This is a genomic window from Citrobacter sp. Cpo074 (genome assembly GCF_030332745.1).
In the GTDB taxonomy this organism is placed as follows: Bacteria; Pseudomonadota; Gammaproteobacteria; order Enterobacterales; family Enterobacteriaceae; genus Citrobacter; species Citrobacter portucalensis.
Window position 1 is genome coordinate 455,459 of sequence record NZ_JAOWHG010000033.1, and the last position, 57,671, is coordinate 513,129.

The window sequence follows — 57,671 nt, forward strand, 5'->3', positions numbered from 1 at the left end:
AATTGCGGCCCCCAAAAAGAAGGTGACTAATAATCCGGCCTTATCTGGAGTGGCATGCAGGCGATCCGAAATATAGATCGGTAACAGCGTGAGCAGGACATAAAAAACAAAAAATATAATAAAGCTGATTATCGTTATTGCCCAAAAATCTTTCGTCCACAGTTTTTCTTTCATATTCGACAACCTGTCCAGACGGCGCACGCAGGCAACGCTCAGCTCAACTGAACTACGGACAGGTGCGTCGAAGTGTGATTTTACGGTAGACCGCAAGTATAAACAGGTCCATTATATTAGAGAAATTAATCGTTTTAATATTGTTGATTAGAGGGAGCTAATGACATTAACCCAGATCCACGCCCTGCTTGCCGTACTTGAGTACGGTGGTTTTACCGAAGCCAGCAAGCGGCTGTACATGACCCAATCCGCCGTTAGCCAGGCAATTTCAGCGCTAGAGGAAGAGCTAGGGGTTGATATTATTATCCGCGAACGCCGCAAAGACATTCAACTTAGTCCGGCCGGGAGTCGGATCGTTTCACACCTGCGGACGATCGTGTCTGAAACCAACGCGGTGAAAGAGATTGCCGAGCAAGAGCGACAAAACCCGGCCAGAACCCTGCGAATCGGCTGCTTTCCCAGCGCCTGTGCCTGTATTTTGCCCGGTATCATCCACCACTTCGAGCAGCACCACCCGCATATCAAAATTATCCCTTATGAAGAAAACAGCACGGCAATCGTTGATTCCCTGCGCAGTGGGGATATCGATGCGGGATTTGTGCATTTCCCGGTAAATGGCATGTACTGCGTACCGGTGTATCGCGACAAATTTACCGTTGTAGTTCCTGAAAGCCATCCGCTGGCGGCCAATAGAACGATTTCAGTGGAACAACTGGTTGGAGAACCGCTCATTATCAGCAAAGGTCGCTATGAATTAAGCATCATGGCGCTATTTAAAGAGAAGGGAATTGAACCGGTCATTAAATACGAGTTTAACCATCCGGATACCGCGATGAGCTTTATTCGTCAGGGGCTGGGTATAGCGTTATTACCGGAATTAACGCTGAAGGCGGTTGGTGGGAAAGTACGTTCAGTCGCGCTGGAACCGACGTTCTATCGACAGATATCCTTACTGGCAAAAGAGCCGCCGGTGGACGGCAGCCCTTTATTTCTCCTGCAGGCATGTATGGAAACGTTGACAGCAGACGGCCTTATCTAGCAGTTAAAACGTCTCATCCATTAAGGCCTGTGACCGGAGGTGCATCACAGGCCTTACGCCATCACTCTTTATTCAAGAATTTCACTGCTTTGTCGGGGAAGTCGGTGAACAGCCCGTCAACGCCCGCCTTGTTATAAAGAATGTCATACAGCTGGTTTACGTCAGTGGCGTAATCCGGCAGTTGATCGGCGCGAACGGTATAAGGATGCACAACCATCTTATTCTGATGTGCGTCCTGCACCATGCCAGTTAACGAGATATTGCCCTTCTTCGACTTCTCATCAATCAGCATGTGGTAGTCCGGCCCAATGCCGTCCGCATACTGCGCAACCTGCTTCATGGCACCCGGCTTAAACATCCAGTCGTAGTTGTAATTAACCCAACTACCGTCCGGCTTTTTCTCCTGAGTTTCATTCCAGTCGGTGTACGCAATCAACTGTACCAGATTGAGATCCATCCCCATCTTCGGTTCCAGTTCATTCTTAATGCGCTTTAACTCTGCAACATCAAAACATTGCAGATAGACCTTGTCGTTCTTGTCGGTATACCCGTACTTTTTCAGCACTTCCAGCGTCTTAGCCGCAATATCCTTCCCTTCCTGGTGATGGAACCACGGCGCTTTCATTTCCGGGTAAATACCGATGTTTTTACCGGTGGAATGATTTAATCCCTGAACAAACTCAATCTCTTCTTCGAACGTGTGCACGCGGAAATCAGATTTACCCATCGGGAAGCGCCCTGGGTAGGTCTGGACCTTTTTGCCATTTTCGATATCGAAGCCTTCGGTAAATTTCAGCGATTTAATTTCATCCAGCGTAAAGTCGATAGCGTAGTAACGCCCGTCTTTACGCGCCCGATCCGGGAAACGCTCGGCAACATCGGTGACGCGGTCAAGATAGTGATCATGCAGGACGACCAGATGGTCATCCTTGGTCATCACCAAATCCTGCTCCAGATAATCCGCACCCTGGGCATAGGCCATCGCTTTCGCTGGCAGCGTATGCTCCGGTAGATAACCGCTCGCACCACGGTGCGCAATCACGATTTTATCTGCGGCAACCGCCGCGCTGCTGACCACCATACCTGTGAGCATCAGCGCCACGCTGAGACTTTTCAATGTAGTTTTCATCTATTAGCCCCCGTTACGTTTCAGTTGCATCTCTTCGTGATGGCGTTTTTCGCCAATCATGACGACCACCAGCAGGATAACCGCCAGCACGCTACCGCCAATCATCACCATAAAGCCGCCGTCCCAACCGAAGAAGTCAACGGTGTAGCCAACAATGGCGCTCGCAGCCACAGAACCGCCGAGATAACCGAACAGACCGGTAAAGCCAGCTGCCGTTCCCGCCGCTTTTTTCGGTGCCAGTTCCAGCGCGTGCAGACCAATCAACATTACCGGGCCGTAGATCAAGAAGCCGATGATGATCATACAAGCCATATCCACGTTCGGGTTGCCTGCCGGGTTCATCCAGTAAACGATGGTCGCAATAGTTACCAGCGTCATAAAGAACACGCCGGTCGCACCACGGTTACCACGGAAGACTTTATCCGACATCCAGCCGCACAGCAGCGTGCCCGGAATACCCGCATACTCATACAGGAAGTAGGCCCAGGATGATTTATCGAGTGCGAAATGCTTCACTTCTTTCAGGTAGGTCGGTGACCAGTCCAGGATGCCGTAGCGCAGCAGATAAACAAACACGTTGGCGATAGCGATGTACCACAACAGTTTGTTTGGCAGTACATACTGCATGAAGATCTGCTTCGCAGTCAGCTCTTCTTCCGCTTTCTCGTTGTAATCGTCCGGATAGTCGTTCTTATACTCTTCGATAGGCGGCAGGCCGCAGGACTGCGGCGTATCACGCATCATCGCAAAGGCGAACAGCGCAACCACAATCGCACCGAAAGCAGGCATATACAGCGCCGCTTTCCAGTCATTGAACCAGGCCATACCGAGCAGGAACAGCAGAGGAGGCAGACCGCCGCCCACGTTGTGCGCACAGTTCCAGACGGAAACAATACCGCCACGTTCTTTCTGCGACCACCAGTGCACCATGGTACGACCACACGGCGGCCACCCCATCCCCTGGAACCATCCGCAGAGGAACAGCAGCACAAACATTATCGCAATGCTCGATGTCGCCCACGGCACAAAGCCCATAAACAACATCACTGCGGCAGCCAGAATCAAACCTGCTGGCAGGAAAACGCGCGGATTCGAGCGATCCGAAACGGACCCCATGATGAATTTCGAAAATCCGTAAGCGATGGAGATACCGGACAACGCAAAACCCAGATCGCCGCGAGAGAAACCCTGCTCAACCAGATATGGCATCGCCAGGGCGAAGTTCTTACGTACCAGATAGTACGCGGCATAACCAAAGAAAATCCCCAGGAAAATCTGCCAACGCAATCGACGATATGTCGGATCGATCTCCGTAGCAGGCAAACGCGCCTTATGTGGCGCTGGTTTAAAAATACTCAACATAGTGTAGCCTCCGTGGCCGTCTTTCATTCGAAGTAAACACTGCAGTTCGTCATTACTACCCTACCGCTTCCAGTGTGGCCGCGATGTTAAGGAAAGATACCTAACAAAAATGTGAAACGCAGCACATATTGTTACAGATTTATGACAAATGTTCATAAAGGCGCACGGAATCACGTTTCATTTTCGAATAATGAGCGATTATGCGCGAAATCAAACAATCCATGTTTTTTATGTGGCTAAATGATAAAAAACGAACTGTGAGGAAAAACAATGAAAACTCGCGACTCGCAAACAAGTGACGTGATTATCATTGGTGGAGGAGCAACAGGTGCAGGGATCGCACGTGACTGTGCGCTGCGCGGGTTGCGCGTCATCTTAGTGGAACGCCACGATATCGCCACAGGTGCGACCGGGCGCAACCACGGTCTGCTGCACAGCGGTGCACGCTACGCCGTCACCGACGCTGAATCTGCCCGTGAGTGCATCAGCGAAAACCAAATTCTGAAACGTATCGCCCGTCATTGCGTTGAGCCAACGGACGGTCTGTTTATTACTCTGCCGGAGGATGAGCTGTCCTTCCAGGCCACCTTTATTCGCGCCTGTGAAGAGGCAGGGATTCGCGCAGAAGCGATTGACCCTCAGCAGGCACGTATTATCGAACCTTCTGTGAATCCACAGCTGATTGGTGCAGTAAAAGTACCAGACGGCACGGTCGATCCTTTCCGCTTAACAGCAGCTAACATGCTGGATGCGCGTGAGAATGGCGCGGTTATCTTAACGGCGCATGAAGTGACGGGACTGATCCGCGAAGGCGCAACGGTTTGCGGCGTTAACGTGCGCAATCATCTGACAGGCGAAATGCAGTCCCTGCATGCACCGGTTGTCGTCAACGCCGCTGGGATCTGGGGTCAACGCATTGCGGAATATGCCGATCTGAGCATCCGTATGTTCCCGGCCAAAGGTTCGTTGCTGATTATGGATCATCGCATTAACCAGCATGTCATTAACCGCTGCCGTAAGCCCTCTGACGCCGATATTCTGGTGCCTGGCGATACCATTTCACTGATCGGTACCACCTCACAGCACATTGATTACGACGATATCGACAGCAACCGCGTCACCGCAGAAGAGGTCGATATTCTGCTGCGTGAAGGCGAGAAGCTGGCGCCGATTATGGCGAAAACGCGCATTTTACGCGCCTATTCTGGCGTACGCCCGCTGGTGGCCAGCGACGACGACCCAAGCGGTCGTAACGTCAGCCGTGGGATTGTACTGTTCGATCACGCTGAACGTGACGGACTGGAAGGGTTTATCACCATTACCGGCGGCAAACTGATGACCTACCGCCTGATGGCGGAATGGGCCACCGATGCCGTTTGCCGTAAGCTGGGCAATACCCAGCCTTGCACAACGGCAGACACCGCGCTGCCTGGCTCACAGGAATCTACCGAGCATACGCTTAAACGCGTGATCTCATTGCCAGCTCCACTGCGCGGCTCGGCGGTCTACCGTCACGGCGATCGCACCCCTGCGTGGCTTAGCGAAGGCCGCCAGCACCGCAGTCTGGTCTGTGAATGCGAAGCAGTCACCGCAGGCGAAGTGCAATACGCCGTCGAGAATTTAACCGTCAACAGCCTGCTCGATTTGCGTCGCCGTACCCGTGTTGGAATGGGGACCTGCCAGGGCGAATTGTGTGCCTGTCGCGCCGCAGGTTTGCTGCAACGTTTCAATGTCACTACCGCAGCGCAGTCCATTACCCAGCTTTCCGACTTCCTCAACGAACGCTGGAAAGGCGTGCAGCCTATCGCCTGGGGAGATGCGCTGCGCGAAAGCGAATTCACGCGCTGGGTTTATCAAGGGTTGTGTGGTCTGGAAAAGGAGCACCAGGATGAAATTTGATACCGTCATTATCGGCGGCGGCCTCGCCGGACTGCTATGTGGCCTGCAACTGCAAAAAAGCGGACTGCGCTGCACGATTGTTACCCGCGGCCAAAGCGCCCTGCATTTTTCCTCCGGCTCACTGGATTTGCTCAGCAGCTTACCCGATGGTCAACCGGTGACGGATATAGAAGCGGGTTTGAATGCGCTGCGCACTCAGGCACCCGCACATCCGTATAGCACCATCGGAACGCAGAACGTTCTGGAACTGGCCCAGCAGGCGCAAAATTTGCTGGAAGAATGCGGAACACATTTGCAGGGCAAAGTGCATCAGGCGCATCAACGTGTTACCCCGCTGGGCACCCTGCGCTCAACCTGGTTAAGTTCCCCGGAAGTGCCGGTCTGGCCTCTGTCCGCACAGCGTATCTGCGTTGTAGGGATTAGCGGGTTACTGGATTTTCAGGCGCATCTCGCCGCGGCGTCATTACGCCAACGCAATCTCAGCGTCGAGACAGCAGAAATCGAGCTACCGGAGCTGGATGTCCTGCGTGATAACCCAACCGAGTTTCGCGCCGTTAATATTGCGCGCCTGCTGGATAACGAAGATAAATGGTCGCTGCTCTATGACGCATTGCTGCCAATGGCAAAAACCTGCGACATGATAATCATGCCGGCATGCTTTGGTCTGGCAGATGAGCGGCTCTGGCAGTGGCTTAACGAGCGCCTCCCCTGCTCTCTGACACTGTTACCGACCCTACCACCTTCGGTACTGGGCATGCGTTTGCACAACAAATTGCAGCGCCAGTTTGTGCGCCAGGGCGGTGTGTGGATGCCGGGTGATGAAGTGAAAAAAATCACCTGTCAGGATGGCGTGGTCAGCGAAATCTGGACCCGAAATCATGCCGATATCCCCTTGCGGCCACGTTTCGCCGTGCTCGCCAGCGGCAGTTTCTTCAGCAGCGGGCTGGTCGCCACGCGTGAGGCAATCTACGAACCAATCCTGGGACTGGATGTACAGCAAACAGCTACCCGCGCCGAGTGGTATCAGCGTGATGTTTTCGATCCACAACCGTGGCAACAGTTTGGCGTGACTACCGATTCCGCATTACGCCCATCACTGGCGGGAAAAACGATAGAAAACATGTATGCCATTGGTTCCGTCCTCGGCGGATTCGACCCTATCGCCCAGGGTTGCGGAGGCGGCGTGTGCGCAGTTAGCGCCTTACATGCCGCGCATCATATTGCGAAACGTGCAGGAGGACAGCAATGAGCGACACACGTTTTGAAAGTTGTATCAAATGTACGGTGTGCACCACCGCCTGCCCGGTAAGCCGCGTCAATCCGAGCTACCCGGGTCCTAAGCAGGCCGGCCCGGACGGTGAACGTCTGCGCCTGAAAGATGGCGCGCTATATGACGACGCGCTGAAATACTGCATCAACTGTAAACGCTGCGAAGTGGCCTGTCCGTCAGACGTGAAAATCGGCGATATTATCCAGCGCGCGCGCGCCAAATACGACACGACGCGCCCATCGTTGCGTAACTTTGTCTTAAGCCATACCGATTTAATGGGTAGCGTATCCACCCCCTTCGCCCCAATAGTGAATACCGCCACCTCTTTAAAACCGGTGCGTCAACTGCTGGATTACGCGCTAAAAATCGATCATCGCCGTACGCTGCCGAAGTACTCCTTTGGCACCTTCCGCCGCTGGTATCGCAGCGTTGCCGCACAGCAGGCGCAGTATCAGGATCAGGTCGCCTTTTTCCACGGCTGTTTTGTGAATTACAACCATCCCCAGCTCGGCAAAGACCTGATCAAGGTGTTGAATGCGATGGGTACTGGCGTGCAACTGCTGAGTAAAGAGAAATGCTGCGGCGTGCCGCTGATTGCCAACGGTTTTACCGATAAAGCGCGTAAGCAGGCAGTAAGCAACGTGGCCTCACTCAGAGAGGCGATTGATGGCAAAGGCATTCCGGTGATCGCCACCTCATCAACCTGTACCTTTGCGCTACGTGATGAATATCCGGAAGTGCTGGATGTCGACAACTCAGGCCTGCGTGAACACATTGAACTGGCAACCCGCTGGCTATGGCGCAAGCTGGATGAAGGTAAAACGCTGCCGCTGAAAACGCTGCCGCTGAAGGTGGTCTATCACACGCCATGTCACATGGAGAAAATGGGCTGGACGCTCTATACGCTGGAGCTACTGCGACAAATTCCAGGGCTGGAGCTGACGGTGCTGGATTCTCAGTGTTGCGGGATTGCCGGGACTTACGGCTTTAAAAAGGAAAACTATCCGACGTCACAGTCTATTGGCGCACCGTTATTCCGCCAAATTGAAGAAAGCGGCGCTGATATCGTCGTCACCGACTGCGAAACCTGTAAATGGCAGATTGAGATGTCTACAAGCAAACGCTGCGAACATCCTATCACCCTGCTTGCCAAAGCGTTGGGTTAACTCTGTTGCCCGGTAGCATTTGCTACCGGGCATTTTTGCGTAGCCCGTTCCGCTTAATTGAATACGTTGCAGTCGGACGTATTTATCTCTGATTCACCCACGCAAAGAACACATTTCCCGCATGCAGCGCATATTAAAAGTGGATACCGTCACGCCATCTTCTCTTTCTGGTGACGGACTACCATGGCTAAATCCACTACATCTATACCGCATGATGCCGTTTTTAAAAAGATAATGTCTTACCCTGAGATGGCTCGGGATTTTCTGGATATACACCTTCCCATCGCATTACGTGAGATATGTGATTTACAAACGCTGAAGCTGGAGTCCACCAGTTTTATCGAGCAGGATCTCCGCGCATACTACTCCGACGTAGTGTGGTCACTAAAAACCCGCGAAGGTCAGGGCTATATTTATTGTGTTATTGAACATCAGAGTACCGCGGTACCGCATATGGCATTTCGCCTGATGCGTTATGCCACCGCGGCGATGCAGCATCATCTTGATGCCGGCAATAAAACGCTGCCGCTGGTGATCCCCATGTTGTTTTATCATGGTCAACAAAGTCCCTATCCCTGGTCACTCAACTGGCTGGATGAATTTGAAAATCCGCAACTGGCACGACAACTGTATTCAGAGGCTTTTCCGCTGGTCGACATTACCGTAATACCTGACGATGAAATCGCGCAGCATCGCGGGGTTGCGCTGCTTGAGTTGATGCAAAAACATATCCGCGATCGTGATTTAATGGGGTTAGTGGACCGCCTGGTCTCGCTATTAGTTACAAGCACTGCTAATGACAGCCAGCTACAAACGCTATTTAATTACCTGATACGGTACGGCGACGTTTCTCGCGTCAGTGAGTTTATCCGCGAAGTTGCCGAACGATCCCCCCATCACAAGGAGAAGCTGATGACAATTGCAGAGAGGCTCAGGCAGGAAGGCCACCAAAATGGACTGCAAGAAGGGATACAGCAAGGGTTAGAACAAGGGGTGCAAAAAGGTACGCAAGAAGAAGCCTTACGTATCGCTCACATAATGCTGGAACAAGGTATTGATCGTGATTTAGTTCAGTTAATTACCGGGCTATTGCCTGGCGATACCACCGCATGAGCCAGATTGGGAAGGCATTTAGCCTTCCCAATCTGTGATTAAATCGTCAACGACTCAACCACTTCGATCCAGCCGTGTTCGCTAGCGATTTCCAGATTGTTAAGCCAGCGGCGCAGCATATTTAGCGCCATCATCGCGCACACTTCCTGACGAATCGCCAGGCTGTAGCGATTTGCATTCAGCCGTACGCGCAAGGCGTGTGTCCCATCAGCCGTGGCCAGCGCAAAGTTAATATGTTCGTTTTCGAAAGCCGATATAGCGAGTGCTAATCCAGCATAATGCTTGCTGCGTCGCTCGGTTATCCAATGCGCCGTTTGCGCCAGCGTTTCTTCCTGGGGCGGAACCACTTCACTCGCCAATAACGGAGCATTCGCACGAGAAAGCTGCAATGCCACCAGACCACCGGTGAATTGTTCGCTCAGCGTCAGGCTGAATTGCCGTTCTTGCAACGTGCGGGCGATTTGCGCGGGTAAGCCTTCCGTACCTTCAAAAATCATATTCTGCCCGGCAACCCGCTTAACTTCTGGCCACAGCGCCAGCATCGCTTCCCGTTGGGAATCCGGCCCGGTCAGCTTCAGCTCAATAATCGGCATTGAGGAGCGGTAGCCCATTGTCACTCCCGGTGGCAACGGGAGCGGATCCAGGCTCTGCGCCAGGTCGCTTTCAGAACGGCCAAAGGTGGTTAATCGCAGGCATAACGGGGGCTGAGCCAAAGAGAAACGCTCACGCAAACGAGGCAGGATCTCATGCTCCACCATGACTTTGAATTCTGACGGTACACCCGGTGTAAAGAACATCAGGCAGCGGTTAAGCTTCAGGGCGAACCCACACGCGGTACCCACCGGATTATTGATAAACTCAGCGCTGGCCGGAAGTTCAGCCTGTTTGCGGTTGCTCGGCGCCATCACGCGGCCACGATCGCGGAAATATCGCTCCATCTCGGCCAGCCATGCTTCATGCAGCACCAGCCCTTCGCCTTTTGCCGTTGCCGCTGCCAGCGCGCTCAAATCATCGCTGGTAGGTCCCAGACCGCCATTAACGATCAGTACATCGGCGTGCTCGCTACGCTCACGCAAAACGGCGACCAAATCGTTAAGATTGTCACCTACCGTGTTGCGGCGTGTTAGCGGTAAACCCTGATTAAAGAAAAAATCGGCCAGCCAGGCGGCATTGGTGTCGACGATTTGTCCGTGCAACACTTCATCCCCTGTGGATAGCATCTCCACGTTTAACATCGTGTTCTCCTGCTTTTATGATGAAAACACTATAACGCATGGAGGGGGGAAGGCGCGACTGAACGCCGCGCCAGAAATGTTAGAAGCTGGCGTTAACCCCAACGTACGGGCCATCAGCAATCGCGTTATCACGGTTGCCGTCTTTGCCTGCCAGGTTCAGGTAACGATAACCGGCTTCGATGCTCAGCGGACGCATAATGGTCAGACGCGCACCGGCATTCGCTTCTTCATAGCTGTCGATACCGCTGGAAAGTGAATCAGGAGAGTAATAATACTCACCAAACAGACGGAAGCTATCGCCAATTGGCCATTGTAAACCACCACCGACAGCAGCAGCATAGCCTTCATCGCCATCGTTTGGATTAGTATAAACACCTTTACCACCAACGGTCGCCATTAGCGGCCCCAGTGGGATATTCAAACCTAAACCCAGCCCGGCAACATCACCGTCGTCATCGTTATGCATCCAGTTACCGCTGACGGCCAGACCAGTACTCTCAGTGCCCATACCGAATCCCAGGTTGGTGTAGTCTTCGCCAGCCTGGCCGCTGATGCTAATCGCGCTCGCCGACGCGGAAACAAACAGCATTCCGGCAAAACCCAACATTAAACTTTTTTTCATTTTCTATCCTTTCCAGCAAGAATCAAAACATAGCCCCAAAACCGATGAATTGTACTGTCAGATGGCGAGGAATCAATGAGCTAAAAAAGCGATGCAATGACATATTGTAACTAAATACTACTCACAAGATTTATTTAAGGTTAAATTCTTGTGCCAATTACACAGTTGGACGTCCCAGAACGTCATTTTCAACAAACATCCTGTTTTCCCTGCCAAAGCGCTCTTGATCACCGATGAAACATTTTTTCTGCCGCCAGCAAAAGGTAAGATGCGTGCATGACGGAATTTTCTCTACCTCCCCAACAAGGACTCGACTGATGCGCCAAAGAACGATTGTTTGCCCATTAATTCAAAACGATGGCTGTTATTTACTCTGCAAAATGGCTGATGACCGCGGTGTGTTTCCCGGTCAGTGGGCGCTTTCTGGCGGCGGTGTTGAACCGGGTGAACGTATTGAAGAAGCTCTGCGCCGTGAAGTGAGGGAAGAGCTGGGCGAGCAACTGGTGTTATCAGAAATTACCCCCTGGACCTTCAGTGATGATATTCGCACTAAAACCTATGCTGATGGCAGTCAGGAAGAGATTTACATGATTTATCTTATCTTCGATTGTGTCGCGGCGAATCGTGAAGTGAAGATTAACGAAGAGTTCCAGGCATTCGCCTGGGTTAAACCGGAAGATCTCAGTGCCTACGATTTAAATATCGCCACGCGTAAAACGTTAACCTTAAAAGGGTTACTGTAGGTTATCATTTTAATAACGGCATATAATTAACATTCTGAATAGCGGCATTGCACTCATCAACTTATAGCAAACAGCAATGTCGCAAAAACCTAAAAAGACACTTAATTTCATTAAGATAAACATAAAAACACCTCTATTTAGCTATCGTTCTCAAACCTTAAACTCTTAAGGATAAATTAACCTTCAGCCATTAACCTTTGTAGCCTGATGAAATAATTAACGACGCCCCTGTTTATCACTAAAAATAAAACTTCGGTGGCGTTAAATGGCTTGAAGGAATAATGATGTCTGACTTTTTGCCTTTCTCTCGCCCAGCCATGGGCGCTGAAGAACTTGCCGCAGTGAAGGCGGTTCTGGACTCTGGATGGATAACCACCGGCCCGAAAAATCAACAGTTGGAAGATGCTTTTTGCCAGCTCACGGGGAATAAGCATGCCGTCGCCGTTTGCTCCGCCACTGCAGGAATGCACATTACGCTGATGGCGCTGGGCATTGGTGCAGGCGACGAGGTCATAACGCCGTCGATGACGTGGGTTTCTACCCTCAACATGATTGTGCTGCTGGGTGCATCGCCCGTCATGATCGACGTCGACCGCGATACGCTTATGGTGACACCTGAGCAAATTGAAGCCGCTATTACCCCACGAACCAAAGCCATTGTTCCAGTACATTATGCTGGCGCCCCCGCCGACCTCGACGCAATTTATGCCATTGGCGAGCGTTATGGAATCCCGGTAATAGAAGACGCAGCCCATGCCGTAGGGACATTGTATAAGGGCCGTCATGTCGGTGCTCGCGGCACGGCAATCTTCTCGTTTCACGCTATTAAAAATATCACCTGTGCGGAAGGTGGACTGATCGTTACCGACGACAGCCAGCTCGCTCAGCGGCTTCGCAGCCTGAAGTTTCACGGTCTGGGCGTTGATGCTTTTGATCGACAAACCTACGGCCGGGCACCACAAGCCGAAGTGCTTGCACCTGGATACAAATACAACCTGACGGATATTAACGCCGCTATTGCGCTGGTACAGCTCAATAAGCTGGAGCAACTGAACTCACGCCGGGCGCAAATTGCCCAGCACTATCAAAAAGCGCTGGCCGATACGCCATTCCAGCCGCTGAGCCTACCGCAGTGGTCGCACGTTCATGCCTGGCACTTATTCATCATTCGTGTTGATGAAACGCGCTGCGGGTTGAGCAGAGATGCCCTGATGGAAACGCTGAAGACCAAAGATATCGGCACCGGTCTGCATTTTCGTGCGGCCCATACGCAAAAATATTATCGCGAACGCTTCACTACCCTTTCGCTCCCAAATACTGAATGGAACAGCGCGCGCATCTGCTCGCTGCCGTTATTCCCTGACATGACCGATGATGACACTCAGCGGGTCATTACGGCGCTTCGCGAGATAGCAGGACAATGAGCATGTTTGAAGCCACATTGATTAAAAAAGTCTCGGTTGTTATTCCCGTTTTTAATGAACAGGAAAGCCTGCCAGAGTTAATCAGACGCACCAGCGCCGCCTGCGAAAAATTGGGCAAAGACTATGAAATTCTGCTCATCGACGACGGCAGCAGCGACCGTTCCGCTCAGTTGATGATGGACGCCTCTCAGGCACCGAACAGCCATATTGTCTCTATTTTACTGAATCGTAATTACGGACAGCACTCGGCGATTATGGCCGGTTTCAGCCATGTCACCGGAGACTTGATCATCACGCTGGATGCCGATTTGCAAAACCCGCCGGAGGAGATCCCTCGGTTGGTCGCCACTGCAGATGAGGGTTTCGATGTGGTAGGCACGGTACGCCAGAACCGTCAGGATAGCGTATTTCGTAAGACCGCCTCACGAATGATCAACCATCTGATCCAACGAACCACCGGTAAAGCAATGGGCGACTACGGCTGCATGCTACGCGCCTATCGCCGTCACATCGTCGATGCCATGCTGCATTGCCAGGAGCGCAGCACCTTTATCCCTATTCTGGCCAACATTTTTGCCCGTCGCGCCACGGAGATCCCGGTACATCATGCAGAGCGTGAATTTGGTGACTCCAAATACAGCTTCATGCGTCTGATCAACCTGATGTATGACCTGGTGACTTGCCTTACCACAACACCGCTTCGCATGTTGAGCCTGTTGGGCAGCGTGATCGCCGCCACGGGCTTTACCTTATCAGTCCTGCTTGTTGTTCTGCGCCTGACGCTCGGCCCACAGTGGGCAGCGGAGGGGGTATTCATGCTGTTTGCCGTCCTGTTTACCTTTATCGGCGCACAGTTTATTGGCATGGGTTTACTCGGCGAATATATCGGTCGCATCTATAACGATGTCCGCGCCCGCCCCCGCTATTTTGTTCAACACGTTATCCGCCCACAAACTACGCAGTTAACCGAGGAAAACCGCGCATGAAAGCCGTCGTATTTGCCTATCACGATATGGGATGTCAGGGTGTCCAGGCCTTGTTGGATGCAGGTTATGAAATCGCTGCCATTTTTACGCACACCGACAACCCGGGTGAAAAAGCTTTTTTTGGATCTGTTTCCCGCCTCGCGGCCAGCGCCGGTATTCCGGTTTACGCCCCAGACGAGGTTAATCATCCCCTGTGGATTGAGCGCATTAGCCAACTGGCACCCGATGTTATCTTCTCGTTCTACTATCGCCATTTACTAAGTGATGAGATCCTCAGTCTTGCCCCTAAGGGTGCATTTAATCTGCACGGCTCGCTGCTGCCGAAATACCGTGGTCGCGCGCCATTGAACTGGGTATTGGTCAATGGTGAAACCGAAACGGGCGTCACACTTCACCGCATGGTCAAACGCGCGGATGCTGGTGCCATAGTTGCCCAGCAGCGCGTTGCTATTTCACCGGATGATGTGGCGTTAACACTGCACCATAAATTGTGCCAGGCTGCGCGTCACCTGCTGGAGCAGACACTGCCGGCCATCAACGCGGGAAGTTACTCCGAATTCCCTCAACAGGATGCAGATGCTACCTGTTTTGGTCGCCGTACGCCGGAAGATAGCTTCCTCGACTGGAACAAACCTGCCGCGGAGTTACATAACCAGGTCCGTGCCGTCAGCGATCCGTGGCCGGGCGCATTTAGCTATGTTGGCACGCAAAAGTTCACCGTCTGGTCATCGCGCGTTTGCACAAACGGCATTGCGGCCCAGCCGGGTACCGTCATCTCCGTGTCTCCTTTACTGATCGCCTGTGCCGATGGCGCACTGGAGATTATTACCGGACAAGCTGGCGATGGTATTGCAATGCAGGGTTCACAACTGGCGCAAGTTCTGGGTCTGGTGCCAGGTTCTCGCCTGAACAGCCAGTCAGTGACCACCAGCAAACGCCGTACTCGCGTACTGATCCTCGGCGTTAACGGCTTCATTGGTAACCATCTGACCGAGCGCCTGCTGCAAGAAGATAATTACGAAGTGTATGGACTCGATATTGGCAGCGACGCCATTGGGCGTTTCCTGCAACATCCGCGATTCCATTTTGTCGAAGGTGATATCAGCATTCACTCCGAATGGATTGAATATCATGTGAAAAAATGCGACGTTGTGCTGCCGCTGGTAGCGATCGCAACGCCTATCGAATATACCCGCAACCCGCTGCGCGTATTTGAGCTCGATTTCGAAGAGAACCTGAAAATCATTCGTTACTGCGTGAAATACCGCAAGCGCATCATTTTCCCGTCAACCTCCGAAGTCTACGGCATGTGTACCGACAAAGTCTTTGATGAAGACAGTTCGAATCTGATCGTCGGTCCGGTCAATAAACCACGCTGGATCTACTCCGTATCCAAGCAGCTGCTGGACCGTGTTATCTGGGCGTACGGCGAAAAAGAGGGATTGCGCTTCACCCTGTTCCGCCCGTTTAACTGGATGGGACCGCGTCTGGACAGCCTTAACGCCGCGCGTATCGGCAGCTCACGCGCCATTACACAGCTGATCCTCAACCTCGTGGAAGGTTCACCGATCAAGCTGATTGAAGGCGGTAAGCAAAAACGCTGCTTTACCGACATTCGCGATGGTATCGAAGCTCTGTACCGCATCATTGAAAACGAAGGCGGCCGCTGTGACGGTGAGATTATCAACATCGGTAATCCACAGAACGAAGCAAGTATTCAGGAACTGGCAGAAATGCTGCTTTCCTGCTTTGAAAAACATCCGTTGCGTAACCAGTTCCCGCCGTTTGCCGGTTTCCGTGACGTCGAAAGCAGCAGCTACTACGGTAAAGGTTATCAAGACGTTGAGCATCGTAAGCCTAACATTCGCAACGCAAAACGCTGCCTGAACTGGGAACCGACCATTGAGATGCAGGAAACGGTAGAAGAGACGCTGGACTTCTTCTTACGCAGTGTGGATATCACGGAACACACATCATGACCAAAGTAGGCTTGCGCATTGATGTCGATACATTCAGGGGGACGCGCGAAGGCGTGCCCCGCCTGCTGGAGACATTAAACCGACATAACGTTCGGGCAAGTTTTTTCTTTAGCGTTGGGCCTGACAACATGGGACGCCATCTCTGGCGTCTTGTGAAGCCGCAATTTCTGTGGAAAATGCTGCGTTCAAACGCAGCATCGCTCTACGGATGGGATATTTTATTGGCGGGAACCGCATGGCCGGGAAAAGAGATCGGCCAGGCCAACGCAGCAATCATTGCACAAACCGCCCAGATTCATGAAACCGGTTTGCATGCCTGGGATCATCACGCCTGGCAGGCGCGAAGCGGAAACTGGAATGACAAACAGCTGATTGATGATATTTCGCAAGGTATCACCACACTTGAAGCCATCATCGGTCAGCCAGTCACCTGCTCTGCCGTTGCCGGATGGCGTGCCGACAACCGTGTCGTCCATGCCAAAGAAGCATTCCATCTGCGCTATAACAGTGACTGTCGGGGAACGTCGTTATTTCGTCCGGTGCTGGAATCCGGGAAAACGGGGACGCCACAAATTCCCGTCACCCTACCAACATGGGATGAAGTGGTTGGTCAGGAGGTCCAGGCGGTGGACTTCAACTCCTATATTCTCTCCCACATCCAGATGAGCAGAGGAACACCGGTGTACACCATTCATGCGGAAGTTGAAGGCATCGCCTTTCATCAGAACTTTGACGAGCTGCTTACTCGCGCCGCGGACATGGGGATGACATTCTGCCCGCTTGGCGAGCTGTTACCTGACGACATCAGTACGCTGCCGTTAGGACAGATCGTACGTGGAAAAATACCCGGCAGAGAGGGATGGCTCGGCTGCCAACAACCGGTGAGTGTGACACCATGAAACCTGCTGCCCGCTACACTCTGGCATTTATCGCTTTAATCGCACTGTATTTTATTTTACCTATCAACAGCCGTATGCTCTGGCAGCCTGATGAAACGCGCTATGCTGAAATCAGCCGGGAAATGCTCAACTCTGGTGACTGGATCGTTCCACACTTTTTAGGGCTGCGTTATTTTGAAAAACCAATTGCCGGATACTGGTTGAACAGCATCGGACAATGGCTGTTTGGCGCAAACAATTTTGGTGTCAGAGCGGGGGCTATTTTTGCCACTTTGTTGACCGCATTACTGGTAGCCTGGCTTGCCATGCGACTGTGGCATGATAAGCGTACCGCCGTACTCTCCTCCGCTATCTTTTTAACGTTTTTTTCGGTTTACAGCATCGGCACCTACGCGGTACTTGATCCCATCATAGCGCTTTGGCTGATGGCGGGCATGTGCTGTTTTTGGGAAGGCATGCAGGCCACCACCAGAACACGCAAAATCATCGCTTTTTTGTTGCTTGGGCTGACCTGCGGTATGGGTGTAATGACCAAAGGTTTTCTGGCACTCGCCGTCCCTGTGCTTAGCGTATTACCATGGGTTTTTGCCCAAAAGCGTTGGAAAGACCTCATTCTCTACGGTCTGCTGGCGGTGATCGGCTGCATCGCGATCGTACTACCGTGGGGTATAGCGATTGCACAACGCGAGCCGGATTTCTGGCATTACTTCTTCTGGGTTGAACATATTCAGCGCTTTGCGCAGGATGATGCCCAGCATAAGGCTCCTATCTGGTACTACATCCCGATATTTGTGGCAGGCACATTACCGTGGCTCGGTCTGCTTCCCGGCGCGCTGCGTACGGGCTGGCGTGAGCGGGATGTTCCGCGCAGTGCTCTGTACCTGTTAAGCTGGATTATTATGCCAATCCTGTTTTTCAGCATCGCGAAAGGAAAACTGCCGACCTATATTCTTTCCTGCTTCGCGCCGCTGGCGATATTAACGGCGCGCTTCGGCCTGCAGGCTGCGGAAAAAGACTCAGCATCCCTGCGCATCAATGGCTGGATCAACGTGCTATTTGGTGTCGTCGGCATCGTCGCTACGTTTATTGTTTCCACGCTGGGACCATTGAAGACGCCGGTCTGGTCGCATATCGAAACGTATAAGGTTTTTTGTGCCTGGGGCATTTTTATCATCTGGACGCTTTTTGGCTGGTATACGCTAAATAACCGCGAGAAGAACTGGAAATTCGCAGCACTATGCCCATTAGGGCTGGCGCTGTTATTTGGCTTCTCCATTCCTGACCGGGTGATGGAATCTAAACAGCCGCAGTTTTTTGTCGAGATGACCAAAGAATCGCTGGAGCCGAGCCGTTATATTCTCACCGACAGCGTTGGCGTCGCTGCGGGACTGGCCTGGAGCCTGAAGCGCGACGACATCATGATGTACGGACAAACGGGCGAGTTAAAATACGGTCTCAACTACCCGGATGCTCAAGGCCGCTTTGTCAGTCGGGAGAATTTTGCCGACTGGTTAGCACAACATCGTCAACAAGGAAACATTACGCTCGTGCTCTCGATTGATAAGAATGAAGATATTAATCAGCTTGCCATCCCTCCCGCTGACTACATTGATAATCAGGGGCGTCTGGTCCTGATTCAGTATCGGCCCAAATGATCTGGATAGCCTTAGTCCTCGCCAGCCTGCTCAGCGTCTGCGGCCAGCTATGCCAGAAGCAGGCGACCCGACCGGTGTCTGTTCGTGCGCGAAAACGCTACATTACGCAATGGATTGGGCTTGCTCTGGCAAGCCTCGGTCTGGCCATGCTGCTATGGCTGGCGGTTTTACAAAACATTCCTGTCGGTATTGCCTATCCCATGCTGAGCCTTAACTTTGTCTGGGTTACTCTCGCCGCATGGAAAATCTGGCGCGAACCCGTCACCACACGCCACTGGCTGGGCGTTGGGCTAATCATTACCGGCATATTTATTCTTGGGAGTGCAGTGTAATGGGCGTATTTTGGGGATTATGTAGCGTGATGATCACCTCCATCGCCCAGTTGAGCCTCGGCTTTGCAATGGATAATCTGCCGCCAATGCTGCAGCCGCTGGCGTTCATCTCCGCCGTATTCTCTGTCAGTTTTGGTGCGTTTGCTTTATATGCCGGGCTGGCAGGGTATTTGCTGTCGGTTATTTGCTGGCATAAAGCCCTACACCAACTCGCGCTGAGCAAAGCCTATGCCCTACTCAGCCTGAGCTATGTGCTGGTGTGGGTTGCCTCAATGATCCTGCCCGGCTGGCAGGGAACATTTTCAGTGAAAGCGCTGGCAGGAGTACTGTGCATCATGGCAGGGCTAATGACGATTTTTCTGCCTTCACGCAAACACCTGTCCTGAGATTATTTATCTTTAGACAGTCGTAACAGACGTTCCCATTCATCACAAATGTACTGTCTGGCATCAATGATCTTAATCACCCGAGATGTATCGCGGTTAATACAATACTGAGCATCCTTCAGCGGCGAAAGAAGATCGCCGGGCTTAATCCGCTCAGATGATTGCGCCTGGGCAAGCATCTTGAGCGAACCACCGCTATCGCAAAGTACGATATAGAGCCTCCCTGCTTTTTTGTGACAGCAGGTCTTCTTCACATGCCATTCCATAGCGCACCTATTGTTAATAAATTTCACAATAGGTTACACATTAGCTCATAAACAAAAGGACAATAGCTGCGGAATGACAATAACGAGAAATACTATTAATGTTTTCTTAATGTTAATGATGAAGCACTTACCCAATCCAATAACGCACGGCGCGAAATTTTAATTCCTCCTGCTTTGAGCTCGGGCGGCAATGTTAGCCAACAAATCGGCTGCTGAAAGCGGGCTAGCTTATCTTTTACCCACTCTTCGAGATTAGTTTCTCTAGCATTAGCGTCATACTCAATGACAGCCACCGGGCGATGGCCAAACTCTTTGTCTTCTATCGGCACAATGAAGGCTTGTAGAACATGCGGATGAGCTGCAATCACGCGTTCCACTTCTTCCGGCTGTATACCTTCCCCGCCGCTAAAAAACAGATTATCCATACGACCGACAATCGTTAACTTGCCGTCCTTCAGCACGCCGCGATCGCGGGTTGCAAACCAGCCTTCCGTGTTCATTAAAGGAATAAGCTGTCCGTTACGCCAGTAACCTTGCGCCATGCTGGCGGCACGCAGCCAGACTTCATCATCAACGATTCTGACTTCTCTGCCCACCAGGGGGGAACCCACATCTGCCATACCATCTGCCTCTTTCGCACAGACCGTAGAAGCAAACTCCGTTAATCCGTAACCGCACCAGCAACGAATCCCTTGCTCGCGCGCTTGTTCCGTCAATTCAACAGGAATTGCTGCACCTCCCAGCAGTACCGCTTTGAGCGTGACCGGCGTGTTGTTGACCAGCAAGCGCCACAGCTGCGTGGGTACCAGTGAAGCGTGGGTACATCCAGCCAGCATTTGCTCCAGCGGCTGCTTGTCGCGCACGGTCATTCGCGCTCCGGCGAACAACCAGCGCCACAAAATACCCTGGCCGGAAACATGAAACAGCGGCAGCGAGAGCAGCCAGTCATCCTCAGCACCAAACGGCATTAATGACAGGACGCCCTGCGCGCTTGCCAGATGCGCCTGACAGGTATGAACAGCCGCTTTTGGCAATCCGGTAGAACCTGAAGTTAACGTCATCGTGCTCAAACGTTCAGGCGACCACGCCGCGGCGTGATCGCCTGGTAACGACCGCATCTGTAACGGACTGAGTTCCGGAAGTTCGATAGCGGCCTCCAGATCCAGCGCAAAACGTAGCGTTAAGTCCGGGATCAGCGCATCAAGCAGCGGCTGAGGCAACTGTGGGTTCACAGGTAAAACCCGCGCCCCACATTGCAGCAGCGCGAGCCAGGCCAGCAAAGCGCGTGGATGATTCCAGGCGCGAAGCAGAACACCATCGCCCTCTTCCACGCCCTGAGCGGCAAAACCGCAGGCCAGATGATCTACACGTGTGCAGAGATCGCTCCAGCTTAATACCTCATCGTTGAGGCGTAAGGCTGGCGCCTTCGCACGAACCTGTCGCCAGTGACGCCACGGCCAGTCACGGAACTGCACCAGGCCCGATAAGCTCACGCTATCGGGCATTTCCTGCTGGGTCATAGCAGACGTTCCAGCGCATCAACGTCGATACACGGCAACGTGCTACCCGGCCAGGTGCGTACCTGCTGGCACTGCATCAGACTCAGGGTATCCAGACCCGGAATGGTCTGCGGCGTTAGCCAGGCGGCAATTCTCGCCAACTGGGTTAAGCCCAGACTCGACTCGATTGACGAACTGATAACGGCAGTAAGACCAAGCGCATGCGCCGCAGCCACCTGTTCACGGACTTTATCGAGACTGCCGGTCAGCGTAGGTTTGATAACCACGGCCTTGACGCCCTCTTCAGCTTCGAAGGTGAAATCTGCTTCACGCAGACTTTCATCCCAGGCGATGGCAATGCCGGTTTCACGCGCGAAGGCACGAGAATCATCGCGGGTTTTGCACGGCTCTTCGAGAAAGGCAATGCGTCCGCGATATTCCGGATTAACGTATTTCGCGAACTGCTGAGCTTTCAACGGCGTCCAGGCCCGGTTGGCGTCAAGTCGCAAATGCAGCTCCGGGATCGCCTCAAGCAGCAGATTGGCTACCATGCCGTCACGGACCGCTTCATACAGACCGACCTTGATCTTCGCCACTTTTTCGCCCGGCATATCCGCCAGTTGTAGCACCAGATCGTCAGGATCGCCGGTACACAGCGGCGCAGCACGATAGTCCGCATCCTGTGGCAATACGCCAGCCAGTTCGGCCAGCGCACAGCTTACGCCAAAGGCGACCGAAGGCAGTTGCGGTAAGGAGTCATCCCCTTGCAGCCAGCCTTTCACCCAGGCCAGCAGCTCGGTTTGCGCCTCTTCCCAGCTTTCCTGACTAAAGCCCGGCAGCGGGGAGATCTCTCCCCACCCTTCGCGCTCGCCGTCACAAAGACAAACGTACAGCCCGTCACGCGTTTTTAACCGCCTGTCGCGCAGAATCACCCCCGCGTCCATGGGGATCTGCCAGCGGTATACCTGCGCGCTACGCATTACGGATTCCGTTTGAATTTGCTGAAATCAGGCTGACGTTTTTGGTTAAAGGCGTTACGGCCTTCCTGACCTTCTTCCGTCATGTAGAACAGCATAGTGGCGTTACCTGCCAGCTCCTGCAGACCAGCCTGACCATCACAGTCGGCGTTCAGTGCGGCTTTCAGGCAGCGCAGCGCCATTGGGCTGTTTTGCAGCATTTCACGGCACCAGCGTACGGTCTCTTTTTCCAGATCCGCCAGCGGAACCACTGTGTTGACCAGACCCATATCAAGCGCCTGTTTCGCATCGTACTGACGGCACAGGAACCAGATTTCACGCGCTTTTTTCTGACCGACGATGCGCGCCATGTAGGAAGCGCCCCAACCGCCGTCGAAAGAACCGACTTTCGGGCCGGTCTGACCAAAGATGGCGTTTTCAGCTGCAATGGTCAGGTCACACATCATGTGCAGCACATGGCCACCGCCAATGGAAAAACCTGCAACCATCGCTACTACCGGTTTCGGACAGGTACGAATCTGGCGCTGGAAGTCCAGTACGTTCAGGTGATGCACACCGGAGTCATCCTGGTATCCGCCGTAGTCACCACGCACTTTCTGATCGCCGCCTGCGCAGAACGCTTTGTCGCCAGCACCGGTCAGAATAATTACGCCGATGTTGTCATCATAGCGGGCATCCGCCAGCGCCTGGATCATCTCTTTCACGGTGACCGGACGGAAGGCATTGCGTACCTGTGGACGATTAATAGTGATTTTTGCGATACCGTCGGTGGATTTCTCGTAAAGAATGTCGGTATAGCCTTCAGAGCAATCGTGCCATTCTACCGGTGCGTAAAGCATTGTTTCATCAGGATAGATCATAAAATGTCCTATAGTCAGCGACGCAGAATCTGAGCCAGACAGTCCACTACGCCCGCGGGGTTGTCCCGATGCGCGTTGTGTCCGGCATTACGAATCACATGGTTTGGTACTAATATTTCCGCCGCCAGAGCGCGGAATTTATCGTCACGTTCACCACATAAATAATAAAACGGAAATGTGCGCGTCGTGAGTTGCGCACGTAAATCAGGCTGTACGGCAAGCGAGGTGGCCTCCAGCATTGCCGCCAGCGTTTGCCCATTATTCTGGCTACGCAGAGCGACCAGCGCCTCTCTTTGTGTCGCGTTCAGCGAGGAAAAAACGGGCTGTTGATACCAGTCATTAAACACCTCACGTAGCGGCTCTGCGCGAAAACGCGCAGCCCAGCGGCCATCCGAGAGACGACGCTGAACGCGCGCCTCCTCGCTTTGCAAGCCGGGATGTCCGCCTTCAACCACCAGACCACAAAGCCCTGGCATCTCCTGACTGGCCGCCATCATCGCGACTCTGCCGCCAAGAGAGTATCCCACCAACCAAAAGTTAAGTATGTTGTAACTAAGCAGGGTGTTACGCAGCAAAACGTTTACGTCATCGAACCCGCTCACGCTGATGTCAGCGGAGCCACCGTGTCCCGGCAGGTCGATGTATAGCCGCGAATAATCCTGAAATGCTTCGCCGACCGTCTGCCATTCCTGGCAATCGCCAGAGAAACCGTGCAGGAAAACCAGCCAGGGAAATCCCGTTTGGCCCTCTTTCGCCTGCGCATGCAGGATCATAGGTGACTTACCTGCGCCAGCAGTTGCTGCAAGGTTTGCGCCCCGTCAGTTTCGTTCACCACCAGCTCAATCACCGTGGCCGCAGGTGTACGCCACGCGTTAGTCAACGCGCTCTCCAGCTGCTCCCAGTTTTCCGGGCGCTGGTATTTAAGGTTAAACATGGCGGCAGCATGCTCGAAATGTACGTTCTGCGGCATCAGATAGAACCGTTCGCGTTCGCTGGCTGGTGTCGGCAGCAGGGAAAAAATCTGCCCGCCGTTATTATTGACCACTATCAGGACAAACGGTGCAGAAACCTGGCGCAATAACGCCAGCGCATTCAGGTCATACAATGCAGATAAATCGCCAACAATCGCCAACGTCGATTTCGCGCTGGCACGCTGTACACCAGCTGCCGTTGACAGCAGGCCGTCAATACCGCTCGCGCCACGGTTGCTATAGACCGGGTAACCAGCCGGAAGCTGCGACAGCGCATCAATCAGGCGTACCACCAGACTGTTACCCACGAACAGCTGCCCCTGCTCCGGCAAGTAGTCACGGATACGGTGGGCTAATTGCGCTTCACCAAACGCCTCACGACGGGCTTCTACCGCCTGCCAGGCCTGTTGCGCCAGACGAGGAATCTCCATACACCAGGGATGACGTTTCTCCGCCGGATGTAGCTCCAGCCAGTCGCCAACTTTCGCCACCAACCTGCGGCCGCGATGATGGGCCGGATCGAGGCGGCCTTCGATATTATCGACAATCCAGTATTCCTGCGGATCGCAGCTGGCCTGCCATTGCAGCAGACGTTTTCCAGTCAGGCTGCTACCAAGCTGCACCACAATCTGCGCCTGCTGCAATTCAGCTACAGCTTTCGCATTTCCCAGCCACAGGTCGGCGCACGGCAGCGGTTGTCCGGTTTGCGACAGAACATCGCCAATCAGCGGCCAGCCTAACGTCTGCGCCCACTGCGCAACCTTCTTACCTTCTTCCGCGCTCATGCGGCCCGCAATGACTACGCCGCGTTTTTGTCGCCAGAAAAACCAGTCGCGTTGTTTGTCGCTTTCCAGCCGACGCGCTTCTCGCAGCCAGGGTTTATCATCCTGCCACCAGTCGCCGAGGCGCTGCTGCCAGGCAATCCCCGTTTCGTCCATATCGCCATACAGCGGTTCCGCAAACGGGCAATTGATATGAACCGCCCCGCTATGCAGGGCAGCTAACGCATTATCAATAGTGGACACCAGCCAGCTTGCCGGAATGTCCTGAGTAGGACGCGGTAAAGAGAGCGTTTGCGATGGATGCGAGGCAAACATTCCGGCCTGACGAATCGCCTGGTTCGCGCCACAGTCGATAAGCTCTGGCGGTCTGTCAGCGGTAAGTAAAATCAGTTTTTCACCGGTCAGGCCCGCTTCAATCAACGCGGGATATAAATTCGCCACCGCGGTACCGGACGTCACAATCACGGCGACAGGCTGACGGCTGACTTTTGCCAGACCTAAAGCCAGATGCCCAAGACCGCGCTCGTCAAAATGGGTGTGGTGGATGAATGCGGGGTTTTCCGCTGCCGCCAGCGTCAATGGTGTAGAACGAGAGCCAGGGGCAATGCAGACATGCCTGACGCCGTGGCGAGTGAGTGCTTCCAGAATGACCGCCGCCCAGCGTCGGTTAAATGCGCTTACTGACATGAGATTGTCCGGTATCAATATTGCGACACAGTATAGAGAATCGAATAAATGGATTTTTGATATGAATCGGAAATATACACGAAATCACTATCCTTCCATCTGTAATAAAGTACGTAACCCTGCCGCTTTATTGTCTATTTCTTGCCATTCCTGCTCAGGATCTGAGCCACGTACAATCCCTGCCCCGGCATACAGGCGTACCACGTTTGCACTAATTTTCGCCGAACGCAATGACACGCAAAACTCGCTTTGGCGCAAAGAAAGATAACCCGCTGAACCGGCATACCACTCGCGTTCAAAGGGTTCATTTTGCTGGATGAATTCACGCGCCAGCTCACGCGGAATACCGGCGACTGCCGCCGTGGGCTGAAGCTGCATCAGGCAAAGCATATCGTCGGCCTGATTCAGTTCCGTCCAGATGCAACGGCGCAGGTGCTGCACTTTACGCAGCCTGAGCACCTGCGGTGGCAGCACATCGAGAGTTTGCGTACAGCCTTGCAGACGCTGGCAAATATCTTCGACCACCAGCATATTCTCGCGCTGGTTTTTATCATCTTTCATTAGCCAGTCGCCCAATTGCCAGGCCCGATGATCCTCAGGGTGATTGGCCACGGTTCCGGCCAGCGCCTCGGTGCGCAGCGCCGTATCACGTCGTCGATACAGACGTTCAGGAGAAGAGCCAAGAAAAGCGGTGTCGGCGGAGAATGCCATAAAGAAATGGTAGCAGTTCAGATTTAAGCGACGGCTGGAAGCCATCACGGCAACGGCATTAACCGACTGAGAAAACTGTAAGTCGGTCGCCCGCGCCAGCACGACCTTATCGAGGTCTTCTCCTGCGATCGTTTGAGTGGCGAGTTTTATCAGGTCTATCCAGCCAGCTTTCTCCGGCCAGTGCTGTTCTCCCGTCAAATTCAAACGCAATGCAGGGAGCGGTTTTACGGGAGCAAGCGATGAGATGAAGGCGATCGCTTGTGCAGCGTCTTCACGTAGCGACACGTCGCTATAGAGATGTAAGCGTAAGCTCGCCACTCCGGCGCAACGTCGCCACTCCAGCCGCGGCAGCAGTAAATTGCCACGCTGAGGCTCAAAGGCATTCAGGCCCCAGATGCGCAGGTCGGGATGATTATCATGCTGATGTAAAAATTGCTGGGCTGATTCCAGCGAGGAAAATGCGGCGACGGCCCCTAATACGGCGGCTTCTTCATCGCCGTTACGCTGCTGCCAGTAAAACTGGGGCCAGACGGGTTGGCTGGCCAGCCATCCTAAAGCGTCAAACGCATCATTCAGTGGGAAAGGTATATCGTAAATACGAATTCCAGGTGCTGCTGGCATCTCTTGCGATAAATGACGCATCAGACTTTCCAGCGCAGTAGTGATTGAATGCACGCGGACCTCTCCCTGTTAAAAACCTCTCATTATACGGGGTACTGAGCAGAAAAAGCAGTACCCCCAGTTAGGGAGTACGTACAAATGCGATGACAGAACGGAATTTATCGCCGCGCTAACAATAATCCCATCACTAAACCGACTGTGGCGCCAACGCCGATTCCGCGCCAGGGTTTTTCGTGCACATAGTCATCCGCCCGACAAACAGCTTTTTTCGCACGGTAATAGTAGCTATCAGAAGCATGGCTGACGCGATTTCTCACCTCTTCTAACGCCCGCTCTGCCCGCGCTTTTAACTCAAGGTATTTTTGATCTGCTGGGTCGCCAGAAGAACGCAGCACCTCTTCCAGCGTTTCACTTAATAATTCCAGATCATCATCGATACGTGATTCATAAGAATGAAAAGACATTATATTCTCCCTTTCTATTGACGTACCCGCTAACTATAGACAACCTGGACTGATTGCGCCTGTTTACGCCTGATGTGCTTCCCGCGCCATTCCGACGTGTGGAATACCATCTTCGTCATAGATATCCGTCACCGGAACAAAGCCAAAGCGTGCATAGAATGATTGCAGATGCGCCTGCGCGCCCAGATACAACGCCTTGTGTGGCCAGTGTTGCGCGCAGGATGCCAGCGTCTGGGCCATTAGCTGTTGCCCCAGTTTTTCACCACGCAGCGCTTCGCTTACAATCACCCGACCAATCACTACCGGCTCCAGCTCGTCATCGCTTTTCAGAATCCTCGCATACGCCACCAACTCATCGTTATGCCAGCCCAGAATATGCCGATTCTCTCCAGCCAGGTCATCGCCATCCACATCCTGGTACGGACACTGTTGCTCAACTACAAACACCGCGCATCGTAGCTGAAGTAGTGCGTACAGTTGTTGGGTACTCAGCTTTGCATGGTGGAGATCTTGCCAGTGAATCATTGTCTGCCCCTATGTTGTGATAACCTGAACACCCTGCCTTATTGATGGCGAAAAGTGTAACGCAAAGATGGAATTACTATTTTTAGGCACGTCTGCGGGAGTCCCCACGCGCTCACGCAATGTAACGGCAATTTTACTGAATCTGCAACACCCGACTCAGGCGGGGCTGTGGCTTTTTGATTGCGGCGAAGGGACGCAGCATCAGATGCTCACCACGCCTTTCAATCCAGGAAAACTCGATCGTATTTTTATCAGCCATCTGCACGGCGATCACCTGTTTGGTTTACCGGGGCTACTGTGCAGTCGCTCAATGGCCGGCAATGTCCAGCCTCTGACGCTCTACGGGCCAAAAGGGTTGCGAGAGTTTACCGAAACCGCATTGCGTCTGAGCGGCTCCTGGACCGATTATCCGCTGGATATTGTAGAAATCACCGCGGGTGAGATTGTGGATGACGGCCTGCGAAAAGTAACGGCTTACCCGCTGGCGCATCCGCTGGAATGCTACGGTTTTCGCATTCAAGAGCACGACAAACCCGGTGCGCTTGACGCCAATGCCCTGAAGGCGGCAGACGTTAAAGCGGGCCCGTGGTTTCAGGATTTGAAAGCCGGAAAAACCATCGTGCTGGAGGATGGTCGAGCGATTAACGGTGCCGATTTTCTTTCCCCACCCACCAAGGGAAAATCAGTCGCTATTTTCGGTGACACAGGACCCTGCGCGTCCGCCATTGAACTGGCTCGAGGTGTAGATGTCATGGTACACGAAACCACGCTGGACGCTTCAATGGAGGAAAAAGCAAACAGTCGTGGGCACAGCTCAACCCGACAAGCCGCACAGCTGGCGCTGGATGCCGGAGTGGGACGTCTGATAATGACCCACGTTAGCTCACGCTACGATGAAAAAGGCTGCCAGCGCTTACTCGCAGAGTGCAAAACAATATTTCCAGACACGGCACTGGCTCACGATTTCGCCATTTTCAGCGTTTAACGCTCTATTTTTCCGCCTCAGTGCCGATAACAGTGGAAAGGCTGGCTTTCACACTGAGGACAGGATGAACAATTTCCAGAAAGATATTGATGACAGGACAAACCTAACCCTGTCTAACCGTTTTGAACTGCTGCTGTTTCGCCTCGGCAAATCTGTTGAGGAGCAGAAATCAGAGCTGTTTGGCATCAACGTATTCAAGCTGCGTGAAATCGTGCCGATGCCGACCTTTACGCGTCCGGCGGGTATGAAGGCCCCGTTACTGGGTATGGTTAACATTCGCGATCAGGTGATCCCGGTGATTGACCTGCCCGCCGTCGCGGGCTGTAAGCCAGAGACCGGACTCAACATCCTGTTGATCACAGAATATGCCCGCAGCGTCCAGGCGTTTGCTGTGGAGTCAGTGGAAAACATTATGCGCCTGGACTGGCAACAGGTGCATACCGCCGAGAAAGCCGTTAATGGTCGCTATATCACCAGTATCGCTTGCCTGGACGACAACAAAGAGACCAACAACCTGGCGCTGGTGCTCGACGTTGAGCAGATCCTGTACGACATCGTACCGGCGAACCACGACCTGCGCGCAACCGATCTGAAAACCAATAAATTCAACATCACGCCGGGTGCGGTGGCGATTGTGGCTGATGATTCCAAAGTGGCCCGCGCCATGTTGGAAAAAGGTCTAAACGCCATGGAGATCCCGCATCTGATGCATGTAACAGGCCAGGATGCGTGGGAAAAAATTCAGCAGCTTTCCGCAGAAGCGCTGGCGGAGGGCAAGCCGGTCAGTGAGAAGATCGCTCTGGTTCTCACCGATCTCGAAATGCCGGAGATGGACGGTTTTACGCTTACCCGTAAGATAAAAACCGACGAACGTCTGAAGAAAATCCCGGTCGTTATCCACTCTTCGCTTTCCGGTAGCGCGAACGAAGATCACGTTCGCCGAGTAAAAGCGGATGGCTACGTGGCCAAATTCGAAGTCAATGAGCTTTCTTCAGTGATCCAGGAAGTGATGGATCGCACAGCGAAAGGCATCAGCGGTCCGCTGGTGAGCCGTCAGCTATTAAACTGACCGTATTTCACGCATAAAAAAACCCGCCAAGGCGGGTTTTTTCGTTTCTGCATTTCGTTTACATCAGCGGAGTCGCTAACTGCACAATGCTGATCAGCGGTTGCGGGTAAATACCCAGCACCAGTACCAGCAGAGCAGAAATCAGCACCACGATACCGCCCGCGCTGTACTGCCAGTTAGACGGCGCATCACGGTTCAGCTGCTGCGGTGCGCTCAGGTACAAGCTTACGGCAACGCGCAGGTAGTAGTACAAACCAATCGCAGAACCGACCACCACGGCGGCAACCAGCCACCACAGGTTAGCCTGCACACCGACGGCCAGTACATAGAACTTACCGATAAAGCCCAGCGTCATCGGGATACCTGCCAGAGACAGCATCATCACCGTCATCACTGCCGCGAGGATCGGACGATGCCAGAACAGACCACGGTAGGAGAACAGAGAGTCCGCATCCGGGCCGCGGTACGGGCTGGACATCAGGCTGACCACACCGAACGCGCCGAGGCTGCTGAACAGGTAACCGGCCAGGTAAACGCCAACTGCTTCCATCGACATCTCGCCGCTCTGCAGAGCAATAAGCGCCACCAGCAGGTAGCCGAGGTGAGAGATAGAAGAGTAACCGAGCAGACGTTTAATATTGGTCTGGCTCAGCGCCATCAGGTTACCGAAGATGATGGAAGCAAAGGCAATCACGCCCAGTACGATACGTACCGCTTCGCTATCCCCTACCGGTGCGTACAGGAACAGACGCATCACCACGCCGAAGATAGCGATTTTGCTCGCCGTCGCCAGGAAAGTGGAAACCGGAGCAGGAGCGCCCTGGTATACGTCTGGCGTCCACAGGTGGAACGGAACCAGCGAGAGTTTAAAGCCGAGGCCAACAATCATCAGACCGAAGCCCGCCAGCAGCAGCGGTTCGTGCAGCATGCCGTCGCCGAGGCTCTTACCGAGCGCAACAAACGACAGATTACCAGACTGCGCGTACACCAGCGCCATACCGAACAGCAGGAAGGAAGACGCTGCGGCAGACAGAATGGTGTATTTGATACTGGCTTCCAGCGAACGTTTCTGACGGAACGCATAGCCAACCAGACCAAACAGCGGCAGAGAGATCAGCTCAATACCAAGGAACAGCGCCGCCAGATGGTTAGCGTTAGCCAGCAGAATACCGCCAAGTGCGGCAATCAGCACCAACAGGTAGAACTCTTCCCGGTTGTCATCGTAGCCTTCCAGCCACGGGTAAGCGAAGGTACAGGTGGCAAGACTCGCCAGCAGCACCAGCCCGGTGTAGAGCATGGCGAAACCGTCAACCCGCATCAGCGGGGTGACGTCCATGGCGCCCGCCTGGCCAACAAACCAGAGCGAAACCAGCGCGGCGTTAAGCCCAATGACCGACAGCGTGGCATTGAGGAAGTGATTGCGTCGCCACGCAATGGAGAGCATCACAACCACCACCGTCAAGCCGACGATCAGCAGCGGTAGCAGCGCAATCAGGTGTTGTGGAGTTATTGTCATGGCGATTTACGGCCTTGTAGTAGTAACGGAATTAACAAACCACTGCTGGATGTTGCTCATCGCAGAATGCGAGGTATCCAGAATCGGCTGCGGATAGAAGCCAAGCAGTACCAGAAGCACGACCAGCAACAGGATGATAAACAGCTCACGCAGCGACATCCCTGGCAGTTCAACACTGGCAATCTGGCTCTTCGCTTTACCGAAGTAAGCGCGATGCAGCATCGCCAGCGAGTAAACAGAGGCAAACACCAGACCAAAGGTCGAGATCACGGTAATGACCGGAACCACCTGGTAGCTGCCGAACAGAATCATAAATTCGCCAACGAAGTTACCTGTACCCGGCATACCCAGCGTACACACTGCGAAGAACATCGACAGCGCAGGCAACCATTTCATTTTGCCCCACAGGCCGCCCATCATACGCATATCTCGCGTGTGCAGACGCTCGTACAGCTGACCACACAGAATGAACAGACCGGCTGCGGACAGACCGTGCGCAATCATCTGGATAACAGCACCCTGGTACGCCAGCTGGCTGCCGGTGTAGATAGCAATCAGTACGAAGCCCATGTGCGATACGGAGGTGTAAGCGATCAGACGTTTGATATCGTACTGATTAAAGGCCATCCACGCGCCGTAGAAGATACCGATAACGCCCAGCCACATTGCGATAGGTGCAAACTCAGCCGACGCGTTCGGGAACAGCGGCAGAGAGAAGCGCAGCAGACCGTAAGCCGCGGTTTTCAGCAAGATCCCCGCCAGGTCAACGGAACCTGCGGTCGGCGCCTGGGAGTGCGCATCCGGCAACCAGCCGTGCAGCGGAACTACCGGCATTTTCACCGCGAAGGCAATGAAGAAGCCCAGCATCAGCAGATATTCCACACCGTGGGACATCGGGGTATTCAGCAGCTCTTCATAGTTGAAGGTCCACACACCGGTCGCTTTATAGTGCACAAACACCAGCGCCAGGATGGCAATCAACATCACCAGACCACTCGCCTGGGTATAAATGAAGAACTTGGTCGCCGCCGTGATACGCGTTTTACCGTCAGAGGCTTTATGCCCCCACAACGCGATCAGGAAGTACATCGGCACCAGCATCATTTCCCAGAAGAAGAAGAACAGGAACATGTCGATGGCAAGGAACACGCCGATCACGCCGCCTAAGATCCACATCAGGTTCAGATGGAAGAAGCCCTGGTATTTTTCGATTTCATTCCAGGAGCAAAGTACCGCCAGAACACCGAGCAGACCGGTCAGCACTACCATCAGCAGCGACAGACCGTCGATAGCCAGATGAATAGAGATGCCAAAACGTGGGATCCACGGCAGGACAAATTCAGACTGCCACTGCGGAATACCAGCGGATTGCGTCAGTGAATAGCCGCCCTGCAACCACAGTTGCAGGCCAAGCGCCAGCGTCAATCCCATGGTAATCAGCGCAATCCAGCGCGGCACCTTCACGCCAAAGCGTTCGGTCTGCCAGCACAGGAAGCCACCGATAAAGGGAATTAATATCAACCAGGGTAATAACATAGCTAAGTATGTCCCTTATATTTACTCCTGCTCAGGCTATCTCACTCGTCAGCCCAAATCCCGGCAGTGCTCGCAATCCTCACGTACTTCAGTACGCTCCGGTTGCTCTGCGCTGGCGGTCTCCGGTCTGACTTCGCCGATGACGCCTGTACATCAGGAACAGATTTTCAACGAATTCTAAAAATTATTTTTGGGTTTGTAGGCCGGATAAGCGCAGCGCCATCCGGCAATCGTTCATCCAGCCAACAAACTCAACGCAGTACCATCAACAGTGCCAGCACAACGACGGCGCCGATGCTCATTGATGCAACATACCAGCGCAGATAACCGTTCTCGCTCAACAGCAGGCCTTTACCTGCAAAGCGGGAAAGGATCGCCGGGATGTTCATCATTGAGTTGAGCGGATCGCGTTTCAGCAACCAGGCAACACCCAGGAACGGCTTGACGAACACTTTGTCGTACAGCCAGTCGAAGCCCCAGGCGTTATACCACCAGGTACCCAGCAGGCGGCCCGGCGCACTGTTCGCAATCGACGTCACCAGCGTGCGTTTACCCAGCCACAGCCATGCTGCGATCAGGATGCCCGCAATCGCTACGATACCGGAGGTAATTTCCAGCGTCATGACGCGACCATGCTCAAGCTCGGTCGTCGCAGGCAGTACACCCTGCAGCGGCGGCACAATCAGCGCGCCAACGAAGGTGGACAGGATCATCAGCACAATCAGCGGCAGATGATGGGTAATCCCCTTCCCTGCGTGGGCATGAATTTGTTCTTTACCGTGGAACACGATGAAAATCATACGGAAGGTGTACAGAGAGGTCATGAATGCACCGACCAGACCTGCAACCATAAGATTAATATGACCATTCGCCATTGCACCGGCCAGAATCTCATCCTTACTGAAGAAGCCAGCGGTAATCAGCGGCAGAGCCGACAGCGCCGCGCCACCGATCAGGAAGCAGAGATACACCAGCGGAATTGACTTACGCAGACCGCCCATCTTGAAGATGTTCTGTTCGTGGTGGCAAGCCAGGATAACCGAGCCGGATGCCAGGAACAGCAGCGCTTTAAAGAAGGCGTGCGTCATCAGGTGGAAAATCGCCGCATCCCACGCCTGTACGCCGAGAGCCAGGAACATATAACCAATCTGGCTCATGGTGGAGTACGCAAGAACGCGTTTGATGTCGGTCTGTACCAGCGCAGCAAAACCCGCCAGCACCAGAGTGATAGCACCGATAATCCCCACCAGGTGCAGGATTTCAGGCGTCATCAGGAACAGGCCGTGCGTACGTGCTATCAGGTAGACACCAGCGGTAACCATCGTCGCGGCGTGGATCAACGCGGAGACAGGCGTCGGACCGGCCATCGCATCAGCAAGCCAGGTCTGCAACGGCAGCTGTGCAGATTTACCGACCGCACCGCCCAGCAGCATCAGGGTTGCCCACATCAGCATGTTGTTACCGTCTGCAAAGTGCGCAGGCGCCAGTTCCACCATTTCGCGGAAGTTCAGCGTGCCCAGCTCGTTGTAGAGGATGAACAGCGCGAACGCCAGGAATACGTCACCAACACGGGTTACCACGAAGGCTTTCATTGCCGCAGCGCCATTCTTCGGATCGGTGTAGTAGAAACCAATCAGCAGATAGGAGCACAGGCCCACGCCTTCCCAGCCGAGGTACATCAGCAGCAGGTTATCCGCCAGCACCAGAACCACCATGCTGGCGATAAACAGGTTGGTGTAGGCGAAGAAACGAGAATAGCCCTCTTCTCCGCGCATATACCAGGAGGCGAACATGTGGATCAGGAAACCAACGCCGGTCACCACGGAGAGCATGGTCAGCGACAGGCCGTCCAGCACCAGGTTAAAACCGATGTTGAAGTCGCCGACTGACATCCACGTCCACAGCGGCTGGCTGTAAGCCTGCTGGCCATTGGCAAAGAAATCAACGCCAACAAACGCAGTAACCAGCGCAGCCAGACCGATCGACCCGACACCCACGGTAGCGGACAGATTTTCTGACCAACGACCACGAGAAAACGCCAGTAATACAAAGCCAATAAATGGCAGAATAATGGTTAAGGCAAGCATGTTCATCCACGCATCTCACTTACTGAATCGATGTTCAGGTTCTGGCGACGGCGATGAAGTTGCAGCAACAGCGCAAGCCCAATGCTCGCTTCGGCAGCCGCAAGGCTGATGGCGAGAATATACATCACCTGACCATCGGTCTGGCCCCAGTAGCTTCCTGCGACCACAAAGGCCAACGCGGAGGCGTTAATCATGATTTCCAGCCCGATCAGCATAAACAGCAGATTGCGGCGGATAACCAGACCGGTTAAGCCCAGCACGAATAAGATCGCAGCGAGGATCAGTCCATGTTGTAAGGGGATCATGCGTGCTCCTCCGTTTTTCTTTTCGCGCGGTCATCGGTGCGATTGCTCAGCACTTCACCAGAACGCTCTTCGCGCCCCACGTGGAAGGCCACAACCAGACCCGCCAGCAGCAGCATCGAAGCCAGTTCAACCGCCAGTACATACGGTCCGAACAGGGAAATACCGACTGCTTTCGCGCTAATTGGCGTGCCGTCGATGCCCTGATCGTTAACGCCCAGAATGGCGTAAACAATAACCACCAGCATAATGGCTGACAGAATCGCCGGACCAATCCACACCTGCGGTTTCAGCCACTGACGTTCCTGTTCAATTTCAGAACCACCAAGGTTGAGCATCATCACCACGAACACGAACAGCACCATGATGGCGCCCGCGTAGACGATAATTTCCAGCGCACCGGCGAAGTAAGCGCCTAACGAGAAGAACACCCCAGAAATCGCCAGCAGCGAAATAATCAGGTACAGCAACGCGTGTACCGGATTGGTGTGGGTGATCACCCGCAAGGTTGCGAGAATGGCTATCAGGCCACAGATATAAAAAGCGAACTCCATTGCCCCTCTCCTTACGGTAACAGGCTCTTGACGTCGATAGGCTTAGCTTCGTTCTCTGCTTCGCCCTTATCTTTGCCGTCGATTGCCATACCTGCCATCCGGTAGAAGTTATATTCCGGGTATTTGCCCGGACCGGAGATCAGCAGATCCTCTTTCTCGTAAACCAGGTCCTGGCGCTTGTACTCACCCAGCTCGAAATCTGGAGTCAGCTGAATAGCCGTAGTCGGACAGGCTTCTTCGCACAGGCCGCAGAAAATGCAGCGTGAGAAGTTAATGCGGAAAAACTCCGGATACCAGCGGCCATCTTTGGTCTCTGCTTTTTGCAGAGAAATACAGCCTACCGGACACGCTACCGCACACAGGTTACAGGCAACGCAGCGCTCTTCACCGTCTGGATCACGAGTCAGAACGATACGACCACGAAAACGGGGCGGTAGATAGACCGGCTCTTCCGGATACATCTGCGTTTCGCGTTTCGCGAACGCATGCAGGCCGATCATCCAGATACTGCGTACCTGGGTGCCGAAACCTACGAACAATTCTTTTAAGGTCATGGTCTTTGTGTCCCTTATTGCGCCTGCCAGAGAATGACAGCCGCCGTTACCAGCAAGTTGACGAGCGTCAGCGGCAGACAGACTTTCCAGCCGAAGGACATTACCTGGTCATAACGAGGACGCGGTAACGACGCACGAATCAAAATGAACATCATCATGAAGAACGCGGTTTTCAGCGCGAACCAGACGAATGGCGGTAAGAACGGGCCATGCCAGCCACCGAAGAACAGGGTAACCATCAGTGCAGAAATGGTGACGATACCGATGTATTCACCCACGAAGAACAAACCGAATTTCATACCGGAATATTCAATGTGGTAACCGTCGGCCAGTTCCTGCTCGGCTTCTGGCTGGTCAAACGGGTGACGGTGGCACACCGCCACGCCCGCGATGGCAAAGGTGACAAAACCAAAGAACTGCGGAATAACGTTCCAGATATCAGCCTGGTTATTGACGATGTCGGTCATGTTAAATGAACCGGCCTGCGCCACCACGCCCATCAGGGAAAGCCCGAGGAACACTTCGTAACTCAGCGTCTGCGCAGACGCACGCATCGCACCGAGCAGGGAGTATTTGTTGTTACTGGACCAGCCGGCGAACAGCACCGCGTATACCGCAAGGCCCGCCATCATCAGGAAGAACAGGATCCCGATGTTCAGGTCAGCAACTACCCAGTTCGGACTCACCGGCACGATGGCGAAAGCCAGCAGTAGCGAGGTAAAGGCGATCATCGGTGCCAGGGTAAAGATGACGCGATCCGAGAATTTCGGGATCCAGTCTTCTTTAAAGAACATCTTGATCATGTCCGCAACCAGCTGGAGCGAACCGCCCCAGCCAACACGGTTCGGTCCGTAACGGTTCTGGAACAGACCCAGCAGACGACGTTCGCCAAAGCTCATGAATGCCCCGCAGGTGACCACCACCAGCAGGATCACGACCGCTTTGAGAATGCTCAGCAGGATCTCAATCAGATCGGGTGTAATCCAACTCATTGTTGTGCCTCCTGCAGATCCTCAAGACGCGCACCTGCCAGAACCGGCGCGATGCCAGGCATACCCATCGGCAAACCAACCTGCCCTGCCGTTAATCCTTCAGCGATTTCAACCGGCAGCGTAACCGTGTTGCCATCGTAGCTGAAAGAAACGCGCGTACCGGCATTAACACCCAACTTCGCGGCATCAGCCGGGTTGAGTTTGATGTACGGCTGCGGCATACGGGTCTGGAAGACCGGCGCACGCTGGGACATTTCGTCGCTGCCGAACAGATGGTAGTACGGCGCGATACGCCACTGCCCATCCTGAGCCTGGAAGCTCGCCGGAACGGTAGTGAAGTAATCCATACCATCTGCAGAAGCTTCGATCAGACGCACGCCCGGATCGCCATGACGCAGTTTACCGCCCACTTCATCCTGGAACTTGTTCCACGCCTGTGGGGAGTTCCAGCCCGGAGCCCAGGCAAACGGAATTTGTGAACGCGGCGCAGACGGTTGGTTGTTCCCTTCCATAGAGAAGGCGAACATTGTGTCTTTGTCCTGCGGCTGGCGCGGTTCGTGTACGCTGATGTTGGCGCGCATTGCGGTACGACCGCTGTAGCGGTGCGGTTCACGAGCCAATTTCTGTCCACGGATACGGAAGCTTGCGTCCGGAGCGGCATCTTTGATACCCGCCAGTTGCGGCAGCTGCTCAACGACCGCGTCGATAACGTGGTCGAGCTGCGTCCAGTCCACTTCGCGGCTCTGCACGGTGCTGTGCAGCGAGTGCAGCCAGCGCCAGCTTTCCAGCATCACGGTGTTACTGTCGTAGTAGGACGGGTCGTAGACCTGGAAGAAACGCTGAGCGCGGCCTTCGTTGTTAATCACCGTACCATCGCTTTCGGCGAAGCTTGCGGCGGAAAGCACCAGATGGGCGTTTTCCATAATTGCCGTACGCTGATGGTCAATGACCAGTACCAGCGGCGCTTTCGCCAGCGCTGCGTTCACACGCGTTGCTGAAGCATGGCGATGCAGGTCATTCTCCAGCACCACAACGGCGTCAGCACGACCTGTTTCCAGCTCGGTCAGCGCATCGTCAAGGGAACCACCGCCAATCATACCCAGGCCCATGCTGTTAACAGAGCGAGCAATCATGGTGATGCCGACGTCTGCGCCACGGCCTTTCAGCGCCTTCGCCACGTTGGCAGCCGCCTGAATCACTTCGGCGCTACCGGCGTTGGTGCCGGAAATAATCAGTGGTTTCTTCGCCCCGGCCAGTGCCTGAACGATAACGCCAATTTTGTTTTGCAGGTCACGGTCGATACCGTCAACCGCCGGAGCGTTGTTATCCAGCGCATGAGCGATAGCGAAACCTAAACGCGCCTGATCTTCAACCGGTGCACGATAGGTCCATGCGGCGATGTCATCCAGACGGGTGTTATCGACGTTGGTAACGAACAGCGGGTGCTTAGCACGCTGGCCGATGTTAAGGATTGCTGCGATCTGCCAGTCAGCCACTTTCTGTGCCGCCGCCATTTCACGCGCTTTACCTTTCACCGCCTGACGCACTGCCAGCGCAACGCGTGCGCCGGTCTGGGTGACATCTTCGCCCAGCACCAGAACCGCATCATAAGATTCGATTTCGCGCAGTGCCGGAGTATGAATCCCGCCGTCACGCAGCACGCTCAGTGCCAGTTGCAGACGTTCCTGCTCGCCCTGGGCGATACCGGTATAGAAGTTATCCGCACCCACCAGTTCACGCAGCGCGAAGTTACTTTCAACGCTGGCGCGCGGGGAGCCGATACCAATTACTTTCTTCGACTGACGCAGAATATCTGCCGCGCCCTGCATCGCCTGCTCGGCGTTGAGCGTGATCAGGTCATCGCCACGACGCTGTACTGGCTGACGCGGACGGTCTTTCAGGTTCACGTAACCATAGCCAAAACGACCACGGTCGCAGAGGAAGTAGTGGTTAACGGTACCATTATAACGGTTTTCGATACGACGCAGTTCACCGTAGCGTTCGCCCGGGCTGGTGTTACAGCCGATGGAACACTGCTGGCAGATGCTCGGCGCAAACTGCATGTCCCACTTACGGTTATAACGCTCGGAGTGCGTTTTATCAGTGAAGACGCCGGTCGGGCAAATTTCTACCAGGTTACCAGAGAACTCGCTTTCGAGCGTACCGTCTTCCGGGCGACCGAAGTAGACGTTGTCATGTGCGCCATAGACGCCCAGATCCGCGCCATCGGCGTAATCTTTGTAGTAACGTACGCAGCGATAGCAGGCGATGCAGCGGTTCATTTCGTGAGAGATGAACGGCCCCAGGTCCTGGTTACGGTGAGTACGCTTCGTGAAGCGGTAGCGACGGAAGCTGTGACCGGTCATGACGGTCATATCCTGCAGGTGGCAGTTGCCGCCCTCTTCACAGACCGGACAGTCGTGCGGGTGGTTCGTCATCAACCACTCCACGACGCTTTCGCGGAACTGTTTCGCTTCTTCGTCATCAATAGAAATAAAGGTGCCTTCGGTGGCCGGTGTCATACAAGACATCACCAGGCGACCACGCGTGTCTTCCGCGTTTTGATATTGCTTCACCGCACACTGGCGGCAAGCACCGACGCTTCCCAGCGCCGGGTGCCAGCAAAAGTACGGAATATCAAGGCCGAGAGACAGACAAGCTTCCAGCAGGTTGTCCGCTCCGTTGACCTCATATTCTTTGCCGTCTACATGAATCGTAGCCATAGTCAGCATGCTTCCAGTTGGCTCGGTCGTAACCGAGCGTTAATCGAATTTCTTATCGCGACACAGGGCTAACCCTGTAATCACCAGCGCTCTTTCAGCAGGTTCGGCTGAATACCACCAATCTGATGGGTATTGCTGAAGGACTGCTTGATGCCAGCTTCGAATTCTTCGCGGAAATATTTAATGGCGCTCTGCAGCGGTTCCACTGCGCCCGGTGCGTGTGCACAGAAGGTTTTACCCGGGCCGAGGAAACGACACAGTTGCTCAAGTGTCTCGATATCCCCTGGCTGGCCTTCGCCACGCTCCAGCGCGCGCAGAATTTTCACACTCCACGGCAGACCGTCACGGCACGGCGTACACCAGCCGCAAGACTCGCGGGCAAAGAACTCTTCGAGGTTACGCACCAAAGGAACCATGCCAATCTCGTGATCGACAGCCATGGCCAGCGCGGTGCCCAGACGGCTACCTGCTTTACCAATGCTTTCGAATTCCATCGGCAGATCGAGGTGCGCTTCGGTCAGGAAGTCAGTCCCTGCGCCGCCTGGCTGCCAGGCTTTGAACTTCAGTCCATCGCGCATGCCGCCCGCGTAATCTTCGAGGATCTCACGCGCGGTAGTACCGAAAGGCAGTTCCCACAGGCCAGGATTCTTCACGCGACCAGAGAAGCCCATCAGCTTGGTGCCCGCGTCTTTGCTCTTCGAAATGTTCTGGTACCACTCCACGCCGTTCGCGAGGATAGCCGGTACGTTACACAGGGTTTCGACGTTGTTTACGCAGGTCGGTTTGCCCCATGCGCCAGAGCTTGCCGGGAACGGCGGCTTGGAACGTGGGTTAGCACGGCGACCTTCGAGGGAGTTGATCAGCGCGGTTTCTTCACCGCAGATATAACGCCCTGCCCCGGTGTGGACAAACAGTTCGAAGTCGAAACCGGTGCCCATGATGTTTTTGCCAAGCAGACCGGCTTCGGTCGCTTCGGCGATCGCGCGACGCAGATGCACGGCTGCTTCGATATATTCACCGCGCAGGAAGATGTAACCACGGTACGCTTTCAGCGCAAACGCGGAAATCAGCATGCCTTCCACCAGCAGGTGCGGCAGCTGTTCCATCAGCAGACGGTCTTTATAGGTGCCCGGCTCCATTTCATCGGCGTTACACAGCAGGTAACGGATGTTCATGGATTCGTCTTTCGGCATCAGGCTCCACTTCAGACCGGTGGAAAAGCCCGCGCCGCCGCGCCCTTTCAGGCCAGCGTCTTTTACCTGATTAACGATTTCGTCCGGTGACAACCCGGTCAGGGCCTTACGCGCACCTTCGTAGCCGTTCTTGCTACGGTATTCGTCCAGCCAGACCGGCTGTTTGTCATCACGCAGACGCCAGGTCAGCGGATGGGTTTCGGGAGTACGGATAATGTCTTTCATTTATACCGCTCCAGTAGTTCGGGAATGCCTTCCGGGGTCAGGTGAGCATGAGTATCTTCATCGATCATCATGTTTGGCCCTTTATCGCAGTTCCCCAGGCAACAGGTCGGCAGCAGCGTAAAGCGACCATCAAAGGTCGTCTGCCCCGGCTTGATGTTGAGTTTTTTCTCAAGCGCGGCCTGGATCCCCTGGTAGCCGTTGATATGGCACACCACGCTGTCGCAATAGCGGATCACGTGGCGACCTACCGGCTGGCGGAAGATCTGGCTATAAAACGTAGCAACACCTTCTACGTCGCTTGCCGGAATACCCAGCACATCAGCGATCGCATAGATCGCCCCATCCGGCACCCAGCCACGCTGTTTCTGAACGATTTTCAGCGCTTCAATGGACGCCGCACGCGGGTCTTCGTAGTGGTGCTTCTCGTGCTCAATCGCTTCACGCTCAGCCGCACTCAGCTCAAAAGCCTCGGTTTGTGGTTGTTGATTCTCGTGCATAATTAGCGGTCCACATCTGACATAACAAAATCGATACTACCCAGATGGACGATTAAGTCGGACACCAGGCTGCCACGTACCGCTACCGGGATCTGCTGCAGGTGCGCATAGCTCGGGGTACGGATACGGGTACGGTAACTCATGGTGCTGCCATCGCTGGTCAGGTAGTAACTGTTGATACCCTTGGTCGCTTCCACCATCTGGAAGGACTCGTTTGCCGGCATAACCGGACCCCACGAAACCTGCAGGAAGTGGGTGATAAGGGTTTCGATATGTTGCAGCGTGCGCTCTTTCGGCGGCGGCGTCGTCAGCGGGTGATCCGCTTTGAACGGGCCTTCCGGCATGTTATTGAGGCACTGCTCAAGGATGCGCAGACTCTGGCGCAGCTCTTCAACTTTCAGCATCACGCGGGTATAGCAGTCAGAAACGCCGCCGCCAACCGGGACTTCAAAGTCAAAGTTTTCGTAGCCAGAGTACGGACGCGCTTTACGCACGTCGAAATCAATACCGGTCGCGCGCAGCGCAGCACCGGTACAACCCCAGTCCAGCGCTTCTTTCTTACCGTAAGCGGCAACGCCCTGCGAACGGCCTTTCAGGATGGTGTTACGCAGTGCGGCTTTCTCGTAAGAATCCAGACGTTTTGGCATCCAGTCGAGGAAGTCACGCAGCAGCTTGTCCCAACCGCGCGGCAGATCGTGTGCCACACCGCCGATGCGGAACCAGGCCGGGTGCATACGGAAACCGGTGATCGCTTCCACCACGTCATAGATTTTCTGACGGTCGGTAAAGGCGAAGAATACCGGGGTCATCGCGCCGACGTCCTGAATGAACGTGGAGATGTACAGCAGGTGGCTGTTGATACGGAACAGTTCGGACAACATCACGCGAATCACGTTGACGCGATCCGGCGTGGTGATACCAGCCAGCTTCTCAACGGCCAGTACGTAAGGCATTTCGTTTACGCAGCCGCCGAGGTACTCAATACGGTCGGTGTACGGAATGTAGCTGTGCCAGGACTGACGTTCACCCATCTTTTCAGCGCCACGGTGGTGGTAGCCGATGTCAGGTACGCAGTCGACGATTTCTTCGCCATCAAGCTGCAGCACAATACGGAAAGCACCGTGAGAAGACGGATGGTTAGGACCGAGGTTGAGGAACATGAAGTCCTCATTTTCGGTGCTACGCTTCATACCCCAATCTTCTGGTTTGAAGGTCAGCGCTTCCATTTCCAGATCCTGTTTGGCTTTAGTCAGCTCAAACGGATCGAATTCGGTCGCACGCGCCGGGTAGTCTTTACGCAGCGGATGACCTTCCCAGGTATGCGGCATCAGCAGACGCGTCAGGTGCGGGTGACCTTCGATATCGATGCCAAACATTTCCCAGGTTTCACGCTCATACCAGTTGGCGTTCGGGAACAGTTTGGTGAAAGTCGGTACGCGCAGATCGTTTTCAGACAAAGCCACCTTGAGCATGATATCGCGATTGCGTTCAATGGAGATCAGGTGATAGAAAACGGAAAAATCCGCGGCAGGTAACCCTTCGCGGTGCGTACGCAGACGTTCGTCCATGCCGTGTAAGTCAAACAGCATGACGTAAGGTTTCGGCAGTCTCTTTAAGAAATCGCCAACTTCCAGTAATTGTTCACGCTTGACCCAAACAACGGGTACCCCGGTGCGAGTCGCCTGAACGGTAAAGGCATCCGGCCCAAAACGGTTGCGCAGTTCGCCAATGACCGGGTCATCAAGGTGATCCCGTGTTTGCCATACGGCGTCTTGCGCGGTTAAGTCGGTCATATTGTTCACCATTGCAAATGGTCCGTGGTGGTCGGCAGTGCTTCGCGCTATTTATGTAGTGATAAGCGAAGGAAGTGCTGCTGCCGACAGGCGCAAATTAAATCTCGTCTGGTGTACGAAGATTCGTTACAGCAATACGTTCGCCGCGTTTACGCTCGCGTTCTGACTGCATATTGGCGCGATAAACGCCCTGATCGCCAACCACCCAGGAGAGCGGACGGCGTTCTTTGCCAATGGAATCTTGCAGCAGCATCAGAGCCTGCATATACGCTTCTGGGCGCGGCGGACATCCCGGGATGTACACATCGACCGGAATAAATTTATCAACGCCCTGCACCACAGAATAGATGTCGTACATACCGCCGGAGTTGGCGCATGCGCCCATGGAAATAACCCATTTCGGTTCCAGCATCTGATCGTAGAGGCGCTGAATAACTGGTGCCATTTTGGTAAAGCAGGTTCCGGCTACGACCATCAGGTCAGCCTGACGCGGCGATGCACGCAGTACTTCCGCACCAAAACGGGCCACATCGTGCACGGCGGTAAACGAGGTCACCATCTCAACGTAGCAGCAGGAAAGGCCAAAGTTATATGGCCAAATTGAGTTTTTACGGCCCCAGTTAACCATGTCATGCAGTTTGCCCATGAACACGTTTTTGTTAACTTCTTGTTCCAGGGGGTCGGTTACGATCTCCTGTTTTTGCAGGGGGTAACGGTCGTTCTCACCGTTAGGATCTATGCGGGTGAGCGTATAATCCATCTTAATGCCTCGCGGTTAGCGTTGACGATTAGCGATACTGTTCGTTTCCGGGTTCATACGCTCGCGGCGTGAACGCGCGGGCGTCCAGTCCAGCGCGCCAATACGCACCAGATAAACCAGACCTGCCAGTAACACAAAAATAAAAATTGCAGCTTCCACAAAGCCAATCCAACCGCTTTCACGGATAGAAGTTGACCATGCGAACAGATACAGCGCTTCAACGTCGAAGATAACGAAGAACATGGCTACCAGATAAAACTTGGCAGACAGGCGCAGGCGGGCGGTGCCGACCGAGTCGATACCTGATTCAAACGGCACGTTTTTAGATCTCGCGCGTGCGCGACCCCCTAAAAACCAGCCGCCGACGAGCATCAGGCAGCACAGGCCAATGGCAACGATAAGAAAGATAGCGAATGCCCAGTGATGAGCGATGATTTCAGTGGATGTTGACATACTCATTGCTTACTCATCAAAAGTAGCGCCAAATTCTCTGCTCTTTTCGGCAGATGAACGCCACATCGATTCATGGGGAGGAATAAAAAAAACCTTACAATCACTGTGAAAAATCATTTTATACAGCTAATTGATGGGGTTTTTTACTCCTTTCTATAACCTTTTGTCAACTTTAACAAAAGTTTCCTCACATTATTTTACACTGTTCCAACTTCATTAACATAAAGTGCTCTTTAGACCCATTTCGATTGCATCATCGGTCATTTTTAATGTTGTTGAATCGTGTCCGTAGTGAAGTAAAAAAGATAATACACGTCTATTTTGACAGGAATTCACCCAGATGCCTCCCCCTAAATGGGAGTATTTTCTTGATCTGTGACACGCTTTTGTTAATTCACCATAAAAAACAGCAACAATTTCTCTAGTTTTTTAACATGGAAACATTTAGCAACTCAGCTGATTATTTTTCATCCTATTGTCAGTCTGTTTTTTTACCTGCTGATTTTGTTAAGTTTTAGTATATGAATGAACAGAAAGCAGTAATATTTGCATAAAAAAAGAGCCGCTGGATGTTTTTTCATCATCAGTGGCTCTTTTTTACACTTACATTTTAAAACGTTTTTTTGTGACGCTTTACTCAAAGTCGCCTTCAACAATCAGCGAGTCATCTCCCCCTTCAGGGGTAAACTGATTGTATTGCCAAGGATTTTGATATGTCTGCATCGACTTAAAGATAACCTGAGCTAATTCATTTTGCGTGGCCGGATCGCTGCACAGCAGATACTCGGTATCAGGCAGAGGTGGCAATCCGTCCGCCGCACCCAGTACGCGTAAATCCGGGCTCATCATTTCGACAGGACGGGCAGTAACGCCCAGCCCTGCTTTTACCGCCGCGCGGACCGCAGGCAATGTTGAAGCGACATAAGCCAAACGCCACGGGATCTGTGCGGCATTCAACGTCGCCAGCACGATATCGCGAAACGGGCTGGGATCGTCCAGCAGAACTAACGGCACCGGTTCCCCTTTTTGCAGGATATATTCGGCTGCGCAATACCAGTGCGTCGGTGAAGTTCGCAAATTCAGGCACTCAAAATCGCCAGGTCGGTTAGTGGTGACCACTAAATCCACTTCTTGCGACTTAAGCATCTCCACCATGTAGGCGTTGCGTTTCACTCTGACATCCAGTGCAAGTTTCGGATAAACCGAACTTATACGGTTAAGCAGAAAAGGGAGTATGGTATCGGCGGATTCATCAGAAGCACCGATAGTTAACACCCCCTGAAGATTGTTAAACATCAATGATGAGCATGCCTCATCATTAAATCGCAGTATTTTCCTGGCGTAACCCAACAGCTGGATACCGTGTTCGGTCAGCAGTTTGTTGCGTCCATGGCGCGCGAACAACTCTTTCCCCACAAGTTGTTCAAGACGCTGCATTTGCTGACTTACCGCAGACTGAGTTCGACATACCGCAGCTGCCGCAGCCGCAAAGGTATTCAGGTCGGCAACAGCAACAAAGGTTCTCAGCAGATCGAGGTCGAGGTTAATTATCGGACGATTTGCATTTATCATAGTTTTTCACTTACTCGCGGGTCATACCGGGTTAATGCTGTGCATTCAGAATCAAACAACTCCATTTGTAATGTGCCTCCCTTCAGTTTCGCTTAGTGTAACCAAGTGAAAATAAGGATGTATTTGGTTTAACAAACGAAACAATTCTCTTTCTGAGCTATTTTAATACCCGTGATATTCATCGGAATATAGCAACGAGAAAGAGCCGTATTTTTAGCTGCTGGATGATTCTGACTAATGGGAAACATGTAAATTTTGTAAATTTAAAAAATAGTTAACGAACAATAATTTACACATTAAAAACTAACTTTTCAGGATGTTAGGAACAACCAACAAACATTTGAATTATCGTAAAATTCGTACTACACACCATTTCATAGGAGTTATCTTAACCTAAAACCACTATATTTATAAGTGTTATCGCGAATAATTCCGGGCAAATTGGTGTTATGTCAGCGAAACGGTTTTCGTATTATTGGCCCACTCAATTTGATGTCGTTTAAATAATAAATAATAATTAATTAAGAATCTCTCAATTCATTAATTATGCTTAACAATGGATTCACACCGCATCACGGAGGGATCAGACCGATAACAGATTTCGCAGGCAAAACCTCAGTATTTTCGAATTACGCCATTCAGCTGAGATCTCAGCTACTTTGTCTTTACAGACCTAACTTTTTTTGACCAGACAAATCACCATACCCACGCTAACAAAGCAAAATATAAACCACAATAAACACAACAATCCAGATTATTACCCTACAAAAATCACATTATTTAGTCATTAACAGTGAATTATAATCCTCCTGCTTTCCAAAATCTTCTACTAAAGACCCTTCAAAACTAACCGTCGTGGGAGTACATTGTGCTGGGCTGACTTCCACGGCAGGGAGTGGCATTCACAGCTAAAAAGGTCAACGTTCATGTCCCCCATTGAAAAATCCAGCAAATTAGAAAACGTCTGTTATGACATTCGCGGCCCGGTTCTGAAGGAAGCAAAGCGCCTGGAAGAAGAAGGCAACAAAGTTCTGAAACTGAACATCGGCAACCCTGCGCCTTTCGGGTTTGAAGCGCCAGATGAAATTTTGGTGGATGTGATCCGCAATTTGCCAACTGCGCAAGGATATTGCGATTCCAAAGGCCTTTATTCAGCCCGCAAAGCAATCATGCAGCATTACCAGGCCCGTGGGATGCGCGACGTAACCGTGGAAGATATCTATATCGGTAACGGCGTATCTGAATTGATTGTGCAGGCCATGCAGGCATTGCTAAACAGTGGGGACGAAATGCTGGTTCCTGCACCTGATTATCCACTGTGGACGGCGGCGGTTTCGCTCTCTGGTGGTAATGCCGTGCACTACCTGTGTGACGAATCGTCAGACTGGTTCCCGGACCTGGATGATATCCGCGCCAAAATTACGCCGCGTACCCGTGGGATCGTCATCATCAACCCAAACAACCCAACCGGCGCGGTGTATTCTAAAGAGCTGCTGATGGAGATTGTTGAGATTGCCCGCCAAAACAACCTCATCATCTTTGCGGACGAGATTTACGACAAAATTCTTTACGATGACGCCGAGCACCACTCGATTGCGGCAATGGCCCCTGACCTGCTGACTATTACCTTTAACGGCCTGTCAAAAACCTATCGTGTTGCCGGTTTCCGCCAGGGCTGGATGGTACTGAACGGACCGAAGAAACATGCCAAAGGGTATATCGAAGGCCTTGAGATGCTGGCTTCTATGCGCCTGTGTGCCAACGTTCCGGCACAACATGCCATTCAGACCGCACTGGGTGGATATCAGAGCATCAGCGAATTCATCATGCCAGGCGGACGTCTGTATGAGCAACGTAACCGCGCCTGGGAACTGCTTAATGACATCCCCGGCGTCTCTTGCGTAAAACCGCGCGGTGCGCTGTATATGTTCCCGAAAATTGATGCTAAACGCTTCAATATTCATGACGACCAGAAGATGGTACTCGACTTCCTGTTGCAGGAAAAAGTACTGCTGGTCCAGGGGACGGCATTCAACTGGCCGTGGCCGGATCATTTCCGCATCGTCACGCTACCGCGTATTGACGATATCGAAATGTCGCTGAGTAAATTTGAGCGTTTCCTGTCAGGGTATCGCCAGCTGTAACCACGCAAAGTGCTGCCGGGTTTGCATCCGGTAGCACTCTCTGCGCAAAATACCGTTACTGAAGTCACTGAGTAAGGGTCGTTATGAAGCAGAGCCACTTTTTTGCCCACCTCTCCCGTCTGAAACTCATTAACCGCTGGCCGCTGATGCGCAACGTGCGCACCGAAAACGTGTCCGAACACAGTCTGCAGGTTGCCATGGTTGCCCATGCGCTGGCCGCAATTAAAAACCGTAAATTTGGTGGTCAGGTTAATGCTGAGCGTATTGCCCTGCTGGCGATGTATCACGATGCGTCAGAGGTGTTAACCGGCGATCTCCCTACCCCAGTGAAATATTTCAACTCGCAGATTGCCCAAGAATATAAAGCGATAGAGAAAATTGCCCAACAAAAACTGGTCGATATGGTTCCCGATGAGCTGCGCGATATTTTTGCGCCGCTCATTGATGAACATGCCTTAAGTGAAGAAGAGAGGTCGATTGTTAAACAGGCAGATGCCCTGTGCGCGTATCTGAAGTGCCTGGAAGAACTCTCCGCCGGTAACAACGAATTTCTGCTGGCGAAAACACGTCTGGAAAAAACGCTGGAGTCACGACGCAGCGAAGAGATGGACTACTTTATGGACGTGTTCGTCCCGAGTTTTCACCTCTCATTAGATGAAATCAGTCAGGATTCTCCATTGTAAGTTTGCGACGACGTTACCTTTGTAGGCCGGATGAGGCGTTAGCCGCCATCCGGCACATAAAAATCAAAACGGAAACAGCATCGGGATCATCACCACGCACACCACCATTACAATGATGGTAAACGGCACGCCAATTTTTACGAAATCGCTAAAGCTGTAGTTACCCGGCCCGAGTACCAGTGTGTTTACCGGTGAAGAAACTGGCGTCATAAAGGCTGCGGAAGCCGCCATCGCAATCACCATCGCAAAAGGATACGGCGAAACGCCCATCGACTTTGCTGCCGCCAGCGCAATCGGCGCCATCAGTACCGCCGTCGCAGTGTTAGAGATAAATAACCCAATGGTCGCGCACAGCACGAACAGGCAGCCCAGCATCATATACGGGCCGTACCCTCCACCAACGTCCATTAGCCCTTTAACCACCAGATCAACACCGCCCGTTTTCTGTAATGCCAGCGCAAAGGGCATCATTCCGACAATCAAAATAATACTTGGCCAGTGAATGGCTTTATAGGCGCTTTCGGCATCGATGCAGCGGAATTTTCCCATCAGCAAACAGGCGATAATCGCGGCAACCGTATTAGGGATTTCATCGGTGAGCATTAACGCGACCATCAGCACCAGACAGAAAATCGCATGCGGCGCCTGGCTGTGCGCCGGGGAGGCTTCACTAACTTCCGCGGGCATATTCAGCACCACGAAATCGCGCCCTTTTTGTCCCAACAAAGTGATGAGTTTCCAGTTGCCCACCACCAGAATGATATCGCCCATCAGCAGTGGTTCATCCACCACCGCTCCGGCCAGTGCCGTACCATCACGCTTCAGTCCGACGACATTCAGGCCATAACGCGTACGAAAAGCGATTTCCCGTACCGTTTTGCCGATCAATTCCGATTCAGGGATTAATGAAATCTCGGCCATACCCACGTCAAGCGCCTGCTCGGAGAAGTATTCACCGCGCAGCACCATCGGCTCCAACAGTTGCTCGCTGCAAAATTCACGCAGGTCGACGTCGGCCGCTGACATATCAATCAGCAACACGTCACGGGCACGGAACTCAGAAACCCCGTTAACATCGACAATCACGCGGCGAAAACGCCGCCAGCGTTCAACACCAATCACGTTTGCCCCGTAGCGCTCACGCAATTTCAGGTCATCCAGACGTTGGCCAATCATGGGAGAACCGGGGCGAATCGCCAGGCGACGGGCACGCCCTGTCAGGCGATATTCTTTGATCAGATCGCGAAAGGTCCGGCGCTTCCAGCCGTCTCCCGGCTGCCCGGAGTCTTCACCTTTCAGCATAAAACGCATCACCAGCATATAAATTATGCCGAGTACCAACACCACCAGTCCCAGTGGGGTTACGCTAAAAAAGCTAAAACCGTTAAGTCCTTCACGTAACAATTCACTGTTGACGACCAGGTTCGGCGGCGTTGCCACCAGCGTCATCATGCCGCTTATCAATCCGGCAAAGCTCAACGGCATCATCAGCCGTGAGGGGGAGATTTGCATGCGCATAGAAACGCTTAAGACAACCGGAATAAAGATGGCGACCACACCGGTCGAACTCATGAAGGCACCGAGTCCGGCTACGGTTATCATCAGCAACACCAGCATTTTGACTTCACTGCTGCCAGCGACCTTCACCAGCCAGGCACCCATTACCGTCGCCACGCCGGTACGCACCAGGCCGTCGCCGATAATGAATAAAGCCGCTATCAAAATAACGTTAGGATCGCTGAACCCGGAAAAAGCCTCTGTGATGCTCAATGTTCCGCTCAGAACAAAGGCAATAATGACCAGCAAAGCGACCGCGTCCATACGCACTCTGCCAGTTGCAAACAAGACGACGGCAATCGCCAGCAATGAGAGAACCCATATCAATTCACCGTTCACAACATATCCTTGTTAAATGAGAGGGATGGACTGATTCTGCCATAAAAAAGCCCCAACAATCTGGGGCTAAATCATGATCAGGTATTTCTTATAACGACCACATTTCCGTTGGGTTGTTTGGTCACAGAAATATGTTCCAGACTGGTCAGCGAAAAATCAACTTCGTCCAGACGCGGCGTATCCGCTGGCGCGTTAACCGCGATGACATGACACCCAGCAGCCAGTCCTGAGAGCACCCCGGCGGGAGCATCTTCCACCACTGCACATTCCTGCGGTGCCAGGCCCAGAAGCTGAGCGCCTAACAGATACGCGTCTGGCTCTGGTTTCCCTCTTTTTACCCGCTCGGCGGTGACAAACACTTCAGGAGCAGGAAGCCCGGCAACACGATGGCGCGCCCGTGCGACCGGCATAGAGCCGGAGGTCACAATCGCCCATGGAATACCCGCTTTATTGAGATGGTTGAGTAAATCAACCGCCCCCGGCAGCGCGGTGATCCCGGCGGTTTCCGTCGCTTCGATCTGTTCCAGACGGGTAAATTCCGCGGCGATCTCTGCCTCAGACTTGCCCACCATAAAGTGTCGCAGGGAGGTAATGGCCTGCTTACCATGAATAAAGCCGAGTACCTCGGCGTGATCGAGGCCGAAGCGATCGGCCCAGTTGCACCACGCACGCTCTACTGCAGGTAAGGAATCGACCAGCGTTCCATCCAGATCAAACAGAAAACCTTTGCACTGCACGCTCGCCCCCTCAGGCATTAATGATTTGGTTAATTTCATTCGCGCTCAGGTGATACTGACGCGGGCAAGAGTGCCAAACATTCAGCATACGCTGATATTTTTCCCACATTGGGGTCTGGGCGTTGAAGCCATGCGTACCCGCATCAAAGTGGGTGTAACGACCTTCCACATTGACCATAAAACGAACGTACCCGAGGAAACGGGCTTCCGTTGCGGCGTCAAAACCGAGGAAGGTCACGCGACGCTCATCAATAGCCTGCGCATCCTTAAGATTAGTCCAGGACACATGTAATGCGTGATACATCTCCATAATATCGATAATCGTACGACAGGTTTCTTCCGTCAGTTCACCAAACTCACGATCCAGCTCACGCATCTGCAAGCCGTAACCGCGTTCAATAATCGTCTGCAAACGACGATAACGCTCGGCGTTAGTTGGATCGAGCATAGTCATCATTTTGTACTGATTCGACAAAATCAGACGTTGAGCGTTGGTCATTTCCATTTGGGACTCCTGTATCACTACTACTGAGATGAAAAAAAAGAAGGCATCTTGTGCCTTCTTTTATATGCGTAATCAGGGGTCAATTACAAATCATCAAGGAAAGTTTTATCCAGTTGTTTGAAGGCGCGCTTAAGCGTGTCAGCCAGCGCCTGGTAATCCGGCTTTCCTTCTACCGGAGAGAGCGCCTGCCCAGCTTCTTGCAATTTACCCCGAACTTCGTAGAACCAATTGAGAATTGAAGGCGGCAGCGGCGTTACGGAACGTTTTCCCAGCCACCACATCCCCTGCATCGGCAGGCTAAGCGCAAACAGCGCAGTCGCCACGGCCGGGCCCAACTGCCCCCCTAACGCAATTTGCCAACATAAGGTGAAGACGGCGATAGGCGGCATAAAACGAATCGCGTAACGCGTCATGCGGATCACGCGGTTCTCAACAAACACGGGCGCAAGGCGCTTTTCCATTGGCCACGTCTTTGCATAGTGCTGCCCCCGGCGAAACAAGCTGAAAAAATTGACGGAGCGATTATCCGGTGTCGACATGGCGGTTACCTCAACTTCACATATAAAAATTAAAAAATTTGTGCAAAACAACAACTACAAGGGACATCGTTCAAAACATTTTGTCTTTGATACCCACATTCAGGTATCCTGTGCCGGCCTGTAAGGCCTGTAGTCCAAAATCATTGAGTCGTCAAATTGGCATACATTATGCCATTGCCTGAAAAATACGCAAAATGACATAGACTCAAAGGTATTTATTCCATCGTGCCCAAAAAGACTATGGCGCATGATGTTAATCATAAACGTCGGTGTCATCATGCGCTACGCTCTATGACTCCCTGACGTTTTTTTAGCCACGTATCATAAATAGGTACTTCCATGTCGAGTAAGTTAGTACTGGTTCTGAACTGCGGTAGCTCCTCACTGAAATTTGCCATCATCGATGCAGTAAACGGTGAAGAATACCTCTCTGGTTTAGCCGAATGTTTCCATCTCCCAGAAGCACGTATCAAGTGGAAAATGGACGGCGGTAAACAAGAAGCGGCTTTAGGTGCAGGCGCCGCTCACAGTGAAGCGCTGAACTTTATCGTTAACACTATTCTGGCACAAAAACCAGAATTGTCTGCGCAATTGACCGCTATTGGTCACCGTATCGTACACGGCGGCGAGAAGTACACCAGCTCCGTGGTTATCGATGATTCCGTTATTCAGGGCATCAAAGATTCTGCCTCTTTCGCACCGCTGCATAACCCGGCTCACCTGATCGGTATCGCAGAAGCGCTGAAATCCTTCCCTAATCTGAAAGACAAAAACGTGGCTGTATTCGACACCGCGTTCCATCAGACTATGCCGGAAGAGTCTTACCTCTATGCTCTGCCGTACAGCCTGTACAAAGAACACGGCGTTCGTCGTTACGGCGCGCACGGTACCAGCCACTTCTTCGTCACTCAGGAAGCGGCAAAAGTGCTGAACAAACCGGTTGAAGAGCTGAACATCATCACTTGCCACCTGGGCAATGGCGGTTCTGTATCTGCTATCCGTAACGGTAAATGTGTTGATACCTCCATGGGTCTGACCCCGCTGGAAGGTCTGGTGATGGGTACGCGTTCCGGTGACATCGACCCGGCGATCATCTTCCACCTGCACGATACCCTGGGCATGAGCGTTGACCAGATCAACAAAATGCTGACCAAAGAGTCCGGCCTGCTGGGTCTGACCGAAGTCACCAGCGACTGCCGTTATGTTGAAGATAACTACGCTACTAAAGAAGACGCTAAACGTGCAATGGACGTTTACTGCCACCGTCTGGCGAAATACATCGGTTCTTACACTGCGCTGATGGATGGTCGTCTGGATGCAGTTGTCTTCACCGGTGGTATCGGTGAAAACGCAGCGATGGTTCGTGAACTGTCTCTGGGCAAACTGGGCGTTCTGGGCTTTGAAGTTGACCACGAACGTAACCTGGCCGCACGTTTCGGCAAATCTGGTTTCATCAACAAAGAAGGTACCCGTCCTGCGCTGGTTATCCCAACCAACGAAGAACTGGTTATCGCGCAAGACGCGAGCCGCCTGACTGCCTGATTTCACACCGCCAGCCTAGCTGGCGGTGCTGTTTTGTAACCCGTCTAAATTGGCGGTAACGAAAGAGGATAAACCGTGTCCCGTATTATTATGCTGATCCCTACCGGAACCAGCGTCGGCCTGACCAGCGTCAGCCTTGGCGTGATCCGCGCAATGGAACGCAAAGGCGTTCGTCTGAGCGTCTTTAAGCCGATCGCTCAACCGCGTGCCGGTGGCGATGCGCCAGACCAGACTACCAGCATCGTCCGTGCTAACTCTTCTCTGCCAGCCGCAGAGCCGCTGAAGATGAGCCACGTTGAATCTCTGCTGTCCAGCAATCAGAAAGATGTGCTGATGGAAGAGATCATCGCGAACTACCACGCGAACACCAAAGACGCTGAAGTTGTACTGGTTGAAGGCCTGGTCCCAACCCGTAAACATCAGTTCGCGCAGTCTCTGAACTACGAAATCGCGAAAACGCTGAACGCGGAAATCGTCTTCGTTATGTCTCAGGGTACCGACACCCCGGAACAGCTGAACGAGCGTATTGAACTGACTCGCAGCAGCTTCGGCGGCGCGAAAAACACCAACATCACCGGCGTAATCGTTAACAAACTGAACGCACCGGTTGATGAGCAGGGCCGTACTCGCCCGGATCTGTCCGAGATTTTCGACGACTCTTCCAAAGCGAAAGTGATCAAAGTTGATCCGGCTAAACTGCAAGAATCCAGTCCGCTGCCGGTTCTGGGCGCGGTGCCATGGAGCTTCGATCTGATCGCTACTCGTGCAATCGATATGGCGCGTCACCTGAACGCCACCATCGTTAACGAAGGCGATATCAACACCCGTCGCGTGAAGTCTGTGACGTTCTGCGCACGCAGCATTCCACATATGCTGGAACACTTCCGCGCAGGCTCCCTGCTGGTAACTTCCGCAGATCGTCCTGACGTGCTGGTTGCAGCATGCCTGGCGGCCATGAACGGTGTGGAAATCGGTGCCCTGCTGCTGACTGGCGGCTACGAAATGGACGCGCGCATCACTAAACTGTGCGAACGTGCATTTGAAACCGGCCTGCCGGTATTCATGGTAAACACCAACACCTGGCAGACCTCTCTGAGCCTGCAGAGCTTCAACCTGGAAGTTCCGGTTGACGATCACGAGCGCATTGAGAAAGTTCAGGAATACGTTGCTAACTACATCAACGCTGACTGGATTGAATCTCTGACCGCGACTTCTGAACGCAGCCGTCGTCTGTCTCCACCGGCGTTCCGTTATCAGCTGACCGAGCTGGCGCGTAAAGCGGGCAAACGTGTTGTTCTGCCGGAAGGCGACGAACCGCGTACCGTTAAAGCGGCTGCTATCTGTGCTGAACGTGGTATCGCAACCTGCGTACTGCTGGGTAACCCGGATGAGATCACCCGCGTTGCAGCCTCTCAGGGCGTTGAACTGGGCGCTGGTGTAGAAATCGTTGATCCAGATGTGGTTCGCGAAAGCTACGTTGCTCGCCTGGTCGAACTGCGTAAAAACAAAGGTATGACCGAAACCGTTGCCCGCGAACAGCTGGAAGACAACGTTGTTCTCGGTACCCTGATGCTGGAACAGGACGATGTTGACGGTCTGGTTTCTGGTGCAGTACACACCACCGCGAACACCATCCGTCCGCCGCTGCAGCTGATCAAAACTGCACCGGGTAGCTCTCTGGTGTCTTCCGTGTTCTTCATGCTGCTGCCGGATCAGGTTTACGTTTACGGCGACTGCGCGATCAACCCGGATCCGACTGCAGAGCAGCTGGCAGAAATCGCGATTCAGTCCGCTGATTCCGCAATTGCCTTCGGTATCGAACCGCGCGTAGCGATGCTCTCCTACTCCACCGGTACTTCTGGTGCAGGTAGTGACGTAGAGAAAGTTCGCGAAGCAACCCGTCTGGCACAGGAAAAACGTCCTGACCTGATGATCGACGGTCCGCTGCAGTACGACGCCGCCGTTATGGCTGACGTAGCGAAATCCAAAGCGCCGAACTCTCCGGTTGCAGGTCGCGCTACCGTGTTCATCTTCCCGGATCTGAACACCGGTAACACCACTTACAAAGCGGTACAGCGTTCTGCCGACCTGATCTCCATCGGGCCAATGCTGCAGGGTATGCGCAAGCCGGTGAACGACCTGTCTCGTGGCGCGCTGGTAGACGATATCGTCTACACCATCGCACTGACCGCGATCCAGTCTTCCCAGCAGCAGCAGTAATCTGCCGAGTGTGCCGGATCTCTTATCCGGCAACACATCTGCTTATCAAACCGGAAATAGCTGATATTTCCGGTTTTTTTATGTCTATTTCCCTTTTGGCATAATCTGAAACATTTGCCTGGATGCGCTGCATCAATGAATAACTATTCTTCTGTTCGCATACTTACTCTCTTTTGCGTTGCAACAGGGATAGTCTTTCATGTCAGCAGTAACAGAATCACAGCCAGCTAAAAAATGGGCGATGCCCGATACGCTGGTGATTATTTTTTTCGTCGCCGTTTTAACCAGTCTGGCGACATGGGTTGTTCCCGTCGGGATGTTCGACAGCCAGGAAGTGCAGTATCAGATTGATGGACAAACCAAAACCCGTAAGGTGGTTGACCCCCATTCCTTTCGTATTCTGACCAACGACGCAGGTGAAGAGCAGTATCACCGGGTGCAGTTATTCACCACCGGAGATGAACGCCCAGGCCTGATGAATTTCCCGTTTGAAGGATTAACCTCCGGCTCGAAATTCGGCACTGCTGTCGGCATCATTATGTTTATGCTGGTCATTGGCGGCGCATTCGGCATCGTTATGCGTACCGGTACCATTGATAACGGCATCCTGGCGCTCATTCGCCATACGCGGGGCAACGAGGTCCTGTTTATCCCAGTGCTGTTTATTCTCTTCTCCTTAGGCGGCGCGGTGTTTGGCATGGGGGAAGAGGCTGTTGCCTTTGCCATTATCATCGCGCCTTTGATGGTACGGCTAGGTTACGACAGTATCACCACCGTGCTGGTTACCTATATCGCGACTCAGATTGGTTTTGCCAGCT

52 protein-coding genes (2 of these 52 running past the window's edge) are annotated in these 57,671 nt (G+C 53.1%); 20 read left to right on the plus strand and 32 right to left on the minus strand.

What is annotated here, in order from left to right:
• On the minus strand, nucleotides 1-174 hold the start of the coding sequence (locus OGX83_RS16425) for an MFS transporter (protein WP_048234859.1). 1,017 nt of this gene lie to the left of the window's left edge; only the first 174 of its 1,191 coding nucleotides appear in the window; the start codon lies at nucleotides 172-174; its stop codon lies off the left edge, out of view.
• Between the two features lie 160 nt (nucleotides 175-334).
• Between OGX83_RS16425 and OGX83_RS16430 the strand changes: the two genes are divergently transcribed.
• Entirely contained in the window at nucleotides 335-1,213 is an 879-nt protein-coding gene (locus tag OGX83_RS16430) for a LysR family transcriptional regulator (protein WP_219987596.1), read from the plus strand.
• Between the two features lie 61 nt (nucleotides 1,214-1,274).
• Here OGX83_RS16430 and glpQ read toward each other — a convergent pair whose 3' ends face one another.
• Together glpQ and glpT are read right to left on the minus strand one after the other, a co-directional pair.
• Complete coding sequence (glpQ, locus tag OGX83_RS16435; protein WP_286588582.1) at nucleotides 1,275-2,342, minus strand: glycerophosphodiester phosphodiesterase; 1,068 nt, start codon at nucleotides 2,340-2,342, stop codon at nucleotides 1,275-1,277.
• 3 nt (nucleotides 2,343-2,345) lie between these two features.
• The gene (glpT, locus tag OGX83_RS16440; protein WP_048215877.1) at nucleotides 2,346-3,704 is read right to left on the minus strand and encodes a glycerol-3-phosphate transporter; all 1,359 of its coding nucleotides are present in this window, start codon (nucleotides 3,702-3,704) and stop codon (nucleotides 2,346-2,348) included.
• A 270-nt stretch (nucleotides 3,705-3,974) separates the two neighbouring features.
• On the opposite strand from glpT, the gene glpA reads away from it, so the two are divergent.
• The 4 genes from glpA (at nucleotide 3,975) to OGX83_RS16460 (ending at nucleotide 9,152) form a co-directional block, all read left to right on the plus strand.
• Nucleotides 3,975-5,603, plus strand: a complete 1,629-nt coding sequence (glpA, locus tag OGX83_RS16445) for an anaerobic glycerol-3-phosphate dehydrogenase subunit A (protein ID WP_100272091.1) — start codon at nucleotides 3,975-3,977, stop codon at nucleotides 5,601-5,603.
• The gene (gene glpB, locus OGX83_RS16450; RefSeq protein ID WP_103014185.1) at nucleotides 5,593-6,852 is read left to right on the plus strand and encodes a glycerol-3-phosphate dehydrogenase subunit GlpB; all 1,260 of its coding nucleotides are present in this window, start codon (nucleotides 5,593-5,595) and stop codon (nucleotides 6,850-6,852) included. The genes glpA and glpB overlap by 11 nt, the downstream gene beginning before the upstream one ends.
• Entirely contained in the window at nucleotides 6,849-8,039 is a 1,191-nt protein-coding gene (gene glpC / locus OGX83_RS16455; protein ID WP_003834686.1) for an anaerobic glycerol-3-phosphate dehydrogenase subunit GlpC, read from the plus strand. Before glpB ends, glpC begins: the two co-directional genes overlap by 4 nt.
• Before the next feature lie 183 nt (nucleotides 8,040-8,222).
• Nucleotides 8,223-9,152, plus strand: coding sequence for an Rpn family recombination-promoting nuclease/putative transposase (locus OGX83_RS16460; RefSeq protein ID WP_220394880.1), 930 nt, complete (start codon nucleotides 8,223-8,225; stop codon nucleotides 9,150-9,152).
• A gap of 38 nt (nucleotides 9,153-9,190) precedes the next feature.
• On the opposite strand, the gene OGX83_RS16465 is transcribed toward OGX83_RS16460, so the two are convergent.
• Both OGX83_RS16465 and OGX83_RS16470 read right to left on the minus strand, forming a co-directional pair.
• On the minus strand, nucleotides 9,191-10,387 hold the full coding sequence (locus OGX83_RS16465) for a nicotinamide mononucleotide deamidase-related protein YfaY (protein WP_149607663.1): 1,197 nt from the start codon (nucleotides 10,385-10,387) through the stop codon (nucleotides 9,191-9,193).
• Between the two features lie 79 nt (nucleotides 10,388-10,466).
• The gene (locus OGX83_RS16470) at nucleotides 10,467-11,009 is read right to left on the minus strand and encodes a YfaZ family outer membrane protein (RefSeq protein WP_048215871.1); all 543 of its coding nucleotides are present in this window, start codon (nucleotides 11,007-11,009) and stop codon (nucleotides 10,467-10,469) included.
• A 317-nt stretch (nucleotides 11,010-11,326) separates the two neighbouring features.
• On the opposite strand from OGX83_RS16470, the gene nudI reads away from it, so the two are divergent.
• The 8 genes from nudI (at nucleotide 11,327) to arnF (ending at nucleotide 19,413) form a co-directional block, all read left to right on the plus strand.
• Entirely contained in the window at nucleotides 11,327-11,752 is a 426-nt protein-coding gene (nudI, locus tag OGX83_RS16475; protein WP_048215870.1) for a nucleoside triphosphatase NudI, read from the plus strand.
• A 284-nt stretch (nucleotides 11,753-12,036) separates the two neighbouring features.
• Nucleotides 12,037-13,176 (plus strand): UDP-4-amino-4-deoxy-L-arabinose aminotransferase, encoded by a 1,140-nt coding sequence (gene arnB, locus OGX83_RS16480; RefSeq protein WP_286588586.1) that lies wholly within the window; start codon nucleotides 12,037-12,039, stop codon nucleotides 13,174-13,176.
• Nucleotides 13,177-13,178: 2 nt separating this feature from the next.
• Complete coding sequence (gene arnC, locus OGX83_RS16485; protein WP_286588588.1) at nucleotides 13,179-14,162, plus strand: undecaprenyl-phosphate 4-deoxy-4-formamido-L-arabinose transferase; 984 nt, start codon at nucleotides 13,179-13,181, stop codon at nucleotides 14,160-14,162.
• Nucleotides 14,159-16,141 (plus strand): bifunctional UDP-4-amino-4-deoxy-L-arabinose formyltransferase/UDP-glucuronic acid oxidase ArnA, encoded by a 1,983-nt coding sequence (gene arnA / locus OGX83_RS16490; protein ID WP_286588590.1) that lies wholly within the window; start codon nucleotides 14,159-14,161, stop codon nucleotides 16,139-16,141. The genes arnC and arnA overlap by 4 nt, the downstream gene beginning before the upstream one ends.
• Entirely contained in the window at nucleotides 16,138-17,040 is a 903-nt protein-coding gene (arnD, locus tag OGX83_RS16495; RefSeq protein ID WP_079934568.1) for a 4-deoxy-4-formamido-L-arabinose-phosphoundecaprenol deformylase, read from the plus strand. The genes arnA and arnD overlap by 4 nt, the downstream gene beginning before the upstream one ends.
• Nucleotides 17,037-18,695: a lipid IV(A) 4-amino-4-deoxy-L-arabinosyltransferase gene (gene arnT / locus OGX83_RS16500; protein ID WP_286588805.1), complete on the plus strand. Its 1,659-nt coding sequence runs from the start codon at nucleotides 17,037-17,039 to the stop codon at nucleotides 18,693-18,695. The genes arnD and arnT overlap by 4 nt, the downstream gene beginning before the upstream one ends.
• The gene (arnE, locus tag OGX83_RS16505) at nucleotides 18,692-19,027 is read left to right on the plus strand and encodes a 4-amino-4-deoxy-L-arabinose-phosphoundecaprenol flippase subunit ArnE (protein WP_003834709.1); all 336 of its coding nucleotides are present in this window, start codon (nucleotides 18,692-18,694) and stop codon (nucleotides 19,025-19,027) included. Before arnT ends, arnE begins: the two co-directional genes overlap by 4 nt.
• Complete coding sequence (arnF, locus tag OGX83_RS16510) at nucleotides 19,027-19,413, plus strand: 4-amino-4-deoxy-L-arabinose-phosphoundecaprenol flippase subunit ArnF (RefSeq protein WP_267439125.1); 387 nt, start codon at nucleotides 19,027-19,029, stop codon at nucleotides 19,411-19,413. Before arnE ends, arnF begins: the two co-directional genes overlap by 1 nt.
• 2 nt (nucleotides 19,414-19,415) lie before the next feature.
• Here arnF and pmrD read toward each other — a convergent pair whose 3' ends face one another.
• From pmrD to OGX83_RS16555, 9 genes are all read right to left on the minus strand, one after another.
• Entirely contained in the window at nucleotides 19,416-19,679 is a 264-nt protein-coding gene (gene pmrD / locus OGX83_RS16515) for a signal transduction protein PmrD (protein ID WP_008785336.1), read from the minus strand.
• Nucleotides 19,680-19,774: 95 nt separating this feature from the next.
• Entirely contained in the window at nucleotides 19,775-21,199 is a 1,425-nt protein-coding gene (menE, locus tag OGX83_RS16520) for an o-succinylbenzoate--CoA ligase (protein WP_286588593.1), read from the minus strand.
• On the minus strand, nucleotides 21,196-22,158 hold the full coding sequence (gene menC, locus OGX83_RS16525) for an o-succinylbenzoate synthase (protein WP_008785338.1): 963 nt from the start codon (nucleotides 22,156-22,158) through the stop codon (nucleotides 21,196-21,198). The genes menE and menC overlap by 4 nt, the downstream gene beginning before the upstream one ends.
• Entirely contained in the window at nucleotides 22,158-23,015 is an 858-nt protein-coding gene (menB, locus tag OGX83_RS16530; RefSeq protein WP_003027671.1) for a 1,4-dihydroxy-2-naphthoyl-CoA synthase, read from the minus strand. Before menB ends, menC begins: the two co-directional genes overlap by 1 nt.
• Nucleotides 23,016-23,029: 14 nt before the next feature.
• On the minus strand, nucleotides 23,030-23,788 hold the full coding sequence (menH, locus tag OGX83_RS16535; protein ID WP_286588596.1) for a 2-succinyl-6-hydroxy-2,4-cyclohexadiene-1-carboxylate synthase: 759 nt from the start codon (nucleotides 23,786-23,788) through the stop codon (nucleotides 23,030-23,032).
• Entirely contained in the window at nucleotides 23,785-25,455 is a 1,671-nt protein-coding gene (menD, locus tag OGX83_RS16540; protein ID WP_032944073.1) for a 2-succinyl-5-enolpyruvyl-6-hydroxy-3-cyclohexene-1-carboxylic-acid synthase, read from the minus strand. The genes menH and menD overlap by 4 nt, the downstream gene beginning before the upstream one ends.
• Nucleotides 25,456-25,542: 87 nt before the next feature.
• Nucleotides 25,543-26,841 (minus strand): isochorismate synthase MenF, encoded by a 1,299-nt coding sequence (gene menF, locus OGX83_RS16545; RefSeq protein WP_286588599.1) that lies wholly within the window; start codon nucleotides 26,839-26,841, stop codon nucleotides 25,543-25,545.
• 104 nt (nucleotides 26,842-26,945) lie between these two features.
• Nucleotides 26,946-27,251 carry a stress response protein ElaB gene (gene elaB, locus OGX83_RS16550; protein WP_003027683.1) on the minus strand — a complete coding sequence of 102 codons (306 nt, stop codon included), beginning with the start codon at nucleotides 27,249-27,251 and terminating at the stop codon, nucleotides 26,946-26,948.
• 63 nt (nucleotides 27,252-27,314) lie between these two features.
• Entirely contained in the window at nucleotides 27,315-27,776 is a 462-nt protein-coding gene (locus tag OGX83_RS16555) for a GNAT family N-acetyltransferase (protein WP_008785342.1), read from the minus strand.
• A 67-nt stretch (nucleotides 27,777-27,843) separates the two neighbouring features.
• Between OGX83_RS16555 and rbn the strand changes: the two genes are divergently transcribed.
• Entirely contained in the window at nucleotides 27,844-28,761 is a 918-nt protein-coding gene (rbn, locus tag OGX83_RS16560; RefSeq protein ID WP_071445232.1) for a ribonuclease BN, read from the plus strand.
• 64 nt (nucleotides 28,762-28,825) lie between these two features.
• Complete coding sequence (locus OGX83_RS16565; RefSeq protein WP_032944079.1) at nucleotides 28,826-29,830, plus strand: chemotaxis protein; 1,005 nt, start codon at nucleotides 28,826-28,828, stop codon at nucleotides 29,828-29,830.
• 58 nt (nucleotides 29,831-29,888) lie between these two features.
• On the opposite strand, the gene nuoN is transcribed toward OGX83_RS16565, so the two are convergent.
• The 14 genes from nuoN to lrhA all read right to left on the minus strand — a co-directional run bounded on the left by nuoN (nucleotide 29,889) and on the right by lrhA (nucleotide 46,587).
• A complete protein-coding gene (nuoN, locus tag OGX83_RS16570; protein WP_003027689.1) occupies nucleotides 29,889-31,346 on the minus strand; it encodes an NADH-quinone oxidoreductase subunit NuoN in 1,458 nt (485 codons plus the stop codon).
• Between the two features lie 6 nt (nucleotides 31,347-31,352).
• Nucleotides 31,353-32,882 (minus strand): NADH-quinone oxidoreductase subunit M, encoded by a 1,530-nt coding sequence (gene nuoM, locus OGX83_RS16575; protein WP_003027692.1) that lies wholly within the window; start codon nucleotides 32,880-32,882, stop codon nucleotides 31,353-31,355.
• Between the two features lie 251 nt (nucleotides 32,883-33,133).
• Complete coding sequence (gene nuoL / locus OGX83_RS16580) at nucleotides 33,134-34,975, minus strand: NADH-quinone oxidoreductase subunit L (RefSeq protein ID WP_003834744.1); 1,842 nt, start codon at nucleotides 34,973-34,975, stop codon at nucleotides 33,134-33,136.
• The gene (gene nuoK / locus OGX83_RS16585; RefSeq protein ID WP_000612644.1) at nucleotides 34,972-35,274 is read right to left on the minus strand and encodes an NADH-quinone oxidoreductase subunit NuoK; all 303 of its coding nucleotides are present in this window, start codon (nucleotides 35,272-35,274) and stop codon (nucleotides 34,972-34,974) included. Before nuoK ends, nuoL begins: the two co-directional genes overlap by 4 nt.
• Complete coding sequence (nuoJ, locus tag OGX83_RS16590) at nucleotides 35,271-35,825, minus strand: NADH-quinone oxidoreductase subunit J (protein ID WP_003028059.1); 555 nt, start codon at nucleotides 35,823-35,825, stop codon at nucleotides 35,271-35,273. The genes nuoK and nuoJ overlap by 4 nt, the downstream gene beginning before the upstream one ends.
• An 11-nt stretch (nucleotides 35,826-35,836) precedes the next feature.
• Nucleotides 35,837-36,379: an NADH-quinone oxidoreductase subunit NuoI gene (gene nuoI, locus OGX83_RS16595; RefSeq protein ID WP_003028062.1), complete on the minus strand. Its 543-nt coding sequence runs from the start codon at nucleotides 36,377-36,379 to the stop codon at nucleotides 35,837-35,839.
• A 14-nt stretch (nucleotides 36,380-36,393) separates the two neighbouring features.
• Nucleotides 36,394-37,371, minus strand: a complete 978-nt coding sequence (nuoH, locus tag OGX83_RS16600) for an NADH-quinone oxidoreductase subunit NuoH (protein ID WP_003028063.1) — start codon at nucleotides 37,369-37,371, stop codon at nucleotides 36,394-36,396.
• A complete protein-coding gene (nuoG, locus tag OGX83_RS16605) occupies nucleotides 37,368-40,094 on the minus strand; it encodes an NADH-quinone oxidoreductase subunit NuoG (RefSeq protein ID WP_286588604.1) in 2,727 nt (908 codons plus the stop codon). Before nuoG ends, nuoH begins: the two co-directional genes overlap by 4 nt.
• Before the next feature lie 80 nt (nucleotides 40,095-40,174).
• On the minus strand, nucleotides 40,175-41,512 hold the full coding sequence (gene nuoF / locus OGX83_RS16610) for an NADH-quinone oxidoreductase subunit NuoF (protein ID WP_003834753.1): 1,338 nt from the start codon (nucleotides 41,510-41,512) through the stop codon (nucleotides 40,175-40,177).
• Nucleotides 41,509-42,009, minus strand: coding sequence for an NADH-quinone oxidoreductase subunit NuoE (gene nuoE, locus OGX83_RS16615; RefSeq protein ID WP_003028069.1), 501 nt, complete (start codon nucleotides 42,007-42,009; stop codon nucleotides 41,509-41,511). The genes nuoF and nuoE overlap by 4 nt, the downstream gene beginning before the upstream one ends.
• 2 nt (nucleotides 42,010-42,011) lie before the next feature.
• Nucleotides 42,012-43,814 carry an NADH-quinone oxidoreductase subunit C/D gene (nuoC, locus tag OGX83_RS16620; RefSeq protein WP_003834757.1) on the minus strand — a complete coding sequence of 601 codons (1,803 nt, stop codon included), beginning with the start codon at nucleotides 43,812-43,814 and terminating at the stop codon, nucleotides 42,012-42,014.
• 85 nt (nucleotides 43,815-43,899) lie between these two features.
• Complete coding sequence (gene nuoB, locus OGX83_RS16625) at nucleotides 43,900-44,562, minus strand: NADH-quinone oxidoreductase subunit NuoB (protein WP_003028075.1); 663 nt, start codon at nucleotides 44,560-44,562, stop codon at nucleotides 43,900-43,902.
• A gap of 15 nt (nucleotides 44,563-44,577) precedes the next feature.
• Nucleotides 44,578-45,021: an NADH-quinone oxidoreductase subunit NuoA gene (nuoA, locus tag OGX83_RS16630; RefSeq protein WP_003028077.1), complete on the minus strand. Its 444-nt coding sequence runs from the start codon at nucleotides 45,019-45,021 to the stop codon at nucleotides 44,578-44,580.
• 627 nt (nucleotides 45,022-45,648) lie between these two features.
• Nucleotides 45,649-46,587, minus strand: coding sequence for a transcriptional regulator LrhA (gene lrhA / locus OGX83_RS16635; RefSeq protein WP_003834760.1), 939 nt, complete (start codon nucleotides 46,585-46,587; stop codon nucleotides 45,649-45,651).
• Nucleotides 46,588-47,513: 926 nt separating this feature from the next.
• Here lrhA and alaA point away from each other — a divergent pair.
• Nucleotides 47,514-48,731, plus strand: a complete 1,218-nt coding sequence (gene alaA / locus OGX83_RS16640) for an alanine transaminase AlaA (protein WP_003028082.1) — start codon at nucleotides 47,514-47,516, stop codon at nucleotides 48,729-48,731.
• 83 nt (nucleotides 48,732-48,814) lie between these two features.
• Nucleotides 48,815-49,414 (plus strand): 5'-deoxynucleotidase, encoded by a 600-nt coding sequence (gene yfbR / locus OGX83_RS16645; RefSeq protein WP_003028083.1) that lies wholly within the window; start codon nucleotides 48,815-48,817, stop codon nucleotides 49,412-49,414.
• 63 nt (nucleotides 49,415-49,477) lie between these two features.
• Here the strand turns inward: yfbR and OGX83_RS16650 are convergent, their stop codons facing one another.
• From OGX83_RS16650 to yfbV, 4 genes are all read right to left on the minus strand, one after another.
• Nucleotides 49,478-51,310, minus strand: coding sequence for an SLC13 family permease (locus OGX83_RS16650; RefSeq protein ID WP_286588606.1), 1,833 nt, complete (start codon nucleotides 51,308-51,310; stop codon nucleotides 49,478-49,480).
• Between the two features lie 77 nt (nucleotides 51,311-51,387).
• The gene (locus OGX83_RS16655) at nucleotides 51,388-52,065 is read right to left on the minus strand and encodes a sugar phosphatase (protein ID WP_008785348.1); all 678 of its coding nucleotides are present in this window, start codon (nucleotides 52,063-52,065) and stop codon (nucleotides 51,388-51,390) included.
• Nucleotides 52,058-52,552 (minus strand): YfbU family protein, encoded by a 495-nt coding sequence (locus OGX83_RS16660; RefSeq protein WP_003028086.1) that lies wholly within the window; start codon nucleotides 52,550-52,552, stop codon nucleotides 52,058-52,060. The genes OGX83_RS16655 and OGX83_RS16660 overlap by 8 nt, the downstream gene beginning before the upstream one ends.
• 83 nt (nucleotides 52,553-52,635) lie before the next feature.
• Nucleotides 52,636-53,091, minus strand: coding sequence for a terminus macrodomain insulation protein YfbV (gene yfbV, locus OGX83_RS16665; RefSeq protein ID WP_003028087.1), 456 nt, complete (start codon nucleotides 53,089-53,091; stop codon nucleotides 52,636-52,638).
• Nucleotides 53,092-53,430: 339 nt separating this feature from the next.
• Between yfbV and ackA the strand changes: the two genes are divergently transcribed.
• From ackA to yfcC, 3 genes are all read left to right on the plus strand, one after another.
• Nucleotides 53,431-54,633 (plus strand): acetate kinase, encoded by a 1,203-nt coding sequence (gene ackA / locus OGX83_RS16670; RefSeq protein ID WP_003834770.1) that lies wholly within the window; start codon nucleotides 53,431-53,433, stop codon nucleotides 54,631-54,633.
• Between the two features lie 75 nt (nucleotides 54,634-54,708).
• Nucleotides 54,709-56,853, plus strand: a complete 2,145-nt coding sequence (gene pta / locus OGX83_RS16675; protein WP_008785351.1) for a phosphate acetyltransferase — start codon at nucleotides 54,709-54,711, stop codon at nucleotides 56,851-56,853.
• A gap of 199 nt (nucleotides 56,854-57,052) precedes the next feature.
• Nucleotides 57,053-57,671, plus strand: the beginning of a protein-coding gene (gene yfcC, locus OGX83_RS16680; protein ID WP_071445225.1) for a putative basic amino acid antiporter YfcC. 902 nt of this gene lie beyond the right edge of the window; the window shows 619 of its 1,521 coding nt (coding positions 1-619); it begins with the start codon at nucleotides 57,053-57,055; its stop codon lies beyond the right edge, outside the window.

Coding starts and splice junctions, on each gene's coding strand:
- menH (WP_286588596.1), bottom strand. CDS start 23,788: ATGATCCTGCATGCGCAGGCGAAAGAGGGCCAAACGGGATTTCCCTGG.
- menB (WP_003027671.1), bottom strand. CDS start 23,015: ATGATCTATCCTGATGAAACAATGCTTTACGCACCGGTAGAATGGCAC.
- nuoF (WP_003834753.1), bottom strand. CDS start 41,512: ATGAAAGACATTATCCGTACTCCCGAAACCCATCCGCTGACCTGGCGT.
- nuoI (WP_003028062.1), bottom strand. CDS start 36,379: ATGACCTTAAAAGAATTGTTCGTAGGTTTCGGCACCCAGGTACGCAGT.
- OGX83_RS16470 (WP_048215871.1), bottom strand. CDS start 11,009: ATGAAAAAAAGTTTAATGTTGGGTTTTGCCGGAATGCTGTTTGTTTCC.
- rbn (WP_071445232.1), top strand. CDS start 27,844: ATGGAATTACTATTTTTAGGCACGTCTGCGGGAGTCCCCACGCGCTCA.
- alaA (WP_003028082.1), top strand. CDS start 47,514: ATGTCCCCCATTGAAAAATCCAGCAAATTAGAAAACGTCTGTTATGAC.
- OGX83_RS16565 (WP_032944079.1), top strand. CDS start 28,826: ATGAACAATTTCCAGAAAGATATTGATGACAGGACAAACCTAACCCTG.
- glpB (WP_103014185.1), top strand. CDS start 5,593: ATGAAATTTGATACCGTCATTATCGGCGGCGGCCTCGCCGGACTGCTA.
- OGX83_RS16660 (WP_003028086.1), bottom strand. CDS start 52,552: ATGGAAATGACCAACGCTCAACGTCTGATTTTGTCGAATCAGTACAAA.
- arnF (WP_267439125.1), top strand. CDS start 19,027: ATGGGCGTATTTTGGGGATTATGTAGCGTGATGATCACCTCCATCGCC.
- nuoB (WP_003028075.1), bottom strand. CDS start 44,562: ATGGATTATACGCTCACCCGCATAGATCCTAACGGTGAGAACGACCGT.
- nuoG (WP_286588604.1), bottom strand. CDS start 40,094: ATGGCTACGATTCATGTAGACGGCAAAGAATATGAGGTCAACGGAGCG.
- lrhA (WP_003834760.1), bottom strand. CDS start 46,587: ATGATAAATGCAAATCGTCCGATAATTAACCTCGACCTCGATCTGCTG.
- menC (WP_008785338.1), bottom strand. CDS start 22,158: ATGCGTAGCGCGCAGGTATACCGCTGGCAGATCCCCATGGACGCGGGG.
- nuoN (WP_003027689.1), bottom strand. CDS start 31,346: ATGACAATAACTCCACAACACCTGATTGCGCTGCTACCGCTGCTGATC.
- yfbV (WP_003028087.1), bottom strand. CDS start 53,091: ATGTCGACACCGGATAATCGCTCCGTCAATTTTTTCAGCTTGTTTCGC.
- nuoE (WP_003028069.1), bottom strand. CDS start 42,009: ATGCACGAGAATCAACAACCACAAACCGAGGCTTTTGAGCTGAGTGCG.
- OGX83_RS16465 (WP_149607663.1), bottom strand. CDS start 10,387: ATGTTAAACGTGGAGATGCTATCCACAGGGGATGAAGTGTTGCACGGA.
- arnB (WP_286588586.1), top strand. CDS start 12,037: ATGTCTGACTTTTTGCCTTTCTCTCGCCCAGCCATGGGCGCTGAAGAA.
- glpT (WP_048215877.1), bottom strand. CDS start 3,704: ATGTTGAGTATTTTTAAACCAGCGCCACATAAGGCGCGTTTGCCTGCT.
- OGX83_RS16655 (WP_008785348.1), bottom strand. CDS start 52,065: ATGCCTGAGGGGGCGAGCGTGCAGTGCAAAGGTTTTCTGTTTGATCTG.
- nudI (WP_048215870.1), top strand. CDS start 11,327: ATGCGCCAAAGAACGATTGTTTGCCCATTAATTCAAAACGATGGCTGT.
- OGX83_RS16460 (WP_220394880.1), top strand. CDS start 8,223: ATGGCTAAATCCACTACATCTATACCGCATGATGCCGTTTTTAAAAAG.
- yfbR (WP_003028083.1), top strand. CDS start 48,815: ATGAAGCAGAGCCACTTTTTTGCCCACCTCTCCCGTCTGAAACTCATT.
- nuoC (WP_003834757.1), bottom strand. CDS start 43,814: ATGGTGAACAATATGACCGACTTAACCGCGCAAGACGCCGTATGGCAA.
- glpQ (WP_286588582.1), bottom strand. CDS start 2,342: ATGAAAACTACATTGAAAAGTCTCAGCGTGGCGCTGATGCTCACAGGT.
- nuoM (WP_003027692.1), bottom strand. CDS start 32,882: ATGTTATTACCCTGGTTGATATTAATTCCCTTTATCGGTGGCTTCCTG.
- menE (WP_286588593.1), bottom strand. CDS start 21,199: ATGACCCAGCAGGAAATGCCCGATAGCGTGAGCTTATCGGGCCTGGTG.
- nuoL (WP_003834744.1), bottom strand. CDS start 34,975: ATGAACATGCTTGCCTTAACCATTATTCTGCCATTTATTGGCTTTGTA.
- OGX83_RS16555 (WP_008785342.1), bottom strand. CDS start 27,776: ATGATTCACTGGCAAGATCTCCACCATGCAAAGCTGAGTACCCAACAA.
- nuoJ (WP_003028059.1), bottom strand. CDS start 35,825: ATGGAGTTCGCTTTTTATATCTGTGGCCTGATAGCCATTCTCGCAACC.
- arnD (WP_079934568.1), top strand. CDS start 16,138: ATGACCAAAGTAGGCTTGCGCATTGATGTCGATACATTCAGGGGGACG.
- arnE (WP_003834709.1), top strand. CDS start 18,692: ATGATCTGGATAGCCTTAGTCCTCGCCAGCCTGCTCAGCGTCTGCGGC.
- nuoK (WP_000612644.1), bottom strand. CDS start 35,274: ATGATCCCCTTACAACATGGACTGATCCTCGCTGCGATCTTATTCGTG.
- nuoH (WP_003028063.1), bottom strand. CDS start 37,371: ATGAGTTGGATTACACCCGATCTGATTGAGATCCTGCTGAGCATTCTC.
- OGX83_RS16430 (WP_219987596.1), top strand. CDS start 335: ATGACATTAACCCAGATCCACGCCCTGCTTGCCGTACTTGAGTACGGT.
- ackA (WP_003834770.1), top strand. CDS start 53,431: ATGTCGAGTAAGTTAGTACTGGTTCTGAACTGCGGTAGCTCCTCACTG.
- glpC (WP_003834686.1), top strand. CDS start 6,849: ATGAGCGACACACGTTTTGAAAGTTGTATCAAATGTACGGTGTGCACC.
- nuoA (WP_003028077.1), bottom strand. CDS start 45,021: ATGAGTATGTCAACATCCACTGAAATCATCGCTCATCACTGGGCATTC.
- elaB (WP_003027683.1), bottom strand. CDS start 27,251: ATGTCTTTTCATTCTTATGAATCACGTATCGATGATGATCTGGAATTA.
- arnC (WP_286588588.1), top strand. CDS start 13,179: ATGTTTGAAGCCACATTGATTAAAAAAGTCTCGGTTGTTATTCCCGTT.
- menD (WP_032944073.1), bottom strand. CDS start 25,455: ATGTCAGTAAGCGCATTTAACCGACGCTGGGCGGCGGTCATTCTGGAA.
- arnA (WP_286588590.1), top strand. CDS start 14,159: ATGAAAGCCGTCGTATTTGCCTATCACGATATGGGATGTCAGGGTGTC.
- glpA (WP_100272091.1), top strand. CDS start 3,975: ATGAAAACTCGCGACTCGCAAACAAGTGACGTGATTATCATTGGTGGA.
- pmrD (WP_008785336.1), bottom strand. CDS start 19,679: ATGGAATGGCATGTGAAGAAGACCTGCTGTCACAAAAAAGCAGGGAGG.
- arnT (WP_286588805.1), top strand. CDS start 17,037: ATGAAACCTGCTGCCCGCTACACTCTGGCATTTATCGCTTTAATCGCA.